The following is a 53,265-nucleotide window of genomic DNA, read 5'->3' as shown; positions in this document are numbered from 1 at the left end:
GTCGATGGAGCCGTAGCGGGCTGCCGCGTAGTTGCAGGCCGCGGTGATGTTGGCCACCGGGTCGTAGGAGTCCAGCGAGGTGCCGGGCACGTGATAGGCCTTGAAGGTCGGGTCGATGACCTGGAGCAGACCCTTCGAGGGGATTCCGTTCCGGGCGTTGATGTCCCAGAGGTTGATCGCCTTGGGGTTGCCCGAGGACTCCCGCATCACATTGCGGTGAATTCCGTTGTACGTTCCGGGAATACCGTGCTTCGCCATCACGGCGAGGGATTCGCGGATCCACCCGTCGAGATTGTTCGGGTAGGAGGACGCCGGCTTGGCGGCCGTCTTGGCCGCGGGCTTGACCGCCGCGGCGGCCTTCGACTGGGCGCCGATGGTCAGTTTGATGCCGGGCCGGATCACCGCCGGGTTGTTGCCGACCACCGCGCGGTTCGCCTCGTAGAGCTGCTTCCATCCGCCGCTGACGGAGTGGTCCGCCGCGATCTCCGAAAGGGTGTCGCCGGCGACGACCGAGTACGTGGTGGGAGGGGCTGCCGCCACAGTGACGGTGGTGGGGGCGGTGACAGCGGTCACGGCGGCCGCCGGCGCGCCCGTCCCGGCCGCTCCTGCGGTGGTCGCGCTGATCAGCGGGAGCGTGAGAGCCGCGCCACCCGTGCCGGCGATGGCCAGCTTCCGGGTGATCGGGTTCTGCTTCGGCCGACGGTGCTTACCTTTTGCAGGCATGACGGAATTCCTCACGTGGGGGGACGGAGACCCGGGCGGCAGGGCCGTATTCGGCCGCTCGCCACCTGGAGTGAGGTGACCGTAGGTGAGCCCGGCGGGAGCGAACAAGCCCCGAATTCCACCCATGATCGACATCCCGCCGTCTGCCCCGGAAATGACCTTGTGGGGTTCCCCGGCGGAAAGGCCGATTCCCTTTCCGGGAAAAGGGAATCGGCCTCCGGTGGGAAATGATGTTGGGTTGTGCCGCGTGACTGACATCACGGGGCGGGCGTCCGGTGGTCAATAGGGGCAAGTGGGCACTCTGTTGGGCTCAATCGGGCGACTGGCTCTTAGGGCTCAAATCGCCCATCCATGACTCTTTCCGGCGCGCTGTGCCCTCAGGTTTTCTCGGGGAGGGGCCGGAAAGCCGTCGCCGACAGCCCGGCCGGTGCGTGCCCCGGAGGCCGGGAGGTCCCCGTCCCCGTCCCCGGGCTGCAGGCCGCCGCCGGCTCGACGACCCGGTTCGTTTCCGCCGCTACGGGGCCCACCGCGACCGGCTGCCCGAAGTGGACCAACACCCGTGCGGCGAGGGTGGGTTCGGGAGCGACGGCGGTGTCCTCCGCCCCCCGTGCAGCCTCGGCACCGGAGTGCGGCGGAGATCACTCGCGGATCATCTGCGATCCCGGCCGTCCCGGCTCCCACTCTGCTTGGCTGGTGGCTCCGACGATCACAGGAGGTCGACAGGCATGGCGCTCACGCACTGGGGATTCATCTACACGGCGGACGGCAGCGCGGCGGGTGGCGATGTCAGTGTCGTGGACACGGGCGCGTGCCGCAGTGTGTTCGTCGGGGTGCAGAAGCCCGAGGAGGGCATCGAGGTCGCGCGCCGTCTCGTGGGCGAAGGTGTGCAGCTGATCGAACTGTGCGGGGGTTTCGGTCCGGTGTGGGCAGGGCGTGTCATCGAGGCGATCGACGGCGCGGTCCCCGTGGGCGTGGTCGGCTACGGGCCCGAGGCGGTCGATCAGGTGCACGCGATCTTTTCCTGAGGTGGGGTCACCCTCTGACGGACGGGGGCGGTCCGGCCCCCGGGGGAGGGCGGGCGTTCGCCTGGCGGACATGGCAGGGCCCGCCCGAGGGTGCACCACGGGCGGGCCCACTACGCGACGGCGCGGCTACAGCACGCCGTCACGCATGTCGTCGTCCAGCTCCCGCTCGCGTTCGCGGGTGGGGTCCTGGAGGTCGCGCTCGTGAGCCGGGCGGCTCTGCCTGTCCTTCGGCTCGTTCTGGCCCGGCCGCCGGCGCTGCAGGTGCTCCTGCTCCTCGCGACCCTTGCCCGGCTGCTGACGCTTGTCCTGCATACCGCTCATCACACACTCCAACAGTGGTGGGGGGATGTTGCATCTCCCACGCTGCCACCAATCGTCACATTCCGCACTATTTCGATGACGGAGCGCAACCGGCAGGGGTCGGGGTCGCTCCTGTCCTGACCCCACGTCCCAGCCGGAGGAGCCGCGTGCCGGCGCGGGCGGGCGCGGCTCGGGTCGCAGTCCGCTTCGGGCGCGAGGCGGCCGGCGCAGAGGACGGCGGCTGGACGCCGCCTCGGTCGTGTCCTCCGCCGTGGCCGTTCGGTTCGCGTTGGGCGTGACGTTTATGCCCAACGGTGAAGATCACCTGGCGGGCCGGTTCCCGGGGAAGGGTGGCGGCGTCGGTTCCCTTGATGTGTGCGGAGGTGGCCCGTGGGCCCGGACCTGAGGCGTGTGCTGCGTTCTTCACCGTACTGGCCGGTGGTCGGACACCCGACGCTGCGGCGGGTCCTCCCGGGGTTCGCGGTCTCGTCGCTGGGTGACGGGATGGACGTGGTGGCGGTGAGCTGGCTGGCGATCGAGATCGCGCCGGCCGCGAACCGCGGTGTCTGGGTGGCGACGGCGGCGGCCGCCTACACCGTCGCGGGGGCGGCGGGCGCGCTGCTGCTCGGCCGGTTCCTGCGGCACCGCCCGCCCACCCGACTGGTCGGCTGGGACGCGGCGCTGCGGGCCGCGGCCCTCGGTGCGATCCCGGTGCTCCACGCCTGCGGATCGCTCGGAATCGAGGGGTACGTCGCCCTGCTCGCGCTCTCCTCCGTACTGCATTCCTGGGGTCAGGCGGGTGTGTACACGGTGATGGCCAGGGTGCTGCCGGAGCGCGACCACCTGGCGGGCAACGCCGTGCTGTCGGGCATCGGGTCGATCGCCACGGTGGTGGGGCCGCCACTGGCCACGCTGCTGATCGCGTTCGGAGGCCCGGCGGCGGTACTGGCCGTGGACGCGGCGACGTTCCTCGCCCTGGCGGTGACCTTCCTGGTCGCCGTCCCCCAGGACGCGGTCCCGGACCCCGAGGCCGACGGGGCTTCGCGGACCGCCGGGTTCGCGATGCTCCGGCGGATGCCCGCGCTGTCCGGCCTGCTTGGCCTGAGCTTCGCGTTCTTCTTCCTCTTCGGCCCTGTGTACGTGGCGCTCCCGCTGCACGTGTCGGACGACCTGGGCGCCTCGGCCGGTGTCCTGGCGGCGTTCTACACGGCCTTCGGTATCGGCGCGGTCCTCGGGTCGGTGCTCACGGGATTCGTCAGCCGGTGGCGGCTGGGGCCCACGACGATCGGCATCGTCATCGGCTTCGGTGCGCTGATGCTCCCCCTGGGGATGGGCGCGCCGACGGCCGTGTCCGTGGTCTGTTTCGGGCTGGCCGGGCTGCTCTGGCCGCCGTACTCCTCGCTGTCGACCACCCTCTTCCAGCGCTCGACGCCCAGCGCGCTGCTGCCCCAGGCCCTGGCGGCCGCTTCCGCCGTCCGGGTGCTGTCGGTGCCCCTGGGCACCGCGATCGGCGGGCCGCTGGTGGCCGGCCTCGGGGCCGCGGGGGCGCTGCGCCTGTCGGGCGCGGGCATCGTGCTGGTGGGCCTGCTCGCCGCATCCGCCCTGGCTCTGCGGGCCGCACGGACGCGCCACGAACCGCCCACGGGCACCGCACAACCGACCCGCACCGAGCTGGCGGAGGGCCCGGACGCGGGAGCCGGAGCGCGGTCGTAGCCATCCGCCGCTCCGTTCCGTGACCCCCGCGGCATCACCGCCCAGACCGCTCACGGCAGCGCCGACGGCAAGACCGCGGGGGCGAGGAGTCCGACGTGGGAAGTCGCCCCAGATGGGGGGCACACAGGCCCCTGACCAGTCGGTGGCTGGCGAACGGCGTCCTGGCGACGTGGGAGCAGCGGCCGGCAGGTGATCGGACCGGAGTGTCAGTGCCCGCCCAAGCCCCACGGATCCAGACCACTGGAGATGTGTGCCCTGAGACAGCGGGGGGCGTTGAAGCCCAAGGCTTCGCCGCGGTACACGGCGACGAGCGAGTCCCTGCCCCGCCACCACGTGTCGGCCAGTCCCTGAACTTCAGGTACGGGTTCGAAACCGTCAAGGTCCAGTTCTTCGACGGCATCGCCTTTGATCTTCGTGATGGTTCTGGCCCAGTAGCCCGCGTGGTCGGCCAGCGCCAGGGCTTCCACCCATCCCGCTGGGCCGGCGTGCAAGGGCGTCCAGCGGTCGGCGTCGATCCCGAATTCGCCTCCCGGTCCGATCATGAATCCGTGGGCCATCGAGACGCGACAGCCTCCGGCCGGGAACCGCCATCCCATCCCGTCCGAGCCCTGGGGCATGTCGGCTTCCAGGACGCGCGGCCCGCCCTCGTACGCGGGGGCCGGGGGCAGGGCGATTCCGCCCCACCTCTCTTGGTAGGTCACGGCCCGGTCGATCTCCGCAGCAGGAATCCCCCGCGCCAGCCATTCCTCACGGCGCAGTGCGAGGTCGCGGCGGGGAACACGCAGCCCGTGTCCCTCCACGAAATGCCGAGCTCGTCGGCTCAAGCCTTCCGGCGCCCTAGGAGTCAGTGACACTCGGCTGTCCGCCATTACACCTGCTGCCTGTCTTACGGGGACGGCACCACCGCGGCGGTTGCCGGTTCGTCCAGCCGGTGCGCCGGCCACGGCATGGAGCTTAGTGATCGGCTCTGCCCCCCATAGTGGGCAGGTGTCACTGAGCGACAGACGGCCCCCCTGCCCGACCGCATCGCCCATCGTGTGCGCGGCGGCCCACGGCGCCGGCGAAGTGCCCCTCGTGCTCGGCGCCTTTGGGTGGTCGAGGAGGGCGGCAACGAAGAGTGCCCTCGGGGGTGCGGGGGCATGCCGTCAGTGCGCCGTGCCGAAGAACTCGCGGACGTCGGCGACGAGCAGTTCGGGCGCTTCCATCGCGAGGAAGTGGCCGCCGCGGTCGAGTTCGGTCCATCGCGCGATGTTGTGGTCCCGTTCGGCCCAGCGGCGGATGGTCACGTCATGGGTGGAGAGCAGCACCGCCGTGGGCACGGCCCCCCGGGGACCGACTCCCCAGTCGTCCGGGCCGTCGTCGCCTGCGGCTTCGCCCCACACTCCGGCCGAGATCTCCTCGTAGTAGATCTGAGCTGCCGAGGCGGCGGTGGCGGTCAGCCAGAACAGCGAGACCTCGGTCAGGACGCGGTCCCGGGGGATGCTGTGTTCGGGCAGTGCGTCCTCGGGGTCGGTCAGCCCCTTGAACTTCTCGACCATCCAGGCCAGTTGACCGGCAGGGGAGTCGGTGAGGGCGTAGGCCACCGTTTGCGGGCGTTTGGCATTGCACTGCAGGTAGCCGTCGTTGAAGCCCTGCATCCGGTGCCAGCGTCGCTGTTCGGCATCCGTGAGGTCGTGCGTCTCGCCCTCCGCGCCGACGGGAAACGTGATCATTCCGTTGACGTGGACGCCGATCACGTGGTCAGGTGCCTGCCGGCCCATCTCCGGGGCGACCCACGCGCCGGTGTCGTAGCCGTGGACGCCGTAGCGCGGGTAGCCGAGGAGGCCCATCAGCCGGGTGCACACCCGTGCGGTCCGAGCGGCGTCCATGCCCGGCCCCGCCAGCGGCGTGGAGAAGGCGAACCCCGGCAGCGAGGGGATGACCAGGTGGAACGCACCGGCCGCGGCACCGCCGTGCGCGTCGGGGTCGGACAGCGGCCCGATGACGTCGAGGAAGTCCGCCACCGAGCCTGGCCAGCCGTGCAGCAGCATCAGGGGCGTGGCATCGGCCCGGGGGGAGCGCACGTGCAGGAAGTGGAGGTTCTGCCCGTCGATGGTCGCCATGTACTGAGGGAAGGTGTTCAGCTGTGCCTCGTGCGCCCGCCAGTCGTAGGCGGTGCGCCAGTACTCGGCGTGTTGGTCATGGCTGCGACGCTAGGACGCGCTTGGGTCAGTTCCGGTCCTAGGTGTGTCTTTCGGATCGTGCCGGGCTCCCCGATCCGGCCCGATCCAGAAGACACGCCCTGGCCCTCCGGCACTCTTACGGCATGTTGGAAACCGCCGGGCGGCTGCTGAAGCTGCTCTCCCTGCTGCAGACCCACCGCGACCGGTCGGGGGCCGAACTCGCCGCATGCCTCGGTGTCAGCCGGCGCACCCTGCGCCGCGATGTGGAGCGGCTGCGTGCGCTGGGCTATCCGGTGGAGGCCACCCAGGGCACTGCGGGCTACCGGCTCGGGGCCGGCAGGGCACTGCCGCCCCTGCTGCTCGACGACGACGAGGCCGTCGCCGTCGTCATCGGCCTGAGCACGGCGGCCGGGGGCCCGGTCGCCGACATGGAGGAGCCCTCGCTGCGCGCCCTCACCAAGCTTGAGCAGATGCTCCCGTCCCGGCTGCGGCACCGGGTGAACACCCTGCGCACCGCCACCGTCCGGGCCGGCGCCGCCCCGGCTCCCCGGGTCTGCGCACAGACCCTCATGGCCATCGCAGAGGCGTGCCGCCGACGCCAGCGGCTGCGCTTCGACTACGCCGGCCCACGCCGCGGCCCCGGCACGCGCGTGGTCGAGCCGCACAGCCTCGTCAGCTTCAACCGCCACTGGTACCTGGTCGCCTGGGACGCCGACCGCGCCGACTGGCGCACCTTCCGCGTCGACAGACTCACTCCACGCACACCTACGGGACCGCGGTTCACCCCCAGGGAACTGCCCGACCCCGACGTGGCCCGCTACCTCGCCCACCAGCTGTCGTCGAAGACCTGGCCGTTCCAGGCCACCGTCACCCTGCACGAGCCCGCCGCGGCGGTCGCCGACCGTATCTGGCCCGGCATGGGCATCATCGAGCCTGTCGACGACGACACCTGCCTCCTGCACCTCGGCGCCGACACCCCCCGGGACCTCGTCTGGATGATCACCTCCGTCGACGCCGATTTCACTCTCACCAGCGGCCCGCCCGAACTCGCCGACGCCCTGCACGCCCACGCCGCCCGCTGCCTGAATGCCGTACGCAAGGAACAGGGGTGACCGCGCGCCCTCCCGCTGCGGCGGCACCGGGGGACACCGGCGGCTACAGCCGGGAACCCGGCGACAGCCAGCGGTACGCGGTCCGGGCCTCCTCCTCCAGCCACCCGTTCACGCTCGCCAGGCCGCGTTCGTTGACCTGTGCGTCGTGGATGCCGACCGCCCGCTCCGGCCCCACCTCACGCACGAAGTCGATGGCCTCGCTCGTCCGCATCCACGAGGCGTGCAACGGCACCAGCAGCGTCTCCACCGGAACCTCGGGCACATGGAGGGAGTCCCCCGGGTGGTAGAGGGAGCCCTCGACCAGATAGCCGAGGTTCGCGCAGTCCGGCTGGTCCCCGTAGATCGTCGCGTGCCTGCCGCCGTACGCCGTGATCCGGTAGCCGGCGGCCGTGAACTCCTCCCCGGCGCCCACCTCGACGGCGTCGAGCCCGGGCAGGACCGCTCCCTGGGGGGCGTACACGGGCACGCCCAGACCGGCCAGCCGCAACGCGTCGACGTGGTCGGCGTGTTCGTGGGTCACCACGACCGCGTCGGCGCCGCGCAGTGCGTCGGGCTCGCTCCAGATACCCGGATCGATCACCAGGACGCCATGGCCCTCTCGCTCCAACCGAACACAGGAATGGGTGTACTTGATGATGTCCATGTGCCTGACGTTAGGTTCCGGGACCCGTGTTCGACAATGGTCCACCGTCCCGGGGACCCGACGATGGGCCGAGAGCGCTACCGGGACCAGGGTCCCCCAGTCCTCCTCCCTGCGACGGATGGGCCAACCCCCGGATCGATCGGGGGTGCAGCGGATGGTCCGGGGCGATCCCGCGCGGCGAGAGTAGGTCCCATGAACACGCACAAGGCCCTGCTCGCCGCCCTTCTCGTCCCGCTCGGTGCCACCCTGGCCGTCGCCCCGGCCGCCTCCGCCTCCGCCGCCGTCCCGCCCGCCGCATCGGCTCCCGCCGACACCGCCGCCGCGCCCGCCGGTCCGCAGGAGGCCGCGGCCGCCGCGTTCCGCTCTCCCGAGGCGGCCCTCGGCCGGGCGGCGCACCCGCTGCGGACCACCGAGCCCCGCGGCGGCCTTGCCGACCTGCGTCCGTTCGGCCGGATGGTCGGTGACGCCCGGGTGGTGGGCCTGGGCGAGGCCACCCACAGCTCGCACGAGTTCTTCACCGTCAAGCACCGGGTCTTCCGGTACCTGGTCGAGGAGAAGGGCTTCCGTGCCTTCGCGCTCGAAGCCCCGTGGAGCACCGGGCTGCGGCTCGACGCCCATCTTCTGCGCGGCGAAGGCGACTTGCAGCAGATCATGGACGAGGAGTTCCAGGGCACCTACCGGTGGTGGAACAACGCCGAGTACCGCGATCTGCTCCAGTGGATGCGCGCGTACAACGTCGAGCACCCGCAGGACCCGGTCCGCTTCGTCGGCGACGACAACGGGTTCGCCGGAGCCGTGCTGTACGACAAGGTGAACGCCCATGCGGCCGCGGCCCGCCCCGACCTGGCCCCGCGGCTGGCCGAGTTGTACCGGGGCCTGCGGCCGGCAACCGACGCCGAGACCTACGTCAACGACTACCTGTCTAAGCCGATGGCCGAACGGAAGGAGCTCGCCGAGCGGACCGGCCGGGCGGTCGACCTCCTCAAGCAGCGGCCCGGCACGGGTGCGGATGCCGATGCCGACGCGCACGCCTGGGCCGTCCAGCACGCCACCGCGATCCACCGGATGACCACGCTCTACGCCTTCGACCTGGACGCCCCACACGGCATCGCCGACGCCATGCTCCACCGCGACCGGACCATGGCGGAGAACGTCGCCTGGTGGCAGCAGCGGACCGGGAACAAGATCATGCTCGCCGCCCACAACAGCCATGTCGCGCTCAGGACCTACGCCCCCGCCAGCCATCCGAAGGTGCAGGGTGACTTCCTTCGTGAGCAGATGGGCGGCGGCTACCTGAGCGTCGGCCTCACCTTCGACCGGGGCTCGTTCAACGCTCTCGGCCACGACGGCGGCGTCCACCGCTTCACCGTGGGCCCGGCCGCGCCCGGCACCGCCGAGCACACCCTCGACCGGGTGCCGTACCGCGACTTCATGGTGGACCTGCGCCACACCCCGGCGGCGGCCCGCACCTGGCTCGACACGCCGCACACCATCAAGAACATCGGCGCCACCTACCCCGGGATCGCGGACGCCCCGCAGATCCGGCTCGCGCAGTCGCACGACGTCGTGATCCACCTCCGGCGGGTGGAGGCCGCCCACATGCTCAAGTAGCACCGGGCCGCCCGCACGGCGGGAGGCGTACGCGGCCGGCCGGCGAGGGGCTGTGCGAGCAGATTCCGGGGGTGCCGCGCAAGGTGGGCGTCCGGCCCGGAGCGTCGCCGGGCAGCGGGATCCGGCCGGGCCGCGGGATCCGGCCGGGTCGCGCGCCGAAGCGTGACACAACTCCCTTACCGGGCGGCGTCCGTGTACGTTCGTTGATCCAGACCGAACCGAACAGAACGGGGTACGACGTGACGCATCGCGTACGAGGGGTCATCGCCCGGAGCAAGGGCGCACCGGTGGAGACGACGACGATCCTCGTGCCCGACCCGGGACCGGGTGAGGCGCTCGTGCGGGTGCAGGCCTGCGGGGTCTGCCACACCGACCTGCACTACCGCGAAGGCGGGATCAACGACGCGTTCCCCTTCCTGCTCGGCCACGAGGCCGCCGGCATCGTGGAGTCCGTCGGTCCGGACGTGACGTCCGTGGCGCCCGGTGACTTCGTCGTGCTCAACTGGCGCGCGGTCTGCGGCACCTGCCGGGCCTGCAGGCGCGGACGCCCCTGGTACTGCTTCGCCACGCACAACGCCACCCAGCCCATGACCCTGGAGGACGGAACCCCGCTCTCGCCGGCCCTGGGCATCGGCGCCTTCGCCGAGAAGACCCTGGTCGCGGCCGGCCAGTGCACCAAGGTCGACCCCGCGGCCTCCCCGGCGGCGGCCGGACTCCTCGGCTGCGGAGTGATGGCCGGCCTCGGCGCCGCCCTCAACACCGGCAACGTCGGCCGGGGCGACTCCGTCGCGGTCATCGGCTGCGGGGGAGTCGGCAACGCGGCCGTGGCCGGAGCCCGGCTCGCCGGCGCCTCCAAGATCATCGCGATCGACCTCGACGACCGGAAGCTGGAGTGGGCGCGGGGCCTCGGCGCCACGCACACCGTGAACGGCCGCAGCGAGGATGTCGTCAAAGCGGTCCAGGCGCTCACCGACGGCAACGGCGCGGACGTCGTCATCGAGGCCGTCGGCCGCCCCGAAACCTACCGGCAGGCCTTCTACGCCCGCGACCTGGCCGGCACGGTGGTGCTGGTCGGCGTACCCACCCCCGAAATGCAGCTCGAACTGCCGCTCCTGGACGTCTTCGGCCGCGGCGGGGCCCTGAAGTCCTCCTGGTACGGCGACTGCCTGCCCGAGCGCGACTTCCCCTTGCTGGTCGACCTCTACCTGCAGGGCCGGCTCGACCTGGACGCCTTCGTCTCCGAGACGATCGCGCTCGACGGGGTCGAGGAGGCCTTCGCCCGGATGGAGCGCGGCGAGGTGCTCCGCTCGGTCGTCGAGTTCTGACCCCGAGGGGTGCCGTGCCGGCCAGGGCATGCTGAGCGGCCCGGCACCCCCCCCGCGCGGCCCCTCTTCGGGTCAGGCCGCGCGCCACAGCGCCGGCACGGACGGGGGCTCCCAGCCCCGCTGCGCCGTGTGGGCCTGGATGCAGACGTAGCCGCGGCCCGCGTGGACGACCCGCTCACCCGCCCGGTACGCCGTCCCCACGGCCCAGGCGCCCCCCGGTGGCGGAGTGCCCGTCGGTGTGGGACCCGGGCCGGGGTCCTGGGGGACGTCCAGGACGAAGTCGAAGGCCGCCTCGCGCCCGCTCCCGGCGTCCCGTACGGCCATCAGCAGCCGGGGGTCGAAGATCGAGTCGGTGGCGTTGCGCGGCTCGTTCGGGAAGTACAGCTGGGTCGTCAGCACCGGACGGCCCGGAGCCTGCACCTTGACGTGGAGGTGCCGGGTGCGGCCGGGGTACAGGCCGGGGACGATGGTGGTGAGGGCGAAGGAGCCGCGCGAGTCGGTGTACTGGTGCCCGCGCAGCCGGTACCGGACGTTGTCGTAGGCGCCGTTGGTGTCGGCCTGCCAGAAGTCGAGCAGAGCACCCGCGACCGGCAGGCAGGCCCGGCCGAAGACGTAGCCCGTCACCGTCAGCCGCGTGCCGGGCATGCCGGGCTCCAGCAGGCTGGTGCGCTCGGGCGAGGCGGGTTTGAAGTAGGGGCCTTCGGTCTGTTCAGGGGTGGGGTCGTCTCCGTCGTCGCACGCCGGGGTCAGCGGTACGGCCTCTTCACCGGGGTGCCCGGTGAGGGTGCGGGCCAGGGCCGGTCCGCCGATGAGCGCGACGGGGACCGCGGCGGTGGCCGCGAGTGCCGCGCGCAGCACCGTCTTGCGGGTGACGTGGCGGGGTGGTGCAGAACGTGCCGGGAACGACGCGTCGTCGCTGTCCCTGCCCGGATCGCGCATGTCTGCCTCCTCGGTGGGCCGGTGGGCCGGTGGGCCGGTGGGCCGGTGGGCCGTGGACCCGGTGGGCCGTCGGATTCGGCATCGAACCTAGGCGGACGTTCCGCGCGGATCGATGGACGGGAGGGGGCTGCTGTGGTGCTTTCGGAACTCGCCCGGGCTGGTGCCCGTCTCCCGCCGGAAGAACCGGCAGAAATAGGCGGGGTCGGAGAATCCGACGCGCGCGGCGACCTGTCGTACCGGCAGTTCGGTGTGCGCCAGCAGGCGCTGGGCCTGGCAGACGCGGGCCTCGCTCAACAGGCGGCCGGGGCTGCGGCCGGTGGCAGCGCGAACGGTCCGGGTGAGGTGGCCCGGCGTCACGCCGAGCCGTTCGGCGCACTCGCGCACCGACCAGGCCACGGGCCGGGCGGCCAGCCGGACGAACGCCTCGGCCACCGCAGGGTGAGTGCCGGGAGCGGCAGAGCCGCCGGGCCGGGCCGGTTCACCGGCCCCGGCCCGGCGGCCGGCGCGGTGGTGGCCCCCGCCGGGGACCGACAGCCGTGCCATGCGCACGACGAGTACGTGCAGCAGGGCCCGCAGCACGCTCTCGTGGCCGGGAGCCCGCTGACGGCACTCGGCGGCCATCTCGTCCATCAGCCGTCCGGTCCGTTGGTCCTCGTCCTCGCTCAGGTCGAACCAGCAGGTTGCGGCGATCCGCCGCAGGAGCGCGCGGTCACCGGGATGGTCCACCAGGAAGTCCTCGGTGAACAGGGCGAGGGTGCCGTCGAGACCGCGCTGGTCCTGCCAGCAGTGGACCTGGCCGGGCAGCACCACGGCCAGTTGGCGCGGCCGTACCGGATGGCCCGCGAGATCGACGACATGGGTGCCGGACCCCGCGGCGATGTGGACGATCTCGTAGAAGGTGTGGCGGTGCGGGCGGTCGGACCGCGACAGCGGCCCGAGTGCGTCGAAGGGCCCGGCCGCGAAGGGCACGGTGCCCGGTCCGGCCAGCTCCAGGCGGTGCAGGGGCGGCTCCCCGGGACGCGGCGGCGCGGGGCAGGGCGTCCCCGGTGCGACGGTGGTGTTCCGCATCGTTCCCCCAGTAGGTCCAGACCAATCGGGCGATGTCACGATCCCCTCGCCGAGTGCCCCGCGAAACCCCGCGGGCGCGATGCATCGGGGCGGGCCGGGGCCCGAAGACGGAGGCGCGGGGGGCTGGCGCCGGGGACGTGCGGGCCACTACGTACCCCGCACCAGCGGCGGACCGCCGCCGACGCGCCCGGCACCGGGGTTGGTCCACCGCGGGCCCCGCCCGGACCCGTACCAGGGCAGGTCCGCCGCCGACCCGCCCGGCACCCGTAGCGATCTCCCTGCCCCACGGGCCCGACCCGGCCGGGGCGCCTCTTAGACTCGGGCGGACCACCGTGTCCGCCCGTGCCCCACCCGGCCGCGGCGCGGACCTCCGTACCTCGTACCCCTGGGGGCCGTTGCGTGACCGCCGTCCACAGCTACCGTCAGCCCGGCACGGTCGTCACCGACCACCGGTTCTCCGTCCCCCTGGACCACGCGCGTCCGGACGGGGAGCGGATCGACCTGTACGGCCGGGAGGTGGTCGCCACCGGCAAGGACCCGGAGTCCCTGCCGTGGCTGCTGTACCTGGAGGGCGGCCCCGGCTTCGGCGCGCGCCGTTTCGTCGGCCGGCAGGCCTGGCTGGAGCGGGCCCTGCAGGACTACCGCGTACTGCTGCTGGACCAGCGCGGCACCGGACGCTCCACACCGCTGAACCGCCAGACGCTGCCCCTGCGCGGCACCCCCGCCCAGCAGGCCGACCACCTCGCCCTCTTCCGCGCCGACTCCATCGTGCGCGACGCCGAGGCGATCCGCCCCCGGCTGACCGGTGGCGCGCCCTGGACCGTGCTCGGCCAGAGCTTCGGCGGCTTCTGCACCGTCCGGTACCTCTCCAGCGCCCCCGAGGGCCTCACGGCGGCCCTGATCACCGGCGGCCTGCCCGCGCTGACCGCCACCGCGGACGACGTGTACCGGGCCGCCTATCCGCGCATCGAGCGCAAGAACCTGGCCCACTACGCCCGTTACCCCATGGACGTGGAGCGGGCCCGCCGGATCGCGGGCCACCTCGCGCAGCAGCCGGCCGAACTCCCCGGCGGCCACGTCCTGACGGTCGAGGCCTTCCAGTCCCTCGGCATCCTCCTCGGCGGCGGCGACGGCAGCCACCAGCTGCACTACCTGCTGGAGGACGCCTTCGTCCCGACCGCCGTCGGACCGGCCCTCTCCGACACCTTCCTCGAAGGCGCCCGCTCCCTGCTCTCCTTCGCCGGGCACCCCCTCTACGCACTGGTCCACGAGGCGATCTACGCCCAGGATCCGGCCGCGCCCACGGCCTGGGCCGCTGACCGCATTCGGGCGGAACACCCCCGTTTCGACGCCGACAAGGCGCTCGCGGGCGACGACCCGCTGCTCTTCACCGGCGAGACCATCCACCCCTGGCACTTCACCACCGACCCCGCGCTCGCCCCGCTCCGCGAGACCGCCGACCTGCTGGCCGCCCGCACGGGCTGGCAGCCGCTCTACGACCCGGAGCGGCTGGCGGCCAACGAGGTGCCCGTGGCCGCTGCGATCTACCACGACGACATGTACGTGGACACGCAGGACTCCCTGCGCACGGCTCGCGCCATCCGAGGCCTGCGCACCTGGGTGACGGACGAGTTCGAACACGACGGCCTCCGCGCCGGCGGCCCCCGCGTCCTGGACCGCCTGCTCACCCTCGTCCACGACGCCGCCTGACCGGCCTACCGGCAGGTCAGAGGGGGAAAACGGTAACGAATAATCGTTCCTGCAGAAGTTGATCACGCGGTTAGGGTGAGCCCTCGTACCCGACCAACGACCCATGTGTGGAGCGTGCATGCAGAGAAGGATGTCGAGCGCAGTCTCGCTGGCCCTGGCCGGCGGACTGGCCATGACCGGCGTGGTGGCCGCAACGGCGACGACCGCCGTCGCCGCGCCGGACGTCACCGCCGCGGGGGTGGGGGAGACCCCCGTCGGAGCACAGGCCTGGACGCGCGTGTCCAAGAAGAATCCCAACCGCTCCTACTGGAACGCCGCCGACGACCTGCGCGTCGGCAACGAGGGCGGCACCCAGGGCCTGTCCCGCGCCTACCTTCGTGTGGACACCACCGCCCTCGCGGGTGCCACGGTCTCCAAGGCCACGTTCCGGATCACCAACACGGGGGCGCCGTCCTGCACGGGGCGTCCGGTGGAGCTGTGGAGCGTCGGCGCCGTCTCGGCGAGGACCACATGGAAGAACCAGCCCGCCAAGGGCGTCAAGCTGGCCACGGTGACGGATGCCAAGGGCCACGACGGCTGTGCCGCGGGCGACCTGGAGTTCGACGCCACCGCACTGGTGAAGGAGGCGGCGGCCACTTCCCAGAGCTCCGTCACCCTCGGCCTGTTCGCATCGAACGAGTCCGATGTATCGGCGTGGAAGCGTTTCGCGCCGGCGACGGCGAAGCTGGAGGCCACGGTCGGCCGTCCCGTGCCGCCAGTGGTCAGCTCTCCCGAGTTCCCGGATGCCTCGAACGGGGTGCCCGCCGAGACCGCGAAGGCCCGTACGCCGGGTACGTTCACGTTCGGCACCGGCGGCGCCGCCAACCTCGAGAAAATCGTGTACTCGTCCGACTTCGACCCGCGGGAGATCGCCGTCGCGCCGGGCGCCAGCGCCGTGATCACGCCGGCCGGCAGCGGTCCCCACTCGATCTACGCGTACAGCGTCGACAAGGCCGGACGCCGCTCCGACCAGGCGGTGTACCGTTTCTGGGCCCTCGGCAACGGAGGGGTCCGGGACTCCGCCGGCGATCTGAACGGCGACGGCCTGCGCGACCTGTGGACCTTGGACCCCCAGGGCAGGCTCCGCTTCTCGGCGGGCCGGGCCGACGGCACCTTCGCCGCGCCCGTCGACGGCGGCGCGTCCTTCGCCCCCGGCAGCCGGATCGCCGCGGGCGGCGACTGGGGCGAGGACGGGTACAACGACCTGGTCGTCCTCGAAACGGTCCCGGGGCTGGGGGCCAAGCAACTGCGTGTCTACCCCAACAACGGCCTCGGCAGCGTCCGTCCGCACGACCGCATCGTCCTGAGCGTCTTCGAGAGCGACCCGGCCGCGGGCAACGACCACTGGTCCGACGCCCAGGACATCGCCGACGCCGGTGATGTCAACGGCGACGGTGAACCCGACTTGCTGGTCAAGCAAGGCGCGAAGCTCTGGGTGTACACAGGCAGCCGCTCCGGCTACCTCGACATGAACGGGGCCCCGGTCCTCGTCGGCGACGGCGGCTGGGACACCGCTTCCGTCATCGTCCCGGGTGACACCGACGGCGACGGCGCCACCGACCTGTGGGTGCGCGACGACGCCTCGGGCGACCTGTTCGCCGTACGGGGAGCGAAGGACGCCGAAGGCCGGTTCGACGCCACGAGCTGGTCCACGGCGCACCGCGTGAAGATCGGCTCGGCCCTCGACCGGGCTGCGTACCCGACACTGGTCGCGGCGGGTGACCTCGACCGCGACGGCCTCGCCGACCTGGCGGCCGTCGGCGCCGACGGCAAGGCCGTCTGGTTCCGGGCGACGGCCACAGGGATCGACGCGACCCCGCGGCCGATCGGCTGACACGACGTCAACGGGCCGGGTCGGACGCCGCTTCAGCGGCGCGCCGACCCGGCTCTTCGGGTGCGGGCGGTTCCACGAAGGCGCGGGTCAGGTGGGACGTGGCCAGGAGGGCGCCGTGGCGGGCCGCCCGGGACAGCAGGTGTTCGCGGGAGGCGCGCGCCGTGGGGCGGTCGCGTTCGTGGGAGTACGGGACCGCCGGGTTGCCCAGCTGGACGGCGTGGACCAGGGCGTCGCCGGTGATCAGGACGTCCCGGCCCGCCGGGCCCTGCTCCACCAGGACCGACTGGTGGCCGGGGGTGTGCCCCGGCGTCGGCAACAGGGTCAGGCCCTGGGCCAGGCGGTGCATGCCGTCCACCTCGTGCAGCTGTCCGCGGGCCCGGAGCGGCGCCACCGTCCACTCCCGCACCGGGTCGGCCCGGTCGAGGGCGGCGACCTCGGCACGCTGGACGACATGGCGCGCGGCGGGGAAGAACGGTTCACCGCCGGGCCCCGAGGTCCATCCCGCGTGGTCCTCGTGCAGGTGGGTCAGGACCACCGTCTCCACGTCCGCCGGGTCGATGCCGGCCTCGGCGAGGGCGGTCGGCAGGCGCCCGGGCACGGGTGCCCACCCGGCGGCGGGCCCGTCCGCCGGGCCGACCCCCGCGTCCACCAGCACCCATCGTCCGCCCGGCCGCGCGACGGCGAAGCAGCGGAAGTCCAGCCGCCATGCACCGCCCGGACCGGCCGCCCCCGGATCCAGGAGCGCGGCGCGCGCCCAGTCGGCCTCGTCCGCGCCGGGGAACGCGGTGCGCGCGGGCTCGAAGAAGGTTCCCCGGGCATCCAGCAGGGCCACTACCGTCCCATGTCGATCCATTCGCCTATTGTGCGACGCATGACCGAACAACGTGATCCGCAGGGCCCCTTGGAGCCCATGCCCACCGACTGGCAGCGCGCGCTGGCCGTCGTGGCCCACCCGGACGACCTGGAGTACGGGTGCGCGGCCGCCATCGCGGACTGGACGGACGGCGGCCGCGAGGTGGTCTACCTCCTGGCGACCCGGGGCGAGGCGGGCATCGACTCCCTCGCCCCCGACGAGTGTGCCTCCCTGCGTGAGGCCGAGCAGCGGGCGAGCGCCGCCGTGGTCGGAGTGTCCGCGGTGGAGTTCCTCGACCACCGCGACGGCGTCGTCGAGTACGGTCTCGGCCTGCGCCGCGACATCGCGGCGGCCATCCGCAGGCACCGCCCCGAACTGGTCATCACCCTCAACCACCGCGACACCTGGGGCGGGGAACAGGGCGGCGGCTTCTGGAACACCCCCGACCACAAGGCCGTCGGCCGGGCCACCCTGGACGCCGCCGCCGACGCGGGCAACCGCTGGATCTTCCCGGAGCTCATCTCCGAGCAGGGCCTGGAGCCGTGGGACGGGGTCCGCTGGGTGGCGGTCGCCGGCACCAGCACGCCCACGCACGCCGCCGACGCCGGCCCGGGGCTGGAGCGTTCCGTGCTCTCCCTGATGGAGCACAAGGCGTACATCGCGGCGCTGACGGAGCAGGACCCCGAGGAGTACGTGCGCACCTTCCTCACCGGCAACGCCGAGCGGGTGGCGGCGCGGTACGGCGGCCGCCCGGCGGTCGCGTTCGAGGTCTTCCCCCGCTGACCTCCCCACCCCTGACCTGACGGACCATCGGGCACTGTCGGAGGCCGAGGCGGGGGTTGCGGGCACGGTGATCGACACCATCTCCACGGAGATCGCGGAGGGCGAGGAGCGGATCCGCCTGGAGGGTGAGGACGGCATCGCCGTCCTCACCCTCTGCCGCCCCGACCGGCTCAACGGCTGGAGCTGGGAGTCCACCCGCCAGCCGGGTCTGCTCGCGGACCGGATCCGCTTCGACCCCTCGGTGCGCGGCGTACTGCTGCGCGCCGAGGGCCGGGCCTTCCGCGCGGGCATCGACGTGACCGCGCCGGGCGGCGGCATCACGGGCGGGTCGACCGCGGAACGCACCCGCAACTACTACGAGGGCATCCGCTGGGTCCACGAGCGCTTCGCCGTCCTCGCCCGGCTGCCGCAGCCGGTGGTGGCCGCCGTGCAGGGCTACTGCCTGGGCTTCGGCTTCGAACTGGCGCTGATGGCCGACATCCGGGTGGCGGCGCGCGACGCCGTCTTCGGCCTGCCGGAGACGCAGCTGGGTGTGGCCGTCGACGCGGGCGGCGACCTGCGTATCGCCCGCGAGGCCGGCGCGGCCTGGGCGAAGCTCCTCGCCCTCACCGGCCGCCGGATCGACGCGGCGACGGCCGAACGGCTCAATCTGGTGCAACTCGTCGTCGAGGCGGCGGACTTGCTGCCCGCGGCCCGCGCGGTGGCGGGGGAGATCGCCGCCAACGCCCCTCTCGCCGTCCAGGGCATCAAGCGGGCAGTCGACGCCTACGCCGACGCCGCCCTCCTGTCCGGCGCGGCGCGTTCGAGACCTCCCCGGATGTCGGCGGTCATGTCGTCGTGCGGAAACAGGCCCGGGACGAGCCCGTTGATCTGGATGCCGTACGGGCCCCACTTCACGGCCAGGGTCTCCACCAGGTTCTTGACCCCGGCCTTGGCTGCGGCGCTGTGCGCGAAGCCCGGCCCGCCCGTCCAGGCGTACGAGGCGCCGATGTTGACGATCGACCCCGGAGTGCCCGCGGCGAGGTGGCGGCGCCCGAACTCGCGGGTCATGAACCACGTGCCGGTCAGCGTCATGTCGACCACCGCCCGCCAGGCGTTGGGGGAGAGGTCCTCCGCCGGGGAGGGGAAGCTGGCCGCCGCGTTGTTGACGAGGACGTCCGGCAGCCCGAGCGCGGCCTGCGCCGCGTCGAAGACCTCCGCCACCTGCCCGGCGTACGTACCTGAGGGCAGGGCGGCGGCACCGAGCGGCGGCGGCGCGGGCAGACCGCGCAGGAGGTTCTCCATGCGCCCATCGACAGCGCGCGGGCGCTCGGACCACCACCCCCGGGCGGACACTCCTCGCAGCTTCGGCGGAGTGCTGCGCCCGCACGGAGCCGGGGGCGCCGCCCCGCCGTAGCGCGCGCCGCCGCCCTAGCTGCCCGGGTTGTACGCCTGGCGCGTGGCGCACGTCCAGATGACGGGCTGCAGCCTGCCCTTCGCGTCGACCGCGGCTCCGCCGACCCGGTCGGCGTCCGAGACCGCGTCGGCCATGCTCGCCCCGCCCGGCGCCAGCCGCGGCAGTGCCTTGACCGGGCCGGAACCGGCACGCAGGAGCGCCTGGTCCGGCAGGGTCAGCATGTCCGGGTGGAACTTGGCCGTGCCGACGCCGACATTCGTCGTCGGGCTGATCGCCTCGAAGGTGGCGTACGGGTGGGAGCTCAGGCCCCCGGGGCTGGTGCCGGAGCCCGTGAGCGGGGGCTCCCAGACCCACGTCCGGTACTCGTGCCACGGTCCGGCCCAGTCGTAGCCGACGATGCGGCCGCTCTCGTCCAGGTCCTGGACGTAGCTGTCGTTCATCGACGGCGCCAGCAGCCGGGCGGGGGAACCGTCCCCCGGCCACAGCACCGGGTAGGTGCCCTCCAGGTGCGCCCCCGTCTCCGGAACCTCGTAGTCCTGCGTGGCCATGCCGAGGATGTCGCCCCGGTTGTTGATGCCGGTGACCATCGTGATCCGCGTCGCCGGGCCGGCGTCGGGCGGCACGGGCAGCTCGCGGACCTTCTGGCCGTCCTTCCAGACGGCGCCGGGCCCGTCGGAGGTGCGGGAGACCACATACCCGGCGTCGTTGACGTCGGCCTCGTAGTCGTAGCCGTAGCTGTCCGGCAGCGGGGTGATCGCCGCGGCGCCCACCTGGTAGGTGAACAGGGACGGGCCGTCGGAGCCGGAGCCGTGGGCGATGCCCACCATCAGGCCGTGCGCGTTCACGGCGAGTACCTGCCCCGTCCGGTCCGCGTCGGCCAGCGGGACCCGGTGCACGGTCGTGCCGGTCCAGTAGACGGGCTTGTGCCCCGAGACGCCGACGGCGAGGCCGTCCGGGCCGAGGTCGAAGACGCCCTGGCTGCGCGCCATGTCGCGCACGTACGACTGGTCCCCGATCGAGCCCAGCACCTTGATCTTCGGCGTGCATGCGGCGTCGGCCGCCACGGCCGGCCCGGCCGCCGTGATCAGGCCCGCCAGAACGACGGCGGCTCCGGCCGCGGACATGCTTCTTCTCATGTGGTGGTCCCCCCTGGGACACGCGCAGTTCCCCGTTGCGCCATGACATGACATGACATGGCGTGGCATGACACGTGCACGCCGTAGGACATGCACGCACGCCACATAGTGCCGGACGGTGGGGCGTATGTGACCTGGAATGTCGCCTGTTGTTTCGGGCCGCTCCGGCGTCCGCCCCTCCCGGCGGATTCACAAAAGGGCAAGCGACCGCTTAGTATGCGCGCCGGAGCGTGATTCCTCGACGGCGGCTGGAGGCCCCGGATGCAGGCATGGCGAGTACACACCCTTGGCGAGCCGCGCGAGGCCATGCGCCTCGAAGAGGTCCCCGAACCGGTCCCCGGCGAGGGCGAGGTGAGGCCCAGGGTGCTCGCCGCCAACGTCAACTTCCCCGACGCGCTGCTCGTCCGCGGGCAGTACCAGATGACCCCGCCCCTGCCCTTCACCCCCGGCGTCGAGGTCTGCGGCGAGACCGACGACGGCCGGCGCGTCATCGCCAACCCCAGCCTGCCGCACGGCGGCTTCGCCGAGTACGTCACCGCACCCGCGCACGCCCTGCTCCCCGCACCGGACACCCTCGACGACGCCGAGGCGGCCGCCCTCCACATCGGCTACCAGACCGGCTGGTTCGGCCTGCACCGCCGCGCCCGCCTGCAGGCGGGCGAAACCCTCCTCGTGCACGCCGCCGCCGGCGGGGTCGGCAGCGCCGCCGTCCAACTGGGCAGGGCCGCCGGAGCCACCGTCATCGGCGTGGTCGGGGGCAAGGCCAAGGCCCGCACCGCCGAGGAGCTCGGCTGCCATCTCGTGATCGACCGCACCGCGGAGGACGTGGCTGCCCGCGTCAAGGAATTCACCGGAGGGCACGGCGCCGACGTGGTCTACGACCCGGTCGGCGGGGACGCCTACAAGGCGTCCGCCAAGTGCATCGCCTTCGAGGGCCGGATCGTCGTCGTCGGCTTCGCGAGCGGCACCGTCCCCGCCCCCGCCCTCAACCACGCCCTCGTGAAGAACTACGCGGTCCTCGGCCTGCACTGGGGCCTGTACGCCGCCAAGGACCCCGCCGCCGTCCTCGCCTGCCACACCGAGCTCACCCGGCTCGCCGCCGAAGGCACGGTGAGGCCACTGGTCAGCGAACGCGTCCCGCTCGCCGCCGCCGCCGACGCCGTCCAGCGCCTCGCCGACGGCACCACCACCGGCCGGCTGGTCGTCGTACCGGACCCGGAGGGGGCTGCCCGATGACCGCCGACACCCCTCTCACCCCCGAGGCGATGCGCGCCCGCACCCGGGAGCTGCTCGCCGCCCACCCGCCCGCGGACACCGGCCGCACCGCCTTCCTCCGCGCCCGCTTCGACGCCGGCCTGGCCTGGGTGCACTACCCTGAGGGCCTCGGCGGCCTCGGTGCACCCCGCTCCCTCCAAGCCGTCGTCGACGCCGAACTGGAGGCCGCCGGCGCCCCCGACAACGATCCGCGCCGGATCGGCATCGGCCTCGGCATGGCCGCGCCCACGATCCTCGCGTACGGCACCGACGCGCAGAAGCAGCGCTTCCTGCGCCCCCTGTGGGTGGGCGAGGAGGTCTGGTGCCAGCTCTTCAGCGAACCGGGCGCCGGATCCGACCTCGCAGCCCTCGCCACCCGGGCCGTCCTCGACGAGGCCGCGGCCGAATGGGTCGTCGACGGCCAGAAGGTCTGGACCTCCAGCGCCCACACCGCCCGATGGGGCATCCTCGTCGCCCGCACCGACCCGGCGCTGCCGAAGCACCAGGGGATGACCTACTTCCTCTGCGACATGCACCACCCGGGCGTCGAAGTCCGCCCGCTGCGCCAGATCACCGGCGAGGCAGAGTTCAACGAGGTCTTCCTCACCGGCGTCCGTATCCCCGACACCCACCGCCTCGGTGCCGTGGGCGAGGGCTGGGCGGTCGCCCGCACCACCCTGATGAACGAACGCGTCTCCATCGGCGGCATGCGCATCCCGCGCGAGGGCGGCATGATCGCCCCCGTCGCGGCGGCCTGGCGCGAACGCCCCGAGCTGCGCACCCACGCCCTCCACCAGCGGCTGCTGGAACTGTGGGTGGAGGCCGAGGTCGCCCGCCTCACCGCGGAGCGGCTGCGCCAGCAGCTCGCCGCGGGCCAGCCCGGCCCGGAGGGCTCCGGCATGAAGTTGGCCTTCGCCCGCCTCAACCAGGAGATCAGCGGCCTGGAGGTCGAACTCCTCGGCGAGGAAGGTCTCCTGTACGAGGACTGGACCCTGCGCCGTCCCGAACTGGTCGACTTCACCGGCCGCGACGCCGGCTACCGCTACCTGCGCGCCAAGGGCAACAGCATCGAGGGCGGCACGAGCGAAATCCTCCTCAACATCGTCGCCGAACGCGTCCTGGGGCTGCCCCCCGAGCCGCGCGACGACAAGGACCTCCCCTGGAAGGACCTGTCCCGATGACGGCACCCACAGCACCGGCGGCGCCGGCCGACCTGCTGTACTCCGAAGCGGAGGAGGAGCTGCGCGCCGCCGTACGCTCCCTCCTCACCGCCCGGTGCGACGCCGGGGCGGTCCTCGCCCGGGCGGAGACCGGCCGCCCGCACGACCCGGCCCTGTGGCACACCCTCGCCGCCGGGATCGGCACGGCGGGACTCCTCGTCCCCGAGAAGCTCGGCGGCATGGGGGCGGGCCACCGGGAGGCGGCCGTGGTGCTGGAGGAGCTGGGCCGGGCGGTGGCTCCCGTCCCCTACCTCACCAGCGCCGTGCTCGCCACGGAGATCCTGCTCGGCTGCGACACGGCCGACGCCGCCGACACCGCCGGCGCCGCCCCGCTGCTGGCGGAGCTGGCCTCGGGACGCACGGTCTGCGCCCCGGCCGTGCCCCTGACCCTCGCCCCCGGGAGCCCGCTGCCCGCCCCCGTACGGGACTCCGGCGGCGGGGTCCTCACCGGCACGGTCAACGCCGTGGCGGACGCGGTGGCCGCCGACGTACTGCTCGTCCTCGCCGACACCGGGCTGTACGCGGTGCGGGCGGCGGACACCGCGGTGACCCCGCTGGTCCCGCTGGACCTGACCCGCCCGCTCGCCACCGTCACCCTGGACGCCGCCCGGGGCACCCGCCTCGCCGACGCCGCGACGGCCCGGGCCGCCGTCGCCGGAGCCCTGCTCTCGGCGGCCGGCCTGCTCGCCTCCGAGCAGGTCGGGCTCGCCGAATGGTGCCTGACCGAAACGGTCGGACACGTCAAGGGGCGCTACCAGTTCAACCGGCCCGTCGGCTCCTTCCAGGCCCTCAAACACCGCCTGGCGCGGCTCTGGCTCGATGTGGCCTCCGCCCGGGCGGCCGCCCGGGCCGCGGCCGACGCCCTCGCCGCCGAGGCTGCCGACGCGCCCCTGACGGTCGCCGTCGCCCAGGCCTACTGCTCCGGCGTGGCCGTCCGCGCCGCCGAGGAGTGCGTGCAGCTCCACGGCGGCATCGGGATGACCTGGGAGCACCCGGCCCACCTCTACCTCAAGCGGGCCAAGGCCGACGCTCTCGCCCTCGGCACGGCGGGCCACCACCGCGGCCTCGTCGCCGACTTCGCCGAAATCCCGGCCCCTCGGAACTCATAACGAAATGATCTTCAAGCCGGTTGGATCACTCCGGGACGGATCATCCGGGGGTGCGGGGTGGCGCGGCCGAAGCCATGGGAAGTCGACGACGAGCTGTGGACGGTGGTCGAGCCACTGCCGAAGGTCGAGCGTCGGGCCCGGCACCCTGAACGCGTGCGGCATCTGACCGGCTGGTGTTCCCGGGCATCCTGTTCGTGCCGCACATCGGGATCGCCTGGGAGCAGCTGCCGCAGAAATCGGCTTCGGCGCGTTGAAGGGGGCTCCAGGACAGGACGAAGCCACCGAGCACGGCTCCGGGCTCGGCACTCAACGCTGGTTCGTGGAGCGCGCGTTCGTCCCTCTGCACTGGTTCCGCCGCCTGCGGATCCGCTGGGAGATGCGCGACGACATCCACGAAGCCTTCCTCACCCTCGGATGCGCACTGATCTGCCGGCGACGGCTGAACTCAACCATTGCTCACTAGTTTTTCTGCAGGGTGCGGGTGATACCGGCGATGATGGCGGTCGTCAGCATCCAGCCGAAGGCGATCAGCAGGTAGGCCAGCCACTGGAGGCTACTGTTCGGCCAGTACCACCCCGTGCGCTGACCCAGACCACCGAGGGGGATCAAAAGGTCAAGCGTGTAGACGAGGGGCTGGAACGGGCTGCCTTCGTCTCGTTTGACCGGGCTGGGAGAGTGAGTACTGAAGGCCAGCGTGCCCAGTAGGGTCAGCGCGAGGAGCCAGACGCCGGCCAGCCAGGGCCGATAGCCATAGCCCACGGTCACGTCCAGCAGGTGCCCCCATACCCGGGCCGCCGGGGACAGGGTGAGACGCCGGTGGCGCTGCTTGGCCAGGAGTACGCGACGGGCGTCATCGTCATGGCCGATTTGCCGATACCAGCCCGCGAGTTGCTCGTACGGCTGCGGGACATAGCCAGGATTCCGGCGGACCCAGGCCAGGCGACGGACCACCTCGTCCCTCGCAGGCGATCCGTCGTCGCCTGCCGCGGACGGGGCGTCCCCGAATCGGATGGACCCGTAGGTGAACCCTTCCAGGAGCACCTTCCTCGGCCAGCTCTGCTCGCTGTCCTGACACCAGGTGGCCTGGGCGGAGCGGAGATCCACCAGTCCTGAGGGCGGTGCTGCGGTCCTGTAGTCGAAGTCGCCCACGTGCATGGATACGCAGTCCAGGGCTACGCCATCCCCGTTCAGATGGGCTCCTTCGAAGGTCAGCAGACCTTCTATTCGGGCCCTGCGCAGCAGTACGCCTCCTTGCGCGGTGAACCCCTGGGAGCAGTCCACCGTCGAAGCGGCCATACTTCCTGCGGCAAGCGTGACGCCCGCGGTGTTCCCCAGCCGTGCGCCTTGCAGGAACAGGCCGCTGAGCAGCTGTGCGCCGGGCAGCCGCAGTCCGCCTTGCGTGGTGAGCCGCCGGCCGAAGACGCCGCCATCCAGGACGAGGCCGCCCGCGCGCACTGCCCACTCGTCCGGGCCCGAGATCCTGGCATCCGAGATCACCAGATTCCCGGCCACACGAGCGTTGACGAGCATGAGGGAGCCGCCTGCGAGAGTCGACCGCCTCAGGTCCAGGTCACCCTCGATTCGGGCGAGCTCGGCGTTGACCCCCGGAACCCAGCTGTCCGTTATCTCGATCGTCCGGGTCGTCGCACCGTGCAGGTGCACCGCCTCGTCCAGCCGACAGCCCTGCAGCGAGAACGTGTGACAGAGCTCCGCCCCGGACAGGTCGAGACGACCGGTGATACGCGCGCCGGTGAGTCGCAAGGCGGCTACGGTGTCAGAGCGGTCTTCGTTCGCGCCGAGCAACAGCGTCGCCACCACGGCCGCGCGGACAGTACGGTCGGGGCCCCACCGGTCACCCGCAGCGGGAGCGTCCGCGTCGGGTACTCCTGTGCGCAGGTCAACGCGACGCCCCTCAGGGAAGGCATCCCACAGCTCGCGTTCCGGCGGGGTCATCTCGTCATAGGACAGCACCCATGCAGAGTAATGATCTACTCACTCAGGCGCTCCAAGCGGGTCACCGGTTCATTCCGTCAGGAGTTCTCGGCCACCCCCCAGGGGCGTCCGCACAGCAGCCCCGGCCCCCGCTCCCGCCCCGGGACCGCGGGGCGCCGGCGCCCTGCCCCGCCTGCCGGGTGCCGAGAGCCGCTGCCTATGCTCGCCGCATGACCGCCGTGATCGCCCCGCTGTCCGCCACCGGACTGCGCACCCACCGCGACGAACTCGCCGCTCTCCTGCAGGCCGTGGTCCACGACGGCTCCTCGCTCGGCTTCCTCGCCGGCCTCGACCACGCGGCCGCGGCCGCCTGGTGGGACGGCCTGCTGCCCGCCGTCGAGGACGGATCGCTCGCGCTGTGGGTCTCCCGCACCGGCGCCGACGGCCCCATCGACGGAACCGTCAGCTGGTACCGGGAGTCCAAGCCCAACGGCCGCCACCGCGCCGAGCTGCGCAAGCTGATGGTCCACCCCTCCGCCCGGGGCCGCGGCACCGCCCGCGCCCTCCTCGCCCACGCCGAGGCCGGGGCCGCCCGCGCCGGAGTGCTGCTGCTGTTCCTCGACACCGAGACCGGCAGCGGCGCCGAGCAGTTCTACCGCGCCGCGGGCTGGACGGAGGCCGGCACCATCCCGGACTACGCCACCGACCCGGCGGGCCGGCTGCACCCGACCACGCTCTTCTACAAGCAGCTGGGCAGGGCCCGCGGGTGACCTCGCCCGCCGCGCGGCGTTAGACCCGTAGCCGCCGGCCACCGAGCGAGGGAGACCGCATGTCCGCAGCAACCGCCGCCGCACCACTGACCCGCCGGGCGCTCCTGCGCACGGCGTTCACCGCGGCCGTGCTCGCCGGTACGGGCGCGGCCCTGGCGCCCGTACTGCGCGCCCGCCGGCCCCGGCAGACCGTCACCCCGGCGCCCCTCGCCGAGGAGACGTACCGCGGCCGGCACATCGCCGTCGACGCCGCCGAGGTCCGCATCGACGGCCGCCCGCTGCACGTCATGCGACGGGCCGACGGCAGCTACCTGAGCGGGATCAACCACTTCCAGTCCTATCCGACCCCGCTGGAACTGGCCCGGGCCGCGGTCGACGAACTGGGCACGGCCCAGCTGGCCTTGGCGGCCCCGCACCACGGCTGACAGACCCACGGGAACGGGAGGACCCTGCTGTGTACGTCCGGCAGAACCAGAAGAACCTCACCAGCGCGCAGAAGAAGCGGTTCACCGCGGCGGTGCTGGAGCTGAAGCGCAGCGGTGCCTACGACGCCCTGGTGCGCACCCACGACAAGTACTTCGTGCCCGACCGGGACCGCAAGCTGCGCGTCGGGCACATGTCGCCCTCCTTCTTCCCGTGGCACCGGCTCTACCTGCTGGAGTTCGAGAAGCAGTTGCAGCAGATCGACCGTCGCGTGTCCGTTCCCTACTGGGACTGGACCACCGACACCAGCCCGGTCTCCTCGCTCTGGGCGGACGACTTCCTCGGCGGCACCGGCCGTGCGGCCGACCGCAAGGTGATGACCGGGCCGTTCGCCTACGACAAGGGCAACTGGACCGTGACGGTGGGCATCACGGAGTCGGCGTTCCTCACCCGCAACCTGGGCAGGCCGCAGAACCCGATCACCCTGCCGACCCCGGCCGAACTCCAGTGGGCGATCGACGACCCGGTCTATGACGTCTCGCCCTGGGACTCCACGGCCACGGCGGGCGGCTTCCGCAACAAACTGGAGGGCTGGGCGGCCCCCAGGAGCGAGCGCTGGCGCAACCACAACAAGGTCCACCAGTGGATCGGCGGCCACATGACGGGCGGTACGGCGCCCAACGACCCGGCGTTCTGGCTGCACCACGCCTTCGTCGACCTGATCTGGGACCGCTGGCAGCACAAGCACCCCCGCTCCGGCTACCTGCCCGCTGCCCCCCTGCCCGCCGGCGACGCCCAGCGCGGGCGGGTGATCGCCCTCGACGAGCCGATGCCGCCCTGGAACGTCACGCCGCGCGAGGCCCTCGGCCACCAGGGCCTGTACCGCTACGAATGACCCCGCGGCCGCCCCAGCGGTTTCGGTGGACGTCGTGGCGTGGCGGGCGCACCGCACACGGGAAGGGCCCCCGCCGTTCGGCAGGGGCCCTTGGGACGAGCCTGCGATCAGTGGCCGTAGCCGTCCTGGGTGTGGTGGTCGGCGCCGCCGCCCGAGGCGTTGACGCAGGTGTTGCCGAACGCCGGGTTCAGCAGGGCGATCACGTTCACCGTGTTGTCGCAGACGTTGACCGGGACGTGCACCGGAACCTGGACGAGGTTGCCCGACAGGACACCGGGGGAGCCGACCGCCGCACCGTGCGCTCCGGCATCGGCGACAGCCAGGCCCGCACCGGCGACCACGGCGCTACCGGTGACAGCGGTGATGGCGAGTGCCTTCGCGATACGCGACATCAAGATCTCCTCGTGAGATGTGGGGCGCCACAGGATCTGTGGCATTTGACATGGCATACAACGCGGGGAGGGCCGCGGGGTCACGGCCCGTGGGCCTACCCGGTGACGGGAAAGGCCACGGACGCGAAGGCGGGCCGCACCTGGGCCACCTCCCCGGGTCGCAGCGTCCCCACCACCCGCCCCGAGCAGCGGGGGCCCTGGTGGAGGGTCGCCGGGCCGCGCGTGGCGTTGGTCACCGCCCGGCCGCCACCGCCCTCGGCCGCCACGCAGCCCCGCGGCGCGGTGAGCCCGTGGACCCGGTCGTCCTGGCCCACGTACTGGAAATCCGGCCCGGCGGCATGGGCCGGACCGGTGACGCACGAGATGCCCGCCAGCAGCAGGACCGGCAGAGTGTGGGGGATACGCAGGATTCGCATGCCCGTCCAACCGGGCCGGTCCCAGGCCCGGTCACGCCTTGTCACCCTTGGGACGGCTGTGCGATCGTGCCGGGCCGGTACCGGCTGGAGGAGGACGGATGAGCACAGAGGGCGTCGCCGCGGAGGACGGTCGGCCGCGGGTGAGGACCGCGGCCGGCGTGGTGCGGGGCCGTACCGGAGCCGACGGGATCTCCGTCTTCCGGGGCATCCCGTACGCTGCCCCGCCCGTCGGGCCCCTCCGCTTCGCGCCCCCGGCGCCGCCCGCCGCCTGGGACGGCGACCGCGAGGCCGTCGACTTCGGCCCGACCGCGCCGAAGGTGCCCTACCCCGCCGCCTTCGCCGCCCTCCTGACCGACCCGGTGATCCCGGGTGACGACTGCCTGAACGTCAACGTCTGGACCCCCGAGCCGGCCCCCGGCGCCGGGCTGCCCGTCATGGTGTGGATCCACGGCGGGGCGCACACCCGCGGCTCGGCGGCCGTACCCGTCTACGACGGCTCCGCCTTCGCCCGCGACGGCATCGTGCTCGTGTCCTTCAACTTCCGCCTCGGCGTCCTCGGGTACGGGCTCTTCCCCGACGCACCCCCCAACCGGGGGCTGCTCGACCAGATCGCCGCCCTGACCTGGGTGCGCGACAACATCGCCGCCTTCGGCGGGGACCCGGCCCGCGTCACCGTCTTCGGCGAGTCCGCGGGGGCGATCAGCATCGGAGCCCTCCTGGCCGCGCCCCGCGCGGCCGGCCTCTTCCAACGGGCCGTCCTGCAGAGCGGCGCGCCCGAGGCGCTGGCCCGCCCCAGGGTGCGCGCCATGGTCCGGCGGATGGCCTCGCTGCTGAAGATCGAGGCCACCGCGGCCGCCTTCACCGCCGCCGCTCTGCCCGACCTGATGGCCGCCCAGGCCGCCGTCCTGCGCCGATCGGGCCCGCTCCTCGGCGGACCCGCCTTCGGCCTGGTCGTGGATCCGGACACGCTGCCCGTCGACCCCCTCGACGCCCTGACGGCCGACGCCGACGCCGCCTCGGGCGAGGTGCCGCTGCTGTTCGGATGGACCACCGAGGAGTACCGGCTCTGGCTCGCCCCGACCGGCGGGATGCGGCTGCTGGACCGGCTGGGCCCGCTCGCCGTCGCGCTGGCCCGCACCCGGGCCGGCAAGGACCGTGCCGCCGTACGGGCGCTGCGCACCGTCCTGCCCGGGGCCGGACCGGCCGAACTCGCCGGACAACTGCTCACCGACCGGCTGCTGCGCGATCCGCTGCGGCGGCTCGCCGGGGCCCGCAGGGCGGCGCCGAGCTACCTGTACGAGTTCGCCTGGTGCTCCGGCATCCCGGGACTCGGCGCCTGCCACGCCCTGGAGATCGGATTCGTGTTCGACACCCTGTCCGTGCCCGAGGCCGCGTGGCTGGCCGGGACCGAGCCTCCGCAGGCGCTGGCCGACGAGATGCACTCTGCGTGGGTGCGGTTCGCGGCGACGGGCGACCCGGGCTGGGCGCCGTGGAACGGCGACGGCCCGCCGAAGGTGTTCGGCGGGCCGGAGCACGAGCCGGCGCAGGTGCCGGCGGCTATTCGACCGGTCCTTCCATGACCTTGCTGATGTACTGGATCGGCCCCTCACCCATGCTCGGCACATAGGTCTTGGCGTTGTGCCGGCCGCCCGGGATCACCCGCAGGCTGGTGTGCACGGGCCCCTTGTTGCCGAAGGCGGCGACGAACTTCTGCACGTCCGGCAGCGTCTTCTTGTTGCTCTCGCTGTCGCCGACCTGGAAGGCGATGTAGACGTCCGGGCCCTTGGAGTCGATGAGGTGTTGGGCCAGCAGCTCCGGGTTGTTCTCGGCCTTCTCCTTGTCGTGGCCCTTCCACAGGGAGGAGTCGGGGACGATGTCCGGGCCGGAGGCGATCACGGCCTTGAACTTGTCCGGGTGCTTCAGCACGGCCTTCATGCCCGCGAAGCCACCGGTGGAGGAGCCCATGAAGGCCCAGCCGTCACGGGACTTCACCGTGCGGAAGTTCGCCTTCATCAGGTCCGGGACGTCCTCGGTCAGCCAGGTCCCCATCTTCGGCTGGCCGGGGATGTCGGAGCCGTCCCAGTAGACGCCCTTGTCGTCCGGGCCGGGGTTGAGCACCGGCATGGCCAGCAGGAAGGGCTTGCTCTTCCCCTCCGCGTACCACTTGCTGATGCTGGTCTGGAGGCCGAGGTCCGTGCCCATCCAGTAGTTGTTCGGGTATCCGGCGCCGCCCGGCAGGGCGATCATGACCGGGAAGCCGCTCTTGGCGAACTTCGGGTCGTTGTACTCCTTGGGCGCCCAGACCCACACCTTGCCCTTGAAGCCGGACTTCTTGCCGTCCAGGGTGGTGACGGCCACATGGGTGCCGTCGGCCAAAGTCATCGAGTTCTTGAAGTCGGCGGCCGGCCCGGTCGGCATCAGCATCCTGGAGTTCGCCGGCTGCTGGGCACCGGAACCGCCCTGCCCGGAACCCTTGCCGCCCCCGCCCTGCCCGAAGGACACCGAGGAGCCCTTGTCGGTGAACGGGGGTATCTCGTAATGGGCCATGACCCCCGCTGCCGTGCCCGCGAGCGCGAGGACGGCGACACCGGCGACCAGCCGGCGCCGGCCCCTGCGGCGCGGTGGCTCCGGCTGCTCCGGCTCCCACGGGCCGTACGGGTCGCCGTGGGGCGGCGGCGAGGCGTCCCCTCCCGGCCCGTGCGGCTGGTGCTGCTGCCCCTGGGGTGCGTACGACATGTGCGGTGGCTCTCCGGCTGGTGCTGCCCCAGAGGGGCGGGGTGGTCCGACGACGGCCCGGTGTGCCCGACGTCTCGGTTCTTCCGTTCGAAAGATGAACGGGAGTGCGTCGGGGGTTGCGCACTTTTCCTTCTCTTGGGGTTTCCCGGGACGGCCCATTGCCCGGCGGCCGCCGCCCACGGCCTCCTCCCGATCCGGTGGCCGCCCGTGCCTGGCCCCCGTAGGGTGCCCCCGCCCCACTGCCCGCACCTTCGCCGCCGACGAGCTGACCTTCCACGCGACCATGGCCACCGGCGGCCGCACCCCACTGGTCCGGGGGGACCTGGCCGGGCGCACCGTGAGCACCCTGCGGCAGAACGTCGAGTGCCCGTCGCTGTCGCCCGACGGGACCCGGGTGGTGTTCAAGAAGCGGGTGGCGGGCCTGCCGGCCGAGGCACCCTGGCGGCTGCACGTCCTGGATCCGGCCTCCGGCAAGGAGACCCCTCTCGCCGAGGGCGCAGCGTGGACGACCAGGCGGTGCGGGCGGACCATGGGACGGTCGTCCACTCCCTGCCCGGGGACTTCGGCGCCGACCTGTACGCCGGACCGGCCGACGGCGGCGGAGCCCCCCGCCCGGCTGCTGGAGTCGGCCCTCGTCCCGGCCTTCCTCGGATGAGGAGGCCGGGACGAGGGCCGGGGCAGGACCGTTTTTCCGTTCTTCGGCCCGGTCAGGCCGGGATCAGGGTCTTGCGGCGGCGCCTGCGTGTCCCCGCCGACAGCCTCAGCTCGATGATCGACCGTACGGCCGGCCACTCCTCGTCGAGGATCGAGTAGAAGGCGGTGCTGCGGACGGCGCCGTCCAGCCCCCGCGAATGGGCCCGGCGGACTCCCTCGCACGTGAAGCCGAGACGTTCCATCGCGGCTCGCGACCGGCCGTTGCGCGCATCGGCGCGCAGCGAGATGCGCCGGACCCCCCAGGTCTCGAAGGCATGGCGGAGCATGAGCAGCTTCGCCTCGGTGTTGATGCCGGTGCCCTGGGCGGTCGGGGACAGCCAGGTGTTGCCGATCTCGGCGGCATCGGGGATCGCCGTCGCCGGATCGCCGAACGGGACGCCCGGCACGGCGGGCCACACCAGCGGCCCCTGCCAGTAGTCGAGTTCCAGGAACCGGGTCGAACCGACCACGCGCCCGTCAGTGGCTCTGACGATGGCGAACGGGAGCGATCGACCCGCGGCCTGATCGGTGAGCGCGCGGTCGATGTACTCGTGTGACGCCTGCACCCCATGGGGTACGGGGGTGAAGGCGTAAGTCGTACGATCCTCGGCACCGGCCACGGCCAGGGCCTCGGTGTGGTGGGGTGCGAGGGGCTCGAGCCGCACGGTGCGGCCCGCGAGGTGTACGGGTACGGGCACGGAGCCTTCGGTCCTTCTGGGCGGTGGGGTGGTTGCACAGTCTGCGCCCATGACGTCGCCCCCCGTGCAAAACACGAGTGAAAGGCGACCGGCTGTCAGGTGAACGCGAGTGGCTCAATGTAGCCCCTCGAAGTCCTCTCATGAACCCCCCATTCGGCAATGGTGTGACGCGGGTTTCCGGCGGCTCGGATCCCCGCCGCGCGGCGCCCGTGATCCCGATCAACGGACCTCCCCGCCACCGCACGGTCCGAGCCCCCCGGACGGCCGCGCCCACCGCCACCCCGGACCGTGTGATCACCCCTGACCTGCGACGATATAGAGGCGATCCGCTGCTGCCGGACGCAGCGCGCCCCGCCGGCCCCGCGGACGCCCAGGCCGTCCTGCCCGCCGGACCGGGCATCGAACAGGTGGTCGTCGGCGGTGTGTCCGCGGGTGGTCCGCCTGAGATCATTCCGGGTATGGACGACGTACTGCGGCGCCTCGCCGCCGTGGGGCCCTTCTTCACCGTGCCGTACGGGCAGGAGCCGCCCGGGCCCGGCTTCCGGCCGCTCACCTCGCTGTACGACGGGCAGCTCGCCCCGTACGTCGCCGAGGTGGGCCGCCGGATCGGCAGCGGACCGGGCCGCGTGGCCGCCTCGACCGCCCAGTTCGGGATCGCCTCCCGGCTGTGGTCGGTCGGGCTGGGATGCGCGGCCCTGGCCGGCCGGGTGCCCGACCTGGCCGCCGACCGGGTGTGGTGGCGGCTGCCGCAGGAGGGCTCGCTCCAGCTCTGGCTCCCGCAGCCCGACGCCCGCCCGGCCGAAGGCCTCGGCACGTCCGTCCTGGAGAACCTGGCCGTCCTGGAGGCGCGACTGCGGGAGCGGTACGGGGTCTCCCCGACCGTCCTGCGCGGGAACGCGGCGTCCGGGCTGGTCGGCGCGCTGCGGGTGCTGACCGACCGGGTGCCGGGCGGCACGGCGGTGGAGCTGGCGCGCTCCCTGCTCGCCGAGGGCGGCGCGCTCGCGGGCACCGGCACCCTCGTCCACGAGGAGGGGCTCGGCGTGGCCTTCGCACGGCGCAGCTGCTGCCTCTACTACCGCGTCCCCGGCGCCGGCCTGTGCGGCGACTGCGTCCTGCGTACCCGGCGCGGCACCTGACCGGCCGCGGGCCCGTTCGGAGCAGGGGAGGGCGCGCCACACCCCCGCGCGCGGCGGCGCGCCGTAGCGTCCCCCGCATGACCGCACGCACTCCGCACCAGCCCGCCCCCCTCACCCGCCGCGCCGCCCTCACCGGGCTCGCCGCGGGGGCCGGCGCGCTCGCCGTCGGGAGCACCGGCCGCACCGCGGCCGCCGCGCCCACCCCGCCAGCGGCGGCGTCCGATCCCGCACCGGGAGCGATGCGGCTCTTCGCCGACCCGGGCTTCAACTTCGCCGGACTGCTCGCCCTGGGAGCCGCGGGCATGCGCGCATCCGAGGTCGGCGAGGTGCTGACCGCGGTCAACACCATCAACGCGGCGGGGCTGTCCGAGCAGACCTGGACCGACACCTTCCGGTCCTGGGGCGACAAGCTCTCCGCGCCACCGGCCGCGGGCCGGGAGGGCGGCCGGGCGCCGTCGCAGACCCGCCGCTTCCGCTCGCTGCGCGCGGCCCAGTACTACGCCCAGGCACTGTTCTACGTCCTGGGCACCGACGAGCCCGGTGACGAGAGGGCGGTCTACGAGGCGGGGCGCAGGGCGTGGGACACCTTCTGCCGGCTGTGCACGCCCCCCGCCGTCACCGACCGGGTCCCGTGGGGCAGGACCGGGCTGCCGGTGTGGTTCTTCCGCCCGGACGGCCCCGCCGAGCGGCGCCCCACCGTCATCCTCACCAACGGCAGTGACGGGCAGAACGTCGACATGTGGCACAACCGCCGTGCCACTAGCTTCCTGACCTGCCGAAACGTGTTCTCCCCGCGCCCGGAAAGCCGGCACAGGGAGAACGCAGGGAGAATTCGCTACGGCAGGGCCTCGAGCCACGCATCCATCGCCCGCCGACCGCGACCATCGGCCTCCGGCATCATGTGCGCATACACCTTCAGGGTGATGGCGGCGTCTGCGTGACCCAACCACCCTGCCACGGAGACCACCGACTCACGCTCATGCAGGTGAACCGACGCGAACGTGTGCCGGAGGGCGTGGAACCCCTCCTGAGGAGCAGCGACATGCTTGGCAATGCGGTTGCTGCCCGGTTTGCGCGGGGGAGCGGGAGGGATCACACCCGCAGCTGCCAGAGCCCGCTTCCACGGCCCCTCGTTGAACGCCGACCGGCGTAGGGCGTTCTGTGCGACAGCCCCCGTCACGACCAGCCGGTGCGACTGCGGCGCCCAGGCTTCGGCCTCCTTCTTCGTCATCGGCTCACCCGGATTGATCCAGGGCAACCTCACGGACGCGGCAGGGAACGCATCAAGATGGGCCCGCAGTCGGCGCGCCAACGCCTCCGGCAGTGGCACAGAGCGCGTCTTGTTGCCCTTCGGCGGAGAGAACACCAACCTGTTGCGGATGATTCGTACCTGTCGGCGGACGTGGAGGACCTCGTTCGCTTCGTCGATGTCATCGACGCTCAACCCGAAGACCTCGCCCTGGCGAAGACCGGCCCCGACTCCGAGGTCGATCATGATGCGGTAGCGAGGATCAAGCCCCTCGCGGACTGCGGCCACCTTCTCGCGGCTCCACGCCCGCGCTTTCCGCTCCCTGCGGGACGGCAGCTTGATGGTCCGCGCCGAGCAGGGATTCTTCGCCAGCCGCTCGTCATCGACAGCAGCCTGCAGCACGGACGACAGCGTGCCCCACGTTTCGAGGATGGTGGTCTCGCTGTACTGGGAATCCAGAGCGGCGAGAAACTCCCGGAGTTGGGGCACGCGAATGGTGTTGAGTGCATGCTTGCCCAGATGGGGGAGTACCCGGACCCTGATGCGACGTTCGATCGTGTCCAGCGATCCGGGGTCGCCCGTCTGGGTGGGCCAGTAGTGGTCCCGGAAGTAGTCCGCGAAGGTGATGCTTCCGTCGCGCGGGTCGACGAACTCGCCGCGCATGGAGTCAGCTTGTGCCTTGGCCCGCCATGCGTTCGCCCCGTTGGGGCCGCTGAGCTGATCGAAGCTGCGGGCGCGGACCCCCGGGATGCCGGTGACCTTGTACCGCTTGCCTTTGCCGTAGAGCGCGGTGCGCCGCCGTTTGCCGGTGGCCTCGTCCGGCTTCTTAGTGAGCCATCGATCCTCGATATATCCAGCCATTGCGCCCCTCGGGTGTCTCCATGGAGATGACGTCTCCCCGCCAGAGCTGGAACCACTGGCCGCCGGCGAGGAGCGCCTGGCTCGCACTGGTCAGGGCGGCTGCACCCTCCGGCAGGAAGACTCCGTTGTGCAATTCGTAGTGCACCCACCCGCGACCTTCCTGAATGCGGATGGGTGCGTCAGAGCTGAGATCGTGACTGAGTTCGTAGGTGAAGCGCAGCATGTCGGCCCCCTTGTGCGCGCAAGGCACCCCGTCGTTGGTGCCTGTGGTGCGGGCATCGCCTAGTGTCCGAAAACATAGCGTGACCCGCTGCTCACTACAACGGTCCGACAAGAGAACGGTTCAGATATCAACCAGAACGCAAGTTAGTGATCTCGGTCGGCCTGCTCTGCAGCCTCGATCATCGCCCGCCAGCGGCGTTTCTCGCCGGCGCCCATGCCTGCCAGGTGGGCCACGATGACGCGGACGTCGTCGTCGTAGCCGGAGAGTTCCGTTGCCTCGTAGTCGAGGAACTGGACAGCTGCTGCTCGCTGAATGACGGCGAGCGGTCGGCGGAGGCCTGCGGCGATGGCGCGGAGGCGGTCTGGCGACGGGGCCGTTGTCACGGCGTTGGTGGCCAGCTTCTGGAAGTACGGCTTGGAGAGCTGGTGGCCGGCTGCTTCGGCTCGGTCCGACATCTCCTGGTAGGAGATGCCGCGGCCGTCGTCGTTGACCTCTCGCACGAGCCGGCTCAGCTCGTCGCGGTCGAGCTCGCGTGCGAGCCCTTCGGGGATGGGCTCACGGGAGGCGCTGCTGCGGGTCTCGTCGGGGGCGGGTGCCGCCATGCCGCTGTCTCCTAGAGTCTCGTCCATCTTTCCGGCTGTCTCCATGATGGGCCGCACTGGCTACAAAAGTCGCAGGCCAGGCCGTACAACCATCCTTGCATGCAGACGAATCGTCTACAGATCAATGTTAGCGACCTTACCTCTTTGCCGAAACTTCACATCCAGCCGTTCGGATCTGTAGACATGGCGGCTCCGGCCGTGCTTGACTGTTCTCATCAAGAGCCGATGCGTTCCGATGGAGAGCCAGTGAGAGTGCGCTATACGCTCCGCGATCCGAGCATCCTCAAGTGGGTAATGGATCACCCCGGGCGTGGAAAGCCGCACACGATCCGCTCCCTCTCGGAGGCCGTGGGTCTCTCGCATCACTCGGCCATAGGGCACCTGCTCAGCGGTCGAACCAGTGACTGCGACTACCAAGTCGCCCACGACATCGCGAGGGAGGTTGGGGTTGCAGTGCTCGTCCTTTTCGCGCCACCAGCGTCTCCAGATCCGAACGAACCGAATCCAGACTAAGGAGCAACATGCCCACCGAGCCGCGAAAGCTCGCCAAGACGAAGCCCCCGACCGGCCTGATCTACATCGAGGACCACGAGGGCGACAACGGAGAGGTCACGCCCGGCATCGCGTCCCGCCTGGGAATCACGCCGAGCACCTACCGGAAGTGGCGGATGGCCGGAAAGGGCCCGCACGCCTTCCGTCTGGGCAAGAACGTCGTCGCCCGCATCGAGGCAGTCGACAGCTGGGTCAAGGCCCGCGAGCTCGAAGCCGTCCCCGCAGCCGCTTAGCCGGCTATGCGGCCCCGACCGCCGGCGACCTCCCAGAAGCCGGCCAGCCAGGGCCTCCCGATCCACCCCTCACCTGCATCTGCCTGCAAGGAGAAGAGGACCGATGTCCCACATCATGCCCGATCCCGGCTTCGAGACCCCCGACGAGTTCGACGTTCTGATGAGTCAGAACCAGGTCGGCTACGTCACCCCGTTCCAGTCCCTGTTCGACGAGGCGGAGGAACTGTTGCGGGCGACGTGCCCGGATGGTTTCGAGGTCGAGGAGATCGGCCGGCTGGCGTTCGAGGCGCTGCCGGAGGCCGAGAAGGCCGCCGCGCTCGACGAGCTGTTCTACGCGTACTGGTCCGGTCTGATGAACGACCGCGAGGCCCTGGCCCGGTACGAGTCTCAGGGCGGTGCCCGATGAGCGCCCGCGACGAACTCGATCTGTTCCACGCGGCGGTCGCGGACGACCCGCGTCGCCCGGCCCGACTGCTCGACGCCTACCGCGCCGAGGTCCTGGCAGAGGCCGACGCTGACCTCACCCGTCTGGACCGCGAGCTGCGCGGCCGGATCGAGCACGAGAAGGCCGGCAAGGCCCGGTGGCGGGCGCGCGCTGAGAAGGCCGAAAGGCGAGTCGCCGAGCTGGAGGCCGAGCGTGACGCCGTCGCGGCAGCGCTCGAACCCCGCTGGGATCTTCACCTGGACACCCAGGTACACGTGGCCGAAGCAGTGGCCGCCGCCCGGCTCGCTGCTGGTGGTGAGTCTCGTGGCTGACGTTCTCCCCGTCGACACCGACTCCCTTCCCATCGCCCGCCTGGACGCGTCCACCCCGCAGGCCGCGGCCGATGCCTGGAACGCCGCCAATCCGGTCGGCTCGTGGGTCGTCGCTTACCCGTGGGTGCGGCCGAAGCACCCGGCCTTCGACCCCAAGACGGTCCTGATCACCCGCACGCGCAGCAAGGCCTGGCCTCTCGGTCACGGTGCGCTGGTCGTCCTCGTCGAGGGCTATTCGGGCGGCATCGTCCTTGAGCACGTGGATGTGGTCACTGCCGAGAGGGCCGGCCTGCTGGCCGAGCAGCACCACCAGCTGGACGACCCGGCCGTCCCCGACTTCCACTTCTACACCCGCACCGGAGGCCAGTCGTGAGGAAAGAGCCCGCGAGCGCGCTGCCGGACCTGATTGGTTCGGTCCGCCTCTCGCCGTCCGGGAAGTGCCTCGCGGTCCTGTGGCCGTCGCCGCCGCACCCGGCCCGCTGGATCGTGACCGACCAGTGGGGTTCCACCGGCTACGAGCCGGACTCCACCGTCGCGAAGTGGACCGTCGTCGGCGCGGTCCCTTGCAGCCCGGCGGCCGGCATGGCCCTCGACGGCAGCGCGAAGGCGGCGGCGTCGTGAGCGACACCCAGATCATCGGCACGATCGGTGTCGACCTCGGCGACGGCGTGGTCGAGGCGGTGTACGGCACCGACTTCGCCGGCCAGGAGTTCGCCCGCCTGCAGGTCGGCCGGGTCCTCTCCGTCCACGTGTCCGGCGCTTCCCCGGAAGCTCTGCAGGAGCTGGCGGACGCGGCGCTGGAGCTGAAGGCGTGGCGTGAGCGGCAGCTCGCCAGCGGGGAGCGTGCGGCATGACTCCCTACATGCACGACGGGGTCATCTTCGACCTGGACTGCGAGTTCGTCGACGTGACCGGTGTGGTCTGGGCGTGGACGGGCGAGTGGTCGCCGGCGAAGGAGCCGATGCTCAGCTCGGACGCTTCGGGCCCGGATCTGCCGCTGCCGGACGCGTACTACTACCACGGGCCGCTGATCCCGCGCCGCCGAAAGACGGCCGTCAAGCCGGCGGCGGCGTTCACGGAGACGCTCCGTGCTGGCTACGTCGAGTCCGACGAGGAGTTCGCCGCACGGATCGGGGGCGTCCTGTGACCTTCCGCCGCGTCTCCTGGCTGACCGCTGCTGCCGCCGTGACTGGCGCCCTACTCATCGCCCTCGGGCACCGAATCCACACCGGAGGCCACCATGGCTGACGACGCAAACCAGGTGGCCCCCATCGGCTACTACTGCGACCACTCCGACGAGCCGCACGACGCCCGCACCCACCACGACTGGGAATGGGTTGAGGGTGAAGGCCTCGTCTTCACCCACCAGCCCGACACCATCAGCGCGCATATCGGCCTCCAGCGGTACCTGAAGCCCGAGAACCAGGAGCGACGGTGCCCGCGCGCCGAGCCGGTCTACAGCGCCTCCCTCTTCAACCTCATCACAGCAGACCTCGGAGAGACCCGCGAGGAGCTGAAAATCGCCGAGCGCCGAGTCGAGGAGCTGGCTGACCGGCTGGCGAAGTACGAGGGTCACGAGCCGACGGTCGACGAGGAGATGGCCTACCTCAACCGGTGCCTCAACGCCGTCATCGACGTCTGCGACAAGGCCGAGTCCGGTGCCAACCGGTGGCAGAACCCGCTGCCGGTACCGGAGTGGGTTCCGACGGTCCGGGCCGCAGCCAGCGGGAACGTGACGGACGACGAGCCGGCAGGGGTGCCCTGGTGAGCCACCCCGTTATAGCCCGCCTCCGGGAGCGTACCCGGGCCCGCGGCCAGCATCGTGCGGTCGACGAGGTCACCCGGCTCCGCGCCGAACTCGACCAGGAACGCGCCCGCAGCAGGGACCTCCGCCGGCAGCGTGACGAGGCGCAGGAGGCAAGGGACACGGCGAACGCGAAGGCCAACCGCTACCGGGACGAACGGGACCGGGCGGTCGAGGCCACGCGACAGAACCAGACCGCCGTCTCCTCCCTCACCGCACACCCCGCCGTCACCGAGACGCAGCCGATCCCGGTCGTGCCGCTCCACCTGGCGCCGTTCGCCAGCACCAGCCCGAGCCACGTGCCGGGCGTCTGAAAGCCCGCCGGGGCCAGCCGTGCACCGACCGGCCGCCCCGGCGAACCAACCACCGCTGAGGGCCCCACGCCGGGGCCCCAGCCCGCCACACCCTCGTGAAGGATCACGATGAGCACCGAACTCGTCAAAGCCCACCCCAACCCGGCAGGCGGAGCCCTCTCCCTCGGCTCCATGAGCCCCCGCGACGCCTGGCTGTTCTGCGAGTCCCTCGCCGACACGCCGCTCCTCCCCGACGCCTACCGCCGGCAGCCCTCCTCCGTCCTCTGGGCCCTCGAATACGGCCGCGCACTCGGCCTCGACGTCGTCACCACCATCACCACCATCCACGTGATCAAGGGCAAGCCGACCCAGTCGGCCGACCTCATGCTGTCCCGTGCAAGGAGCGCCGGCCACCGGGTCCGCATCACCCCCAGCAGCACGTCGTGCGTCGTCAGCATCTGGCGCAACGACGACCCGGAGTTCGAGAACCGCATCGAGTGGACGCTGGACGACGCGGTCACCGCCGGCCTCTGCGAGATCCGCAACAACCGCCCGTACTCCCGCAGCTCCAAGGGCGAGCCGCAGTCCTGGGAGAAGTACCCGCGGGCCATGCTCCGCTCCCGAGCCATCGCCGAGTGCGTCCGTGGCGCATGCCCCGAGGTTCTGCACGGCGCGATCTACACCCCGGAAGAACTCGGCGCCCGCGTGGACTCCGAGGGGCTGCCGATGGACGCCGAGGTGCAGCAGCTGCGAGTCGTCCGGCAGGGGGAACCAGACCCGTGGGCGACCCCGGCAGCGACAGTGCAGGCCGCCGTCGCCGACGTCCCGGCCGAATCCCTAACCCCTGGGGGCCGCGACTACCTGCACGAGGCAATAAAGGCCGCCGATGCGGCGACCGTCCGCCTGATCTGGAAGGACGCGCAGGCTGAGGGCGCTCGCCCCGAGTACCTCGCCCAGATCGCCGAGGTGGGCAAGGCCAAGGCGACGGCACCCGCCGCGCCGGCGCCGACCCCGGCCGACGCGGTGACCGACGCCGAGTTCGCGGACCCGGTGGCCGAGGCCGAGCAGCAGCTCCGGGCCACCGCCGCCCGCGTCGGACTCGACACCCTCGACGCCGACTTCGAACAGTCCTACGGCCTCCCCATCGCCGAGGCCGGAGTGCAGCAGCTGACCGAGATGACGCAGCTCCTCAACGGCACGGCAGGTGCCGCATGAGCCTCCGTGACAACGCCGCGCAGGAGGCGTACCTCAAGACCCTCCTCGACGTCATCAACATCGCGTACAAGGCTAAGCGGGCCGAGGTACAGCAGCAGCTCGACGACCTCGCCCGGGAGACCGGCACCCGCCAGATCGTCGTCACGCTCCCCGATGGCATCGAGGTCGGCAAGGTCAGCCTGACCGCCGGCAGCAGCGAAGCCAAGGTCACCGATGCGGACGCGTTCAAGGCGTGGGTGCTCCAGAACCACGCCGGTGAGATCGAGCGCGAGTTCCGCACCAGCGTCCGGCCCGCATTCGAGAAGAAGGTGCTAGCCGAGCTGACCGCAGCGGGCGGCACGGAGTGGGCGGACCCGGAAACCGGCGTCATCCACGACGTACCGGGCGTCAGCATCGCCCCTGCCAGCGCCCGCACCCACAGCGTCCGATTCGGCAAGACCGGCCGCGACCAGGTGATGGCCGCGTGGCGCAACGGCCAGCTCGCCGGGGTCGCCCTGCCCGAGCTGGCGGCCGGACCGGCCACCACCACCCCCGCGGGACCGTGCCCGCCGTGCCAGGACCCGAACGGGCCGTGGGACGCCAACGGCCTCTGCGAGGACTGCCCCCACCAGTAGCCCGCACCTGGGGGTCGGCCGCGGGCCATGCGGCCGACCCCACCCAGCAGTATCCGCACGCGAGGAGACCACCGCCATGACCGTGCAGCCCACCCTCGACGGAACCATCCCCACCCCGCCCCGCCGCATAGCTGACGACTTCGACACCTGGTACGCCGAGGTCGAGCCCTACTACATAGCCGCCGCAGCCTCAGGCGAGACGTACACCATCTACGAGGTCGCCGAACGGCACCGGCTCCCGCAGCCGCCCGACAGCCACATGTGGGGGCGCCTGGCGACGCTCATCCGCGAGGCCGGCTACCACCGCCCTGTTGGCTGGACGACCTCCCCGCGGCCCACGAGCCACCACTCCGGCCTCCGGACGTGGACGGGCACCGCCGCAGCACGGAGGGCCGTCGCATGACCGCCTACGACTGGGCCGTCGTCATCGCGGTCGGCGCACTCCTCGTCCTCGCCAGCAGCTACCAGCCCCGCCGCGACCGGGCCGCATGGCAGGCCAGCACCACCACCCGCCGCACCGAAGACGACGTCCGCCGCGACCTCGCCGCCGCCCGCAAAGCCCTCGAGATCGCCCAGCTGTACGAGATCTGGCCCGACCCGCCCCGCGGCACCACCCAACTCCCCAACCAGCGCCAGCACCGGACGGAGGACCCCCAGTGACCAGCAAGCCGCTCCCGCCCCATGGCAGCCTCTCCCGTCACAAGTGGCACGGATGCAAATGCCGCACCTGCTACGACGGCTACAACGAATGGCAGCGACAGCACCACGCAGCCAAGCGCGGCAACACCTACAACAAGCTCGTCGACGCTGAGCCCGTCCGGCAGCACATCCTCCAACTCCAGGCCGCCGGCATCAGCACCACCAAGCTCGCCAAGCACCTCGGCTACCACCCCGCCAACATCACGTCATTCGTCCGGCCCCCCGGTGTCGGCCGCCCGCGCAAGCGCCGCACCAACCCGGAAACCGCGGCCCGGATCTTGGCTGTCACCACTGCCGACATCATCCCCGGCACCATCGACGCCACCGGCACCCGACGCCGCATCCAGGCCCTTGCCGCCATCGGATGGCCGCTCGTCAGGCTTGGGCCGATCATCGGCATTCACCCCGGCTGGGTCGACGACCTCCTGAAGAAGGAAGTCACCAGCGGCCAGACCGCCCACTCGGTTCGCCTGGCATTCGAGCGGCTGGGAAACAGCTCCCCGGAGCGGCACGGAGTCAGCAAGGCCAGCGCCAAACGGGCCAGGCGCCGAGCCGCCAGCCTCCGGTGGGCCCCGCCCAAGTACTGGGCGCGCTTCCCCGACGCCATCGACGACCCGCACTTCACCCCCGAGTACGGCCTGAGCAAGGCCGACCTCCTCGCCGAGGAAGCCACCTTCCTGGTCACCGTCGCCGGCCTCACTCGAACCGAGGCCGCCATCCGCCTCGGCAAGGACCGCACCTACGTCGACCGGGTCCTCGGCCCCAGGGGGCCGCAGAGCGCCCTTGGCACCGCCGCCTAGCCCACCACCCGCACAGCCAGCCAGAGAGAAGCCTGCCGTGAGCCACCTCCGCATCGCCCCCGAGCCCGAGCCGCCCCCGCCCTACGAGGTCACCGCCACACCCGGCTGGCCGCCCATCGCCATCCCCGGCCGGCCCGGCTGGTGGAGGCACTGCATCAACGGCCAGCAAGTGGACCTGCCAAGCCAGACCCCGTCCGAGTAAGCAGCCAGAGAGAAGAAGTCGTGAGCATCGAAGCCGTGAACTGGGCCATGGACCACGCGCCCATGCTCCGAACGCCGGCCGGGAAGCCCGACACCACGGCACGGCACGTCCTGCAGGCCATGGCCGAACACGCGAACTCCAAGGGCAGGAACTGCCACCCGTCGGTGACCCGCGTCCAGTACCGCACCGGCTACGACCGGCGCACCGTTCAGCGAGCGTGGCGCCGGCTCGAGGCCGAGAAGCTGATCGAGCAGGACGGCATGGTGCAGGACCGGATCCGCTGGAAGCTGGCCATGGATCTCCGTCGCCCCGAGTCCGACTGGGAGGACTTGGAGCGGGAGGAGGGTGCCTCTCGGGAGGCTGCCGCGGAGCGGAAGCGACGCTCTCGAGCCAAGCATGTCACGCACTCGAACGACGTGACCGTCACGAACGCAGAAGCCGTGACCGAACCGGATGTCACGCACTCAGAATCCGGCCGTCACGCACTTGAAGTACGTGACGTCACGCATTTCAAAGCCGGACGTCACGCACCCAGTGCCGCCGTAACCACCAATCAACCTCCAGTAGAACCACCAACAACCGCGATGGCTGGGGTGGGGTCTTCTACCTACGGTCCCCAGGGGCTCGCGCCGAACGCCCCCATCGACGACGACGGATTCGCGGTCAGCGACGTCGGACGCCGCTGGGTCGCCGGCACCTTCCCTTCCATCGACGTGGACTACGAGACCGAACAGTTCGTCGACCACTTCCGGGCCAACGGACAGCGCCGCGCGAACTGGCATGCCGAGTGGCAGAAGTGGATCCGCCGCAGCGCCAAGTACGCGGCCGAGCAACGACTGCGCGGCAACGTCGTCCAGCTCCCGAACGGCCGGACCCTCACCGGCACCGACGCCACCGTCGCCGGCTGGGCCGCCATCGCAGACTCCTTCAACACTGAGGACCCCGCATCGTGAACCCCAACGAAGCCGCGAAGCTGCTGGGCTACTGCTCGGCGTTCGACAACCGCAAGCCCAGTCAGGCCGCAGCCGTCGCCTGGTCCTCCGCCCTGGACGACGTGCCCCTTGACGCTGACGCGAAGGCTGCGGTCGACGCCTACTACAAGACTCCGCCGAAGGATCCCGAAGCGAAGTTGTGGATCATGCCGCATCACGTGCGGACCCTCCGCTCCAAGATCCGCAGCACGCGCCTCGAGAACTTCCAGTACGAGCCGATCGAGGGCGAGTCCACCGCCGAGTACCTCGCCCGCTACCGCGGCCAGGTCCAGGCCATCGCCTCCGGCCGTGTTCCGGTACCCACCGGCCGGCTCGCCCTCGAGGGGGGGCCCAGCCGCCAGTTCATGGCCGAGCTCGAAGACCGCGGCTGGCAAGGAAACCGGTACGTCGACGACGAGGAGCGGCCCGTCGAGGCCGAACTCATCGACACCGTCCGCCGGTCCGGCCCGCTCGGCATCGTCTGCCCGACCTGCCAGGCGGCCATAGGCAGGCCGTGCAAGGCCCCAGGGACGTCCGAGAAGCAGCCGCTGGGAAAACCCCGCGCCAAGCCGCACACAGCCCGCCTGAGGGCCGCCAGCGGACGCGCCGACCAGACGCCCGAACAGCGGGCCGCCGAGGAACAGCGCATCCGGGAGATGTCCGCCCGCCACCTCGCCCGCCAGGAAGCCGACGAGGACATCCCCGACGCCGAGATCGTCGACACCGAAGGAGACGCAGCGTGACCACCGCGACCCTGCTCACACCCAGCACCGACACCACCCCCGTCGAGAAGGCCGCCGTCTCCGGCATCACCGACGGCTTCGACCCCGAGACGTTCCTCTGGATCGAGTTTCACCGACCCGGCGGCGGGGTGCGGATCTGGTACGCCTGGACCTCAGGCGGCCCCCAGCTCGGCGACCGGATGGACCAGATGGCGCTCGGCTCCGGACTCGACGGAGCCGACTGGCTCCACTACGCCGACCGGCACGCCGTACACAGCACCCGCGGCGCAATCAAGATCCAGGCCCATCCGCTGCGGCCCATCCTCGGTGACATCCAGGCGGGCGAACGCGGCCCCCGCCAATGGCGCGCGGCACTCAGCCAGGCGATCACCGAGTACGCAACCGAGATGGGCACCAGGCCCAGGGCCTTCGAAGCGACGTGGCTCGGCTACGGGCCGCGACGCGTACAGGGCGGCCCCCGATGACCGACCGCCCGCGTTCCGCGCCGATGCCCGCCGCCCTCCGTGCCGGCCGCCCGCCCCGGCACCCCGCGCTCACCATCCGCTGCCCCCACTGCGCCGCCGCCGAGAACGCCCGCTGCACCACCAAGGCAGGCCGCACCCGAACCGTCCGCCTCGACCCCTGCCCCGCCCGGTTGGCCGCCCACGCCATCGCCACCGCCGTCTGCCCCACCTGCCAAACCGCACCCGGCACCCCCTGCCACGACAACGGCATCCAATGCCCCGACAGCAACCCCGTCCACCCCGCCCGCTACACCGAAGCAGGAAGGCCCGCAGCATGACCGACACCGACCGCCTGATCTCAGACGCCCGCCGAGCCCTCGCCGTCCTCGATGACCTGATGTTCTGGAGCGAGGACCCCGGAAGCGAGGCCTTCGGCGCCCGCTACTGCCTGGCCGCCACGCTGAACGCCCTCGACCCCAGCGTCCTCATCCCCATCCCGAAGCAGAACCCTGAGGCCACCGCGATCCTCCGCATCGTCGCCGACTGGTACGAGGACGTGAACGACGGACAGGGCATGGACGCGAGCGACCTCGTCACCGACCTGGAGCGCGCCGGGTACGCGCTGCCCTCCGATGAGGCCGACCGGTGACCGCCTCCACGGCCGAGCAGCAGCAGGCCCGCATCCGCGCCGCCCTCAACAACCCCCGCCGGCCCCGCTGGACCACCGTCGAAAAGACCCGCCACCAGCAGCAGCTCCTCGCCGCCCTCGACGGCACTGAATGGCATCAGCCCATCCCGCCGCGCCCCCGAAAGGTAACCCGGTGAGCATCAATCTCAGCCTCTGCTCCGGCTATGGCGGCCTCGATCTTGCGGTCGAGCAGATCACGGGCAACAAGACCACCGTCTACGCGGAGAACGACCCCTACGCCGCCCAGGTCATGGCCGCCCGCTTCCCGCGGGCCGTCAACCTCGGCGACATCACCAAGATCGACTGGGCTGCCCTCGCCGCCCAGCACCAGATCGTCACCCTGTCAGCCGGTTTCCCCTGTCAGGGCCTCTCCAACGCCGGCCTCCGGAAAGGACTCCTCGATGCCCGCTCCGCGCTCTGGACGAACGTTGCTCAAGCTGTTCGCGTCATTCGACCCCGGCTCGTCTTCCTGGAAAACGTGGCGGCGATCCGGTCGCGGGGCCTCGGCGAAGTCCTCGCCGAGCTGGCCGCGATCGGGTATGACGCGCGATGGACATGTGTACGAGCTGGCGACCCTGCCGTCGGCGCCCCGCACCCGCGGGACCGCTGGTTCCTCATCGCCTATCCCACTGCTCAAGACCCCGACAGCGCAGCTTGGCGTGAACGGTGGGCCGCAGCACCCGGACAAGCGGAAGGCGGGCGGACACGGGCCGACGCTGGAGGACGAAGTGGTGTTCCTGCTGCCGGCGCCGCGGGAGAAGACGGCGTAGTCCTCATGTCGACGCCGACCGTCGCCGACGCCCGCGGAACCCGGAATTTCATCGCCCGGCGCACACCCGGAAAGCCGTTCAACGCAGGCAAGACACTCACCGATATCGCCTGGCTGCTCCCCGCGGACTTCGAACGGGGCCGCTGGATCACCAGCGAGGGCGCCGACTACGGGCCTGCCATCCACCGGTGGACCGTCATCACCGGCCGACCCGCCCCGGCACCAAGCGAACCGGGCGCGCGCGGCAACCGCCGCCTCACCCCGCGATTCGTCGAGTGGCTCATGGGCTGCGCCGACGGCTGGGTCACCGACCTCGACCTGCCCCGCAACCAACAGCTCAAGATCCTCGGCAACGGGGTCGTCACCCGCCAGGCCGTCGAGGGCTACCGCCGCCTCCTGTGCGCCGACCTCGACGCAATGGCCGCCTGAACAGCAGGACGCCCGCCGGAGTCGAAGTCCGGCGGGCGCCCGACCAGCCTCTCACGGAAGGACACCCCGATGCGCGGCCTCCGCACCGACCGACCTCCCACCCGCGAGCAGCTCCTCGTTCTCGCCGACCGTGCCGAACGCGGACCGCTCACCGCGGCCGAGGCGGCCCGACTCCGGGCTGGCATCGCCGCCGCGTACAGCCGCAGCGCCGCGGGCTTCCGGGCTAACGAGTCCCGCATCCGATACCTGCACCAACTGGCCCCCGTCCGGCGGCTGATTCAGACAGCCAAGCGGCGAGGCGTCCGCAGCATTCCCGTCCGGGACCTAGAGACGGCCATCGGGGCCGCTGTACGCCCGTCTGGCGCGACGGGAGCCCGTGAAGGTCGTCGGGTAGCCCAGAGCGCCTGAGAGGCCCTCAGAGGCCACGCCCAGTCCGCCGCCCCAACTCGCCTGACCCGACCCGCGCACAAGGAGAAACCCACATGTCCTACCCCGAACTGCTCACCCCGGAAGAGAAGCTCGCCAGTGCCAAGGAGCGACTCAACATCCCGAAGATCGTCTGCATCTGTGGCAGCACCCGCTTCATGACCGAGATGGGTGAGGCCGACCTGCAGCTCACCGCGGACGGCCACATCGTCGTGATGCCCGGCTGCGACATGAAGAGCCCGCACCCCCGCTGGGCCGACCCGGTCGAGGCCGAGGAGCTCAAGGTCCGGCTCGACGGCCTGCACCGAGCCAAGATCCGGCTCGCCGACGAGGTGCTCGTAGTCGGCGACTACATCGGCGACAGCACCCGCGCCGAGATCGCCTACGCCCGAAGCCTCGGCAAGCCCGTCCGGTTCACCCACCCCGAGGTGGATCCCGCCGCCTGACCCCGCCCCGCTGCCGGTCGCCCCCGTCCTGGGGCGGCCGGCCCGGACACCACCCACACCACCGGAAGGACCCGCCCTCATGACGGACCGCAAGCCCACCATCTGGCCCCAGGCTGCCGAGATGCAAGCCGCCGCCCGCCACCTTGCCGATCAGGCGGCGCGCGGCCTCGACGAGGGATACGACCCGCAGATCCCCGCCGAGGCCGTCGCCGAGATCGCCAAGTGGATGAACGCCACGGCCGATGCCCTGGCCTGGCTCGCCCCCTACCGGGACAACGAGCCCGGCTACCACATGTGGAACGCGGCCGAAGCCGTGGCCCGCGAAGTCCTCGCGAGGCAGCTGCCCACCCGTGCCACCGCCGAGGGGGCCGACGCCACCGCCGAAGCGCTGCGCCAAGCCAGGGGTGCCTGCATGTGCAGCCACGCGAAGGCTGAGCACGTCACCGTGTCCGGTCGCCTGCTCTGCGACTCCTGCGACCCCGACGACACCACAGCGCCGACCTGCACCGGCTACGACCCGGTCAGCCGCGCCGCCGAGGGGGCCGGAGCATGAGCCAGCAGCCCGCGCCCTACCGCATCCTCGTCACCGGAAGCCGCGACGCCCAAGACCCCCAGCCCGTCAACGCAGCGTTGGACCAGCGACTTCAAGGCCTCCAGCCCGGCCAACGTCTCGTACTCGTGCACGGAGCCTGCCAGGACCGCTATGGCCGCCTGCGTGGCACCGACGGCCACGCCGACGCATGGGCCCGTCGCGCACAACGCAGCGGCTACCCCGTCGACATCGAGCCGCACCCGGCCGAGGAGCACGGCCCGTGGCCCGCGTGCGGCCCTCGCCGCAACGCCCACATGGTCAGCCGTGGCGCGGAGGAGTGCCTCGCCTTCATCGGACCGTGCACCTCGCCCCGCTGCCGTAAGCCCGGCCCGCACGGCAGCCACGGCGCCACCGGATGCGCGAATGCGGCCGAGCGGGCGGGCATCCCGGTCCGCCGCTGGGAGGCGTAGCCCCGTGTTGACCCTGCCCCTCGTCGCCGGCGGCCTCACCGTCATAGCCCTCGCCGCGGTCGCCTTCAGCTACGCCCTCCGCCACGGCGAGGAGCAGGACCGGCAGACCCGCCACACCGACCCCCACGCCACGAACTGGGGCCGCCCGGACCCCGGCGGCCCGCCCGCGCCCGAACGGCCCGCGAACGGCCGCACACGGCCACGACACCGGAGGCCCTCATGACCGACATCGAGATCAGCGACCCCCACGCCATCGGCGAAGCCCACGGCTGCCCCGAGGGATGCCCCGCCCACAACCCCGGCGGCCCCGACGTCGACCCCGACACCATCGCCGGAATGCCCACAGACGAGCCCGCATGGACCATCAGCGCCGCCGCCGGGCCCACCCTGGTCTACCTCTCCACCTACGGCACGGCCATCACCAAGGTCGACGAGCAGGCGCCCGCCGACCCCCGCGAGCGCGCCATCTGCCGGGCCCTGCTCCAGCACGCCCTCGCCCTCCTCGACGCCAGCGAGCCCACCAACCCGAACGGGAGCCCGCGATGACGTGTACGGCTCGTATCGACGACTCGGTGACGGCCCGCCTCCACCACTGCACCCTCCCCGCCCGACACGACGACGACTGGCACCGCGGGCCCGAGGCCGACGAGACGACGCTCCGGTGGAAAGACGGCGCGCCCGGCGCCACACCCCACCGCGACCGCCTCGCCGCCGAGGCCGCGCCGTGACCGCCGAGCAGCCGCCGACCGGCCACTGGACCCACGTCTCCCGCATCGACCCCGACGAAGCCGCGTTCCTCGACATGCACGGCTTCGAGATCCCCCGCCCGACCACCACCCTCCACACCCCGGGAATCTGCTGTGACCGAGACCAACTCCACTGACCCGCACGTCTGCAAGCCCGGCGCCAGCACCTACTTCTGCCCCACCGCAGGCGAGGTCGAGTCCGACTGCCACGGCGGCTTCGACCAGTGCTGCAGCCACCCCGAGCAGCACCTACCCGTCACCGACGACGACCCCACCCTGACCGCCCTCATGCAGGCCGCCCGCGCGAAGGGCCTCCGGCTGGAGGTGACTGCCACGGAGGAGCCCGCCTGCTGCGTGTGCGGCGGCGGCCCGGTCGTCTACCGCAACTACCGCGAGCTGCCGTTCTGCGTGCACTGCGCCGACTGCCAGTGCACCGACAACCCCTGCATCCGGACCGGCGTCAACGACCCAGCCGTCAGCGCGGAAGTCTCCGAGCCGCCGGACTCGACAAAGTGCTCCGGCGAGGAGGGCTTCTGCTTTGAGCACGGCTTCCACCGGCATTCGCTCAAGCAGCCCGCCCTCCCCGACGTGGCTGGCCGCTGCCCCGCCTGCCGAGGCGCATCGCTCTTCCTCGGCGACGGCGGCCACGTCACCTGTAGCCGCATCGACTGCCCCAACCCGTGCGCCGCCGACGAGCTCCTGCACGCCCCCACCGGGCCCCTCGTGACCGGCACCCTCGTGCAGCTGGGCCGCGCCGCAGCCGACCTCGTCGCTCGCCTCGATGACCACGTCAACGCCGTCAGGAAGGCCGTCCTGTGACCGCCCTCCGCGACCAGGCCCTGACCGCCGCCCGGCACGCCATCCGCGACGGCCAATGGTGGCTCCCACCCGCCGGCCAGGCGGAGCTCGTCGACGCCATCCTCGCCGTCATCCAGGAGCGCACCGACCGGATACGCGCCGACGCCGACCACCACGAGGAATGCGTCCCGCTCAGCCAGACCGAAGCCGGCGCGATCAGCCACAGCAGCATCGCCGCCGGACTCCGCATCGCACTCCGACACCTCGACGCCTGACCACCCGCGCCGCCGCAAGGAGCACCAATGCACTGCACCGTCTGCACGAGCGCCCTCTACGCCGACGAGCTCGACTACCAGGCCTGCCGCCCCTGCACCGCCCGCGTCGACCAACACCTCCGGACCCTCGCCGGCCCCGACGGCCTGTACGCCCAGCTCGCCGTCAGCCTCACCCCCGGCAGCAGCAGCGGCGGTCCCGTCGTCTCCGGCACCCGCGGCGCCCCCATCCCCGTCCGGCTGGAGCCGCTGAGTTTGACCTCCCGCGGGGGCATCGTCACGATCCTGCAGACCTGGCTCGTCGACTGGCACGACACCCTCGGCTGGCGCTACCCGCGCTGGGCCGGCGACCTCCAAGGCCAGCTCGACCAGGCCGTCCACGCCCTCCGCATCAACCTCGCGTGGGCCGCCGCCTCCCACCCCGCCTTCGCCGAGTTCGCCCGCGAGATCAGCCAGATACGCCGGCAGGCCGAAGGACAGCTGACCGGAGAGAAGCCGCCCCGCCGTATCCCCGTCCAATGCCCGTGCGGCACCGTCCTCCGCGTCACCATCGACACCCCCGGCGCCCGCTGCCCCGGCTGCGACACCCAGTACGGGCACAGCGAGGTACTGCAGCTGCCCATGGCGGGAAGGGCCGCGGCATGAAGAAGGCCCGCTGCCCGGATGGGCAGCGGGGCATTCGTGCGTTCAGGGTCAGGAGGGCATTGGCCGCTCAGAACTCGTACTGCAGCTCGTACAGGTGGCCCGCCTTGGCCATGATCTCGGCTTGGATTGGGCGGTCGTTGGTGCTGTACGTGACTCGGAACGTCCTCAGGACCGGAAGCTTGGTGGGCATGCGAAGAGCCTGCGCCTGTTCCGGCGTCGGCCACCGCGCAGCGACCTTGTCGACGCAGCGGATCGGCGCGAAGCCGGCTTCCGCGAGGACACGCCCGACGCCACCTCGGATCTTGCGGTGCTCCGCGATTGGCGTTCCAGCGGCGAGGTCCAGCGGCACGTACAACTCGACCAGCTCGCACGGCTCGTCATCCAGGAACAGCACCTGCCGCCGCAGCAGGGCACGTTCCCCCTCGTCCAGCCCCAAGGCGGCGCGGATGGCCGCGGGCGGGACAACCTCCTCGACCTCGCGTAGCTCGCTCTTGCCCGCCGAACCGCGCTTCTCCGCTTCAGCGATCCACTGATACTTGCCGTCGCCCGTGGGTGGGGTCTTGTACTTGGCTGGCTCCATCGTTCGCTGCGGATGCTCTCGAACGATCACTCCCAAGCCCTGCTTGGAGTAGGCCAGGCCTTCCTTCTCCAGCGTGATGACTGCGTTGCGAATCGTCTGGGCGGCGGCGCCGAACTTGTCGGTGAGCGCTCGGCTCGACGGTAGCTTCTCCCCAGGCA

67 protein-coding genes and 5 pseudogenes (2 of these 72 running past the window's edge) are annotated in these 53,265 nt (G+C 72.0%); 53 read left to right on the top strand and 19 right to left on the bottom strand.

Translation table 11 applies throughout. The features are described 5' to 3' along the window. Window positions 1-723, bottom strand: partial view of a LysM peptidoglycan-binding domain-containing protein gene (locus IF89_RS0111440; RefSeq protein WP_030765004.1) — the 5' portion only. 21 nt of this gene lie to the left of the window's left edge; 723 of the gene's 744 nt are visible here — the first part of the coding sequence; the start codon lies at window positions 721-723; its stop codon lies beyond the left edge, outside the window. Window positions 724-1,448: 725 nt separating this feature from the next. On the opposite strand from IF89_RS0111440, the gene IF89_RS0111435 reads away from it, so the two are divergent. Continuing rightward, complete coding sequence (locus tag IF89_RS0111435) at window positions 1,449-1,748, top strand: DUF6506 family protein (protein WP_030765000.1); 300 nt, start codon at window positions 1,449-1,451, stop codon at window positions 1,746-1,748. Between the two features lie 126 nt (window positions 1,749-1,874). On the opposite strand, the gene IF89_RS0111430 is transcribed toward IF89_RS0111435, so the two are convergent. Further along, window positions 1,875-2,069, bottom strand: a complete 195-nt coding sequence (locus IF89_RS0111430; RefSeq protein ID WP_063831282.1) for a hypothetical protein — start codon at window positions 2,067-2,069, stop codon at window positions 1,875-1,877. 390 nt (window positions 2,070-2,459) lie between these two features. On the opposite strand from IF89_RS0111430, the gene IF89_RS0111425 reads away from it, so the two are divergent. Further along, complete coding sequence (locus IF89_RS0111425; protein WP_234327722.1) at window positions 2,460-3,761, top strand: MFS transporter; 1,302 nt, start codon at window positions 2,460-2,462, stop codon at window positions 3,759-3,761. A 206-nt stretch (window positions 3,762-3,967) separates the two neighbouring features. Here IF89_RS0111425 and IF89_RS0111420 read toward each other — a convergent pair whose 3' ends face one another. Together IF89_RS0111420 and IF89_RS0111415 are read right to left on the bottom strand one after the other, a co-directional pair. Then, a complete protein-coding gene (locus tag IF89_RS0111420) occupies window positions 3,968-4,630 on the bottom strand; it encodes a hypothetical protein (protein WP_030764990.1) in 663 nt (220 codons plus the stop codon). 276 nt (window positions 4,631-4,906) lie between these two features. Then, window positions 4,907-5,929, bottom strand: a pseudogene (locus IF89_RS0111415) (epoxide hydrolase); the annotation flags it as partial. 137 nt (window positions 5,930-6,066) lie between these two features. On the opposite strand from IF89_RS0111415, the gene IF89_RS0111410 reads away from it, so the two are divergent. Then, window positions 6,067-7,035 carry a helix-turn-helix transcriptional regulator gene (locus tag IF89_RS0111410; RefSeq protein ID WP_030764984.1) on the top strand — a complete coding sequence of 323 codons (969 nt, stop codon included), beginning with the start codon at window positions 6,067-6,069 and terminating at the stop codon, window positions 7,033-7,035. A gap of 43 nt (window positions 7,036-7,078) precedes the next feature. Here IF89_RS0111410 and IF89_RS0111405 read toward each other — a convergent pair whose 3' ends face one another. After that, on the bottom strand, window positions 7,079-7,678 hold the full coding sequence (locus IF89_RS0111405; protein ID WP_030764982.1) for an MBL fold metallo-hydrolase: 600 nt from the start codon (window positions 7,676-7,678) through the stop codon (window positions 7,079-7,081). 192 nt (window positions 7,679-7,870) lie between these two features. On the opposite strand from IF89_RS0111405, the gene IF89_RS0111400 reads away from it, so the two are divergent. Next, window positions 7,871-9,289 carry an erythromycin esterase family protein gene (locus tag IF89_RS0111400; protein WP_030764977.1) on the top strand — a complete coding sequence of 473 codons (1,419 nt, stop codon included), beginning with the start codon at window positions 7,871-7,873 and terminating at the stop codon, window positions 9,287-9,289. A 239-nt stretch (window positions 9,290-9,528) separates the two neighbouring features. After that, complete coding sequence (locus tag IF89_RS0111395; RefSeq protein ID WP_030764974.1) at window positions 9,529-10,614, top strand: S-(hydroxymethyl)mycothiol dehydrogenase; 1,086 nt, start codon at window positions 9,529-9,531, stop codon at window positions 10,612-10,614. A gap of 72 nt (window positions 10,615-10,686) precedes the next feature. On the opposite strand, the gene IF89_RS0111390 is transcribed toward IF89_RS0111395, so the two are convergent. Both IF89_RS0111390 and IF89_RS0111385 read right to left on the bottom strand, forming a co-directional pair. Then, the gene (locus tag IF89_RS0111390; RefSeq protein ID WP_078628225.1) at window positions 10,687-11,553 is read right to left on the bottom strand and encodes a carbohydrate-binding protein; all 867 of its coding nucleotides are present in this window, start codon (window positions 11,551-11,553) and stop codon (window positions 10,687-10,689) included. Between the two features lie 87 nt (window positions 11,554-11,640). Then, a complete protein-coding gene (locus tag IF89_RS0111385) occupies window positions 11,641-12,621 on the bottom strand; it encodes an AraC family transcriptional regulator (protein ID WP_030764968.1) in 981 nt (326 codons plus the stop codon). Between the two features lie 399 nt (window positions 12,622-13,020). Here IF89_RS0111385 and IF89_RS0111380 point away from each other — a divergent pair, with 399 nt between their 5' ends. Continuing rightward, a complete protein-coding gene (locus tag IF89_RS0111380; RefSeq protein ID WP_030764965.1) occupies window positions 13,021-14,331 on the top strand; it encodes an alpha/beta fold hydrolase in 1,311 nt (436 codons plus the stop codon). A gap of 130 nt (window positions 14,332-14,461) precedes the next feature. Continuing rightward, window positions 14,462-16,204 (top strand): DNRLRE domain-containing protein, encoded by a 1,743-nt coding sequence (locus tag IF89_RS0111375; protein ID WP_030764962.1) that lies wholly within the window; start codon window positions 14,462-14,464, stop codon window positions 16,202-16,204. 7 nt (window positions 16,205-16,211) lie between these two features. Here IF89_RS0111375 and IF89_RS0111370 read toward each other — a convergent pair whose 3' ends face one another. Continuing rightward, window positions 16,212-17,057, bottom strand: a complete 846-nt coding sequence (locus IF89_RS0111370) for an MBL fold metallo-hydrolase (RefSeq protein WP_051806973.1) — start codon at window positions 17,055-17,057, stop codon at window positions 16,212-16,214. Between the two features lie 18 nt (window positions 17,058-17,075). Between IF89_RS0111370 and IF89_RS0111365 the strand changes: the two genes are divergently transcribed. Together IF89_RS0111365 and IF89_RS0111360 are read left to right on the top strand one after the other, a co-directional pair. Continuing rightward, window positions 17,076-17,840, top strand: a complete 765-nt coding sequence (locus IF89_RS0111365; protein ID WP_030764956.1) for a PIG-L deacetylase family protein — start codon at window positions 17,076-17,078, stop codon at window positions 17,838-17,840. A 67-nt stretch (window positions 17,841-17,907) separates the two neighbouring features. Continuing rightward, window positions 17,908-18,564, top strand: a pseudogene (locus IF89_RS0111360) (enoyl-CoA hydratase/isomerase family protein); the annotation flags it as partial. A 41-nt stretch (window positions 18,565-18,605) separates the two neighbouring features. Here IF89_RS0111360 and IF89_RS41980 read toward each other — a convergent pair. Continuing rightward, window positions 18,606-19,124, bottom strand: a complete 519-nt coding sequence (locus IF89_RS41980) for an SDR family oxidoreductase (RefSeq protein ID WP_078628232.1) — start codon at window positions 19,122-19,124, stop codon at window positions 18,606-18,608. 126 nt (window positions 19,125-19,250) lie between these two features. Then, window positions 19,251-20,372, bottom strand: coding sequence for a hypothetical protein (locus tag IF89_RS0111355; protein WP_158717848.1), 1,122 nt, complete (start codon window positions 20,370-20,372; stop codon window positions 19,251-19,253). Between the two features lie 261 nt (window positions 20,373-20,633). Here IF89_RS0111355 and IF89_RS0111350 point away from each other — a divergent pair, with 261 nt between their 5' ends. The 5 genes and pseudogenes from IF89_RS0111350 to IF89_RS47575 all read left to right on the top strand — a co-directional run. After that, entirely contained in the window at window positions 20,634-21,608 is a 975-nt protein-coding gene (locus IF89_RS0111350) for an NADPH:quinone oxidoreductase family protein (protein WP_030764947.1), read from the top strand. Then, complete coding sequence (locus tag IF89_RS0111345; protein WP_030764946.1) at window positions 21,605-22,807, top strand: acyl-CoA dehydrogenase family protein; 1,203 nt, start codon at window positions 21,605-21,607, stop codon at window positions 22,805-22,807. The genes IF89_RS0111350 and IF89_RS0111345 overlap by 4 nt, the downstream gene beginning before the upstream one ends. Next, window positions 22,804-23,955, top strand: a complete 1,152-nt coding sequence (locus tag IF89_RS0111340; RefSeq protein WP_030764943.1) for an acyl-CoA dehydrogenase family protein — start codon at window positions 22,804-22,806, stop codon at window positions 23,953-23,955. Before IF89_RS0111345 ends, IF89_RS0111340 begins: the two co-directional genes overlap by 4 nt. Before the next feature lie 57 nt (window positions 23,956-24,012). After that, window positions 24,013-24,191 (top strand): annotated as a pseudogene (locus tag IF89_RS49620) (transposase); the annotation flags it as partial. Between the two features lie 44 nt (window positions 24,192-24,235). Further along, a pseudogene (locus tag IF89_RS47575) lies at window positions 24,236-24,418 on the top strand (IS5/IS1182 family transposase); the annotation flags it as partial. On the opposite strand, the gene IF89_RS0111330 reads toward IF89_RS47575, so the two are convergent. Further along, on the bottom strand, window positions 24,415-25,926 hold the full coding sequence (locus IF89_RS0111330; protein WP_030764933.1) for a pentapeptide repeat-containing protein: 1,512 nt from the start codon (window positions 25,924-25,926) through the stop codon (window positions 24,415-24,417). The pseudogene IF89_RS47575 and the gene IF89_RS0111330 overlap by 4 nt on opposite strands. A gap of 191 nt (window positions 25,927-26,117) precedes the next feature. Between IF89_RS0111330 and IF89_RS0111325 the strand changes: the two genes are divergently transcribed. Genes IF89_RS0111325 through IF89_RS0111315 form a run of 3 tightly spaced genes read left to right on the top strand, consistent with a single transcriptional unit; the run spans window position 26,118 to window position 27,975 of the window. Continuing rightward, the gene (locus IF89_RS0111325; protein WP_030764930.1) at window positions 26,118-26,657 is read left to right on the top strand and encodes a GNAT family N-acetyltransferase; all 540 of its coding nucleotides are present in this window, start codon (window positions 26,118-26,120) and stop codon (window positions 26,655-26,657) included. Window positions 26,658-26,716: 59 nt separating this feature from the next. After that, a complete protein-coding gene (locus IF89_RS0111320; RefSeq protein ID WP_030764928.1) occupies window positions 26,717-27,082 on the top strand; it encodes a tyrosinase family oxidase copper chaperone in 366 nt (121 codons plus the stop codon). A 29-nt stretch (window positions 27,083-27,111) separates the two neighbouring features. Next, complete coding sequence (locus IF89_RS0111315) at window positions 27,112-27,975, top strand: tyrosinase family protein (protein ID WP_030764925.1); 864 nt, start codon at window positions 27,112-27,114, stop codon at window positions 27,973-27,975. Window positions 27,976-28,082: 107 nt separating this feature from the next. Here IF89_RS0111315 and IF89_RS0111310 read toward each other — a convergent pair whose 3' ends face one another. Together IF89_RS0111310 and IF89_RS0111305 are read right to left on the bottom strand one after the other, a co-directional pair. Beyond that, a complete protein-coding gene (locus IF89_RS0111310) occupies window positions 28,083-28,367 on the bottom strand; it encodes a chaplin (RefSeq protein WP_030764923.1) in 285 nt (94 codons plus the stop codon). A 95-nt stretch (window positions 28,368-28,462) separates the two neighbouring features. Next, window positions 28,463-28,783 (bottom strand): hypothetical protein, encoded by a 321-nt coding sequence (locus IF89_RS0111305; protein ID WP_030764920.1) that lies wholly within the window; start codon window positions 28,781-28,783, stop codon window positions 28,463-28,465. A 98-nt stretch (window positions 28,784-28,881) separates the two neighbouring features. Between IF89_RS0111305 and IF89_RS0111300 the strand changes: the two genes are divergently transcribed. After that, on the top strand, window positions 28,882-30,363 hold the full coding sequence (locus IF89_RS0111300; RefSeq protein WP_051806971.1) for a carboxylesterase/lipase family protein: 1,482 nt from the start codon (window positions 28,882-28,884) through the stop codon (window positions 30,361-30,363). Here IF89_RS0111300 and IF89_RS0111295 read toward each other — a convergent pair. After that, window positions 30,341-31,519, bottom strand: coding sequence for an alpha/beta hydrolase (locus IF89_RS0111295; protein WP_078628224.1), 1,179 nt, complete (start codon window positions 31,517-31,519; stop codon window positions 30,341-30,343). The genes IF89_RS0111300 and IF89_RS0111295 overlap by 23 nt on opposite strands. 247 nt (window positions 31,520-31,766) lie before the next feature. Between IF89_RS0111295 and IF89_RS0111290 the strand changes: the two are divergent. Next, a pseudogene (locus IF89_RS0111290) lies at window positions 31,767-32,174 on the top strand (hypothetical protein); the annotation flags it as partial. Window positions 32,175-32,226: 52 nt separating this feature from the next. On the opposite strand, the gene IF89_RS0111285 reads toward IF89_RS0111290, so the two are convergent. Further along, window positions 32,227-32,910, bottom strand: coding sequence for a GNAT family N-acetyltransferase (locus IF89_RS0111285; protein WP_030764908.1), 684 nt, complete (start codon window positions 32,908-32,910; stop codon window positions 32,227-32,229). Between the two features lie 290 nt (window positions 32,911-33,200). On the opposite strand from IF89_RS0111285, the gene IF89_RS0111280 reads away from it, so the two are divergent. Both IF89_RS0111280 and IF89_RS0111275 read left to right on the top strand, forming a co-directional pair. Next, on the top strand, window positions 33,201-34,046 hold the full coding sequence (locus IF89_RS0111280; RefSeq protein WP_420706907.1) for a (2Fe-2S)-binding protein: 846 nt from the start codon (window positions 33,201-33,203) through the stop codon (window positions 34,044-34,046). A gap of 77 nt (window positions 34,047-34,123) precedes the next feature. Next, complete coding sequence (locus tag IF89_RS0111275; protein WP_051806970.1) at window positions 34,124-34,987, top strand: hypothetical protein; 864 nt, start codon at window positions 34,124-34,126, stop codon at window positions 34,985-34,987. Here the strand turns inward: IF89_RS0111275 and IF89_RS0111270 are convergent. The 3 genes from IF89_RS0111270 to IF89_RS0111265 all read right to left on the bottom strand — a co-directional run bounded on the left by IF89_RS0111270 (window position 34,882) and on the right by IF89_RS0111265 (window position 37,008). Further along, window positions 34,882-36,156, bottom strand: a complete 1,275-nt coding sequence (locus IF89_RS0111270; protein WP_030764900.1) for a tyrosine-type recombinase/integrase — start codon at window positions 36,154-36,156, stop codon at window positions 34,882-34,884. The genes IF89_RS0111275 and IF89_RS0111270 overlap by 106 nt on opposite strands. Continuing rightward, complete coding sequence (locus tag IF89_RS45930) at window positions 36,122-36,379, bottom strand: hypothetical protein (RefSeq protein ID WP_158717847.1); 258 nt, start codon at window positions 36,377-36,379, stop codon at window positions 36,122-36,124. Before IF89_RS45930 ends, IF89_RS0111270 begins: the two co-directional genes overlap by 35 nt. A gap of 143 nt (window positions 36,380-36,522) precedes the next feature. Then, window positions 36,523-37,008, bottom strand: a complete 486-nt coding sequence (locus IF89_RS0111265; protein WP_158717846.1) for a hypothetical protein — start codon at window positions 37,006-37,008, stop codon at window positions 36,523-36,525. 494 nt (window positions 37,009-37,502) lie between these two features. Here IF89_RS0111265 and IF89_RS46950 point away from each other — a divergent pair, with 494 nt between their 5' ends. From IF89_RS46950 to IF89_RS0111100, 32 genes are all read left to right on the top strand, one after another. Continuing rightward, complete coding sequence (locus tag IF89_RS46950; RefSeq protein WP_051806968.1) at window positions 37,503-37,766, top strand: helix-turn-helix transcriptional regulator; 264 nt, start codon at window positions 37,503-37,505, stop codon at window positions 37,764-37,766. A 103-nt stretch (window positions 37,767-37,869) separates the two neighbouring features. Then, entirely contained in the window at window positions 37,870-38,172 is a 303-nt protein-coding gene (locus IF89_RS0111255) for a hypothetical protein (protein WP_051806967.1), read from the top strand. Then, complete coding sequence (locus IF89_RS0111250; RefSeq protein WP_030764888.1) at window positions 38,169-38,522, top strand: hypothetical protein; 354 nt, start codon at window positions 38,169-38,171, stop codon at window positions 38,520-38,522. The genes IF89_RS0111255 and IF89_RS0111250 overlap by 4 nt, the downstream gene beginning before the upstream one ends. Continuing rightward, window positions 38,515-38,895, top strand: coding sequence for a hypothetical protein (locus tag IF89_RS0111245; protein WP_030764885.1), 381 nt, complete (start codon window positions 38,515-38,517; stop codon window positions 38,893-38,895). The genes IF89_RS0111250 and IF89_RS0111245 overlap by 8 nt, the downstream gene beginning before the upstream one ends. Further along, complete coding sequence (locus IF89_RS0111240) at window positions 38,892-39,143, top strand: hypothetical protein (protein ID WP_030764883.1); 252 nt, start codon at window positions 38,892-38,894, stop codon at window positions 39,141-39,143. The genes IF89_RS0111245 and IF89_RS0111240 overlap by 4 nt, the downstream gene beginning before the upstream one ends. Beyond that, window positions 39,140-39,376, top strand: a complete 237-nt coding sequence (locus tag IF89_RS0111235) for a hypothetical protein (RefSeq protein ID WP_030764881.1) — start codon at window positions 39,140-39,142, stop codon at window positions 39,374-39,376. Before IF89_RS0111240 ends, IF89_RS0111235 begins: the two co-directional genes overlap by 4 nt. Continuing rightward, on the top strand, window positions 39,373-39,669 hold the full coding sequence (locus IF89_RS0111230; RefSeq protein WP_158717845.1) for a phiSA1p31-related protein: 297 nt from the start codon (window positions 39,373-39,375) through the stop codon (window positions 39,667-39,669). Before IF89_RS0111235 ends, IF89_RS0111230 begins: the two co-directional genes overlap by 4 nt. Window positions 39,670-39,762: 93 nt before the next feature. Beyond that, window positions 39,763-40,290, top strand: coding sequence for a hypothetical protein (locus IF89_RS0111225; RefSeq protein WP_030764876.1), 528 nt, complete (start codon window positions 39,763-39,765; stop codon window positions 40,288-40,290). Next, window positions 40,287-40,640: a hypothetical protein gene (locus tag IF89_RS0111220; protein WP_030764874.1), complete on the top strand. Its 354-nt coding sequence runs from the start codon at window positions 40,287-40,289 to the stop codon at window positions 40,638-40,640. Before IF89_RS0111225 ends, IF89_RS0111220 begins: the two co-directional genes overlap by 4 nt. Before the next feature lie 108 nt (window positions 40,641-40,748). Beyond that, complete coding sequence (locus IF89_RS40725; RefSeq protein ID WP_051806966.1) at window positions 40,749-41,834, top strand: hypothetical protein; 1,086 nt, start codon at window positions 40,749-40,751, stop codon at window positions 41,832-41,834. Continuing rightward, entirely contained in the window at window positions 41,831-42,448 is a 618-nt protein-coding gene (locus IF89_RS0111210) for a hypothetical protein (RefSeq protein WP_030764871.1), read from the top strand. Before IF89_RS40725 ends, IF89_RS0111210 begins: the two co-directional genes overlap by 4 nt. A 76-nt stretch (window positions 42,449-42,524) precedes the next feature. Continuing rightward, window positions 42,525-42,851 carry a hypothetical protein gene (locus IF89_RS0111205; protein ID WP_030764869.1) on the top strand — a complete coding sequence of 109 codons (327 nt, stop codon included), beginning with the start codon at window positions 42,525-42,527 and terminating at the stop codon, window positions 42,849-42,851. Continuing rightward, window positions 42,848-43,108, top strand: coding sequence for a hypothetical protein (locus tag IF89_RS0111200; RefSeq protein ID WP_030764867.1), 261 nt, complete (start codon window positions 42,848-42,850; stop codon window positions 43,106-43,108). Before IF89_RS0111205 ends, IF89_RS0111200 begins: the two co-directional genes overlap by 4 nt. Beyond that, window positions 43,105-43,947 carry a hypothetical protein gene (locus IF89_RS0111195; RefSeq protein ID WP_030764865.1) on the top strand — a complete coding sequence of 281 codons (843 nt, stop codon included), beginning with the start codon at window positions 43,105-43,107 and terminating at the stop codon, window positions 43,945-43,947. The genes IF89_RS0111200 and IF89_RS0111195 overlap by 4 nt, the downstream gene beginning before the upstream one ends. Window positions 43,948-43,984: 37 nt before the next feature. Beyond that, on the top strand, window positions 43,985-44,149 hold the full coding sequence (locus tag IF89_RS45925) for a hypothetical protein (RefSeq protein ID WP_158717844.1): 165 nt from the start codon (window positions 43,985-43,987) through the stop codon (window positions 44,147-44,149). A 20-nt stretch (window positions 44,150-44,169) separates the two neighbouring features. After that, on the top strand, window positions 44,170-45,102 hold the full coding sequence (locus IF89_RS41970; protein ID WP_078628223.1) for a helix-turn-helix domain-containing protein: 933 nt from the start codon (window positions 44,170-44,172) through the stop codon (window positions 45,100-45,102). Further along, window positions 45,099-45,863, top strand: coding sequence for a hypothetical protein (locus IF89_RS0111180; protein ID WP_051806965.1), 765 nt, complete (start codon window positions 45,099-45,101; stop codon window positions 45,861-45,863). The genes IF89_RS41970 and IF89_RS0111180 overlap by 4 nt, the downstream gene beginning before the upstream one ends. Then, window positions 45,860-46,327, top strand: a complete 468-nt coding sequence (locus IF89_RS0111175; RefSeq protein ID WP_030764857.1) for a hypothetical protein — start codon at window positions 45,860-45,862, stop codon at window positions 46,325-46,327. The genes IF89_RS0111180 and IF89_RS0111175 overlap by 4 nt, the downstream gene beginning before the upstream one ends. Then, the gene (locus tag IF89_RS0111170; protein ID WP_030764854.1) at window positions 46,324-46,644 is read left to right on the top strand and encodes a hypothetical protein; all 321 of its coding nucleotides are present in this window, start codon (window positions 46,324-46,326) and stop codon (window positions 46,642-46,644) included. The genes IF89_RS0111175 and IF89_RS0111170 overlap by 4 nt, the downstream gene beginning before the upstream one ends. After that, a complete protein-coding gene (locus IF89_RS0111165; RefSeq protein WP_030764851.1) occupies window positions 46,641-46,955 on the top strand; it encodes a hypothetical protein in 315 nt (104 codons plus the stop codon). Before IF89_RS0111170 ends, IF89_RS0111165 begins: the two co-directional genes overlap by 4 nt. Beyond that, the gene (locus IF89_RS0111160) at window positions 46,952-47,131 is read left to right on the top strand and encodes a hypothetical protein (protein ID WP_030764848.1); all 180 of its coding nucleotides are present in this window, start codon (window positions 46,952-46,954) and stop codon (window positions 47,129-47,131) included. The genes IF89_RS0111165 and IF89_RS0111160 overlap by 4 nt, the downstream gene beginning before the upstream one ends. Beyond that, window positions 47,128-48,192, top strand: a complete 1,065-nt coding sequence (locus IF89_RS0111155) for a DNA cytosine methyltransferase (protein WP_234327721.1) — start codon at window positions 47,128-47,130, stop codon at window positions 48,190-48,192. Before IF89_RS0111160 ends, IF89_RS0111155 begins: the two co-directional genes overlap by 4 nt. Window positions 48,193-48,674: 482 nt before the next feature. Then, window positions 48,675-49,064, top strand: coding sequence for a hypothetical protein (locus tag IF89_RS0111145; RefSeq protein WP_030764842.1), 390 nt, complete (start codon window positions 48,675-48,677; stop codon window positions 49,062-49,064). 79 nt (window positions 49,065-49,143) lie between these two features. Next, window positions 49,144-49,617 (top strand): hypothetical protein, encoded by a 474-nt coding sequence (locus IF89_RS0111140; protein ID WP_030764840.1) that lies wholly within the window; start codon window positions 49,144-49,146, stop codon window positions 49,615-49,617. Then, window positions 49,614-50,066, top strand: a complete 453-nt coding sequence (locus IF89_RS0111135; protein WP_030764837.1) for a DUF2493 domain-containing protein — start codon at window positions 49,614-49,616, stop codon at window positions 50,064-50,066. The genes IF89_RS0111140 and IF89_RS0111135 overlap by 4 nt, the downstream gene beginning before the upstream one ends. Window positions 50,067-50,070: 4 nt before the next feature. Beyond that, entirely contained in the window at window positions 50,071-50,289 is a 219-nt protein-coding gene (locus tag IF89_RS0111130; protein ID WP_030764833.1) for a hypothetical protein, read from the top strand. Beyond that, window positions 50,286-50,612: a hypothetical protein gene (locus IF89_RS0111125; protein ID WP_030764830.1), complete on the top strand. Its 327-nt coding sequence runs from the start codon at window positions 50,286-50,288 to the stop codon at window positions 50,610-50,612. Before IF89_RS0111130 ends, IF89_RS0111125 begins: the two co-directional genes overlap by 4 nt. Then, on the top strand, window positions 50,609-50,794 hold the full coding sequence (locus IF89_RS0111120; protein WP_030764827.1) for a hypothetical protein: 186 nt from the start codon (window positions 50,609-50,611) through the stop codon (window positions 50,792-50,794). Before IF89_RS0111125 ends, IF89_RS0111120 begins: the two co-directional genes overlap by 4 nt. Beyond that, window positions 50,791-50,949: a hypothetical protein gene (locus tag IF89_RS45920; protein ID WP_158717843.1), complete on the top strand. Its 159-nt coding sequence runs from the start codon at window positions 50,791-50,793 to the stop codon at window positions 50,947-50,949. The genes IF89_RS0111120 and IF89_RS45920 overlap by 4 nt, the downstream gene beginning before the upstream one ends. Beyond that, entirely contained in the window at window positions 50,927-51,631 is a 705-nt protein-coding gene (locus tag IF89_RS0111110) for a DUF6085 family protein (RefSeq protein WP_030764824.1), read from the top strand. The genes IF89_RS45920 and IF89_RS0111110 overlap by 23 nt, the downstream gene beginning before the upstream one ends. Continuing rightward, entirely contained in the window at window positions 51,628-51,885 is a 258-nt protein-coding gene (locus IF89_RS0111105) for a hypothetical protein (RefSeq protein WP_030764820.1), read from the top strand. Before IF89_RS0111110 ends, IF89_RS0111105 begins: the two co-directional genes overlap by 4 nt. A gap of 27 nt (window positions 51,886-51,912) precedes the next feature. Beyond that, window positions 51,913-52,527 carry a hypothetical protein gene (locus IF89_RS0111100; protein WP_030764817.1) on the top strand — a complete coding sequence of 205 codons (615 nt, stop codon included), beginning with the start codon at window positions 51,913-51,915 and terminating at the stop codon, window positions 52,525-52,527. A gap of 67 nt (window positions 52,528-52,594) precedes the next feature. Here IF89_RS0111100 and IF89_RS0111095 read toward each other — a convergent pair whose 3' ends face one another. Further along, window positions 52,595-53,265, bottom strand: the 3' portion of a protein-coding gene (locus IF89_RS0111095; RefSeq protein WP_030764814.1) for a GntR family transcriptional regulator. Its footprint extends 94 nt past the window's final position; only the last 671 of its 765 coding nucleotides appear in the window; the start codon falls outside the window, past its right edge; the stop codon is at window positions 52,595-52,597.

This window comes from Streptomyces sp. NRRL F-2664 (assembly GCF_000719345.1).
Classification (GTDB): Bacteria; Actinomycetota; Actinomycetes; order Streptomycetales; family Streptomycetaceae; genus Streptomyces.
The sequence above is the reverse complement of the archived record's forward strand: the minus strand, read 5'-3'. Positions and strand labels throughout refer to the sequence as shown.

Coding starts and splice junctions, on each gene's coding strand:
- IF89_RS0111120 (WP_030764827.1), top strand. CDS start 50,609: ATGACGTGTACGGCTCGTATCGACGACTCGGTGACGGCCCGCCTCCAC.
- IF89_RS46950 (WP_051806968.1), top strand. CDS start 37,503: ATGCCCACCGAGCCGCGAAAGCTCGCCAAGACGAAGCCCCCGACCGGC.
- IF89_RS0111165 (WP_030764851.1), top strand. CDS start 46,641: ATGACCGACACCGACCGCCTGATCTCAGACGCCCGCCGAGCCCTCGCC.
- IF89_RS0111295 (WP_078628224.1), bottom strand. CDS start 31,519: ATGTCGTACGCACCCCAGGGGCAGCAGCACCAGCCGCACGGGCCGGGA.
- IF89_RS0111405 (WP_030764982.1), bottom strand. CDS start 7,678: ATGGACATCATCAAGTACACCCATTCCTGTGTTCGGTTGGAGCGAGAG.
- IF89_RS0111305 (WP_030764920.1), bottom strand. CDS start 28,783: ATGCGAATCCTGCGTATCCCCCACACTCTGCCGGTCCTGCTGCTGGCG.
- IF89_RS0111400 (WP_030764977.1), top strand. CDS start 7,871: ATGAACACGCACAAGGCCCTGCTCGCCGCCCTTCTCGTCCCGCTCGGT.
- IF89_RS40725 (WP_051806966.1), top strand. CDS start 40,749: ATGAGCACCGAACTCGTCAAAGCCCACCCCAACCCGGCAGGCGGAGCC.
- IF89_RS0111205 (WP_030764869.1), top strand. CDS start 42,525: ATGACCGTGCAGCCCACCCTCGACGGAACCATCCCCACCCCGCCCCGC.
- IF89_RS0111270 (WP_030764900.1), bottom strand. CDS start 36,156: ATGGCTGGATATATCGAGGATCGATGGCTCACTAAGAAGCCGGACGAG.
- IF89_RS0111435 (WP_030765000.1), top strand. CDS start 1,449: ATGGCGCTCACGCACTGGGGATTCATCTACACGGCGGACGGCAGCGCG.
- IF89_RS0111370 (WP_051806973.1), bottom strand. CDS start 17,057: ATGGATCGACATGGGACGGTAGTGGCCCTGCTGGATGCCCGGGGAACC.
- IF89_RS0111145 (WP_030764842.1), top strand. CDS start 48,675: ATGTCCTACCCCGAACTGCTCACCCCGGAAGAGAAGCTCGCCAGTGCC.
- IF89_RS0111200 (WP_030764867.1), top strand. CDS start 42,848: ATGACCGCCTACGACTGGGCCGTCGTCATCGCGGTCGGCGCACTCCTC.
- IF89_RS0111275 (WP_051806970.1), top strand. CDS start 34,124: ATGACCGCACGCACTCCGCACCAGCCCGCCCCCCTCACCCGCCGCGCC.
- IF89_RS0111325 (WP_030764930.1), top strand. CDS start 26,118: ATGACCGCCGTGATCGCCCCGCTGTCCGCCACCGGACTGCGCACCCAC.
- IF89_RS0111135 (WP_030764837.1), top strand. CDS start 49,614: ATGAGCCAGCAGCCCGCGCCCTACCGCATCCTCGTCACCGGAAGCCGC.
- IF89_RS0111385 (WP_030764968.1), bottom strand. CDS start 12,621: ATGCGGAACACCACCGTCGCACCGGGGACGCCCTGCCCCGCGCCGCCG.
- IF89_RS0111100 (WP_030764817.1), top strand. CDS start 51,913: ATGCACTGCACCGTCTGCACGAGCGCCCTCTACGCCGACGAGCTCGAC.
- IF89_RS0111225 (WP_030764876.1), top strand. CDS start 39,763: ATGGCTGACGACGCAAACCAGGTGGCCCCCATCGGCTACTACTGCGAC.
- IF89_RS0111365 (WP_030764956.1), top strand. CDS start 17,076: ATGACCGAACAACGTGATCCGCAGGGCCCCTTGGAGCCCATGCCCACC.
- IF89_RS0111255 (WP_051806967.1), top strand. CDS start 37,870: ATGTCCCACATCATGCCCGATCCCGGCTTCGAGACCCCCGACGAGTTC.
- IF89_RS0111340 (WP_030764943.1), top strand. CDS start 22,804: ATGACGGCACCCACAGCACCGGCGGCGCCGGCCGACCTGCTGTACTCC.
- IF89_RS0111420 (WP_030764990.1), bottom strand. CDS start 4,630: ATGGCGGACAGCCGAGTGTCACTGACTCCTAGGGCGCCGGAAGGCTTG.
- IF89_RS0111320 (WP_030764928.1), top strand. CDS start 26,717: ATGTCCGCAGCAACCGCCGCCGCACCACTGACCCGCCGGGCGCTCCTG.
- IF89_RS0111210 (WP_030764871.1), top strand. CDS start 41,831: ATGAGCCTCCGTGACAACGCCGCGCAGGAGGCGTACCTCAAGACCCTC.
- IF89_RS0111265 (WP_158717846.1), bottom strand. CDS start 37,008: ATGGACGAGACTCTAGGAGACAGCGGCATGGCGGCACCCGCCCCCGAC.
- IF89_RS0111390 (WP_078628225.1), bottom strand. CDS start 11,553: ATGCGCGATCCGGGCAGGGACAGCGACGACGCGTCGTTCCCGGCACGT.
- IF89_RS0111345 (WP_030764946.1), top strand. CDS start 21,605: ATGACCGCCGACACCCCTCTCACCCCCGAGGCGATGCGCGCCCGCACC.
- IF89_RS0111355 (WP_158717848.1), bottom strand. CDS start 20,372: ATGAGAAGAAGCATGTCCGCGGCCGGAGCCGCCGTCGTTCTGGCGGGC.
- IF89_RS0111300 (WP_051806971.1), top strand. CDS start 28,882: ATGAGCACAGAGGGCGTCGCCGCGGAGGACGGTCGGCCGCGGGTGAGG.
- IF89_RS0111310 (WP_030764923.1), bottom strand. CDS start 28,367: ATGTCGCGTATCGCGAAGGCACTCGCCATCACCGCTGTCACCGGTAGC.
- IF89_RS0111410 (WP_030764984.1), top strand. CDS start 6,067: ATGTTGGAAACCGCCGGGCGGCTGCTGAAGCTGCTCTCCCTGCTGCAG.
- IF89_RS0111250 (WP_030764888.1), top strand. CDS start 38,169: ATGAGCGCCCGCGACGAACTCGATCTGTTCCACGCGGCGGTCGCGGAC.
- IF89_RS0111430 (WP_063831282.1), bottom strand. CDS start 2,069: ATGAGCGGTATGCAGGACAAGCGTCAGCAGCCGGGCAAGGGTCGCGAG.
- IF89_RS41980 (WP_078628232.1), bottom strand. CDS start 19,124: ATGGAGAACCTCCTGCGCGGTCTGCCCGCGCCGCCGCCGCTCGGTGCC.
- IF89_RS45930 (WP_158717847.1), bottom strand. CDS start 36,379: ATGCTGCGCTTCACCTACGAACTCAGTCACGATCTCAGCTCTGACGCA.
- IF89_RS0111140 (WP_030764840.1), top strand. CDS start 49,144: ATGACGGACCGCAAGCCCACCATCTGGCCCCAGGCTGCCGAGATGCAA.
- IF89_RS0111375 (WP_030764962.1), top strand. CDS start 14,462: ATGTCGAGCGCAGTCTCGCTGGCCCTGGCCGGCGGACTGGCCATGACC.
- IF89_RS0111350 (WP_030764947.1), top strand. CDS start 20,634: ATGCAGGCATGGCGAGTACACACCCTTGGCGAGCCGCGCGAGGCCATG.
- IF89_RS0111230 (WP_158717845.1), top strand. CDS start 39,373: ATGACTCCCTACATGCACGACGGGGTCATCTTCGACCTGGACTGCGAG.
- IF89_RS0111170 (WP_030764854.1), top strand. CDS start 46,324: ATGACCGACCGCCCGCGTTCCGCGCCGATGCCCGCCGCCCTCCGTGCC.
- IF89_RS0111125 (WP_030764830.1), top strand. CDS start 50,286: ATGACCGACATCGAGATCAGCGACCCCCACGCCATCGGCGAAGCCCAC.